The sequence below is a fragment of the Collinsella aerofaciens genome, from assembly GCF_964283865.1.
Taxonomy (GTDB): domain Bacteria; phylum Actinomycetota; class Coriobacteriia; order Coriobacteriales; family Coriobacteriaceae; genus Collinsella.
In genome coordinates this window covers 1-46,523 of the sequence record NZ_CAXYLS010000019.1, presented here as the reverse complement: position 1 = coordinate 46,523, position 46,523 = coordinate 1, and the positions used below count along the sequence as shown (strand labels likewise).

Below are 46,523 nucleotides of genomic sequence, written 5' to 3'. Positions count from 1 at the left end.
ATCGCGCCGAGAGTACTGCGGGGCCAGCCCGTGGGAGGCCAGGGCGCCGCTGACCGGTGGACGGCACCGAGCCGTCGCAAGACTTGAAGAAGGGGGAGGCCTCGCGGCCTCCCCCTTTTTTGCGTTTACGGGGTGTAAATGACTCAATTACACCAGACGATCTTGTTGTTTTCGGTATTGAGCTTTTATTTAAAGAAAATAAATCGTATAACAAGGGCAACTGCTATGGCCGCAATGATCATAAGCAGGATTGTCAGCTGATGCTGCTTGCGTCGTTTACTTGACGAAACGAAGATTGACTTTCCCTGTTTTGGCGTTTCGAGATAGCGAGCCGAATGCGTCAAGGTTTGCTTGGGTCGAGGCCCTCTTTGTTGATGAGCGGCGGATGCTTTCATCGGCTCATCACTAGCTGCGCTGTTTTTAGATAATGGTGCGTCTTTCAGATATACAGGGTCTCCCGAGGCGACGCCCATATGTTTGCGCCCCGTTTGCGCTTCTTCGAGTGTTTGATATCGGTTTCTTGTCACATATTTGGGCTCTGGGTCATTGATGGGCTCTTGCGAGATGTGGGGGCGATGGAATCGAATCGGTTGCGGGCTGGATGCTTCGTCCTGCTCCGGCATAAACGTGTTGTCCTGTTTTTGATCGTCCATGATGCCCTTAGTTCGTCATCAATATCGTGTATGCGCCCATTGTAAGCCAGCCGTCTAGTTTTGATGGGATTGCATACATTATTTAAGCCTTCGTTCAAATTCCGTTTATTAGACAAAACCTTAGTCAACCAGACTCAGATATGCTTATATCAATAGACTCAAAAAACTTTATAGTCGATGTATATATAAGAAGCGGTTGGGCATATATATGAGCGTCAAAAGAAGTCCCAACCACCTAGAAGATGGCTCGGCAGTCCTTACAAGGAGTGGTAAACATGGCAAGCATGGTTCCTTATCGTTCGGTTTTTGGTGTCCGTCCTTCTGCAAGCTCGCTGTTTGATCTGTTTGATGATATGACAGACCTGACGAATAACTCGATTGCTTCCAAGGCGTTCCCCGTTGACGTTGAGGACAAGGGCGATGGCTACGAGGTCAAGGCGTATCTGACCGGTGTCGCCAAGGATGACATCGACGTCGAGCTCAATGAGGGTCGCCTGTCGATCAGCGTGAACGTTGAGGAGAGCGCCGAAAACGAGGGTAAGAACTTCCTCCAGAAAGAGTTCGGCTCGTACAGCGCGACGCGCGGCGTGTATCTGAAGGACGCTTCGAGCGAGGGCCTTTCGGCTAAGTATGCTGACGGCATCCTGACTGTTACGGTTCCCAAGATTGTCGAGAAGAAGAACGTCACGAAGATCTCTATCGACTAACGATGGCTCTGCTTCAATCGAGAGTATGAGTTAAGGGGGCTGGGAAGTGATTCCCAGCCCCCTTTTGTTGTCTTGAGTGGGCTATTGAATAGTTGTCGGTTGATACTGACTTGCAGGGCGTATCGAGAGCTTCCGTGGCCCTTGAAGACAGGTGGCTGAGCTGCCGAGTTCATCATCGAGACTTGCATCAAGCGCGTTGGCATAGCTTTTGACGGTAAGGCTTGGGCGATTATTGTCCTGGCTGATATGCATGGCGATGAGCTGTTCGGTGCGATCGGTAACAAGTTCTCGCGCGGCTTCGGCGGCCTGGTTGTTGGAGAGGTGCCCCTTTGTGGACAGGATGCGCTCCTGAAGAAAGCGTGGGTACGGTCCTTCGCGCAACATAGTTACATCGTGGTTACTTTCGAGCGCGAGAACTCGACAGTCTTTGAGGATGCCTATGGCCTTGCTCGATAACTCTCCGGTGTCGGTGGCAAACCCAATGGAATCATCGAGAGCATTAAATCGATAGCCGACCGGATTGATGACATCGTGCGATGTTGAGTAGGTTTGCACGTGGATGCCGGCAATGGGGAGCGTGTCGCCGGGGTCAAATTCCTCTACGGGCAGGTGCGCGAGGTTTTCTTTGCATGAAAGGGTGTCCCTGCTGGCAAAGAGGGGACCATGCCAGTGCTTGCACCATACATCGAGCCCCTTGATATGGTCACCATGCTCATGGGTGATTACAAGAGCGGCGACGTCGTCTGCCGAGAGGCCAAGCTCCGCCATGCGTTTAAGTGTCTCGCGGCGGGACAGGCCGTTGTCGATCATGATGAGCCCCTGAGGTCCCTCGACGAGTGCGCAGTTGCCTTTTGAGCCGCTGCCGAGGATATGAAGGTGCAGGCGAGACATAAGATTCCAAAGGATACAATGAGTGCGGACGAATAGAGGAGGAAGCGAATGTCAACGGTATCTCAGCACTATGGACATCATGCCGCGCCGAGGACGGATAAGAGCGCCCTGGCAACGCGGCAGGCCGCTGCCCCCGTAGTGCTCATGGTATCAGGCGGTGCGGACTCGACGGCGCTGCTCCTTATGGCCTGCACATCAAAGCTGGATATCCAGGACGGGCGCGGCGTCGCTCCCATTGCGCGCGAGCGATTGCACGTGCTGCATGTAAACCATCATCTGCGCGGGGAGGCATCCGATGGCGACGAGGCCTTTGTACGTGACCTGTGCGCGCAATACGGCTTGCCGCTGTGTGTTGAGCATGCCTATTTTGATGACGAATCGGGCAATATCGAGGCTGCGGCTCGCGAGGTGCGCTATGCCGCGGCACGGAGATATGTTCGCGAACTTTGTGCCGAATCGGGCGCACCGCGGACGGCGGCTCGTATCTGTACCGCGCATACTTCGTCGGACCGCGCGGAAACATTTTTGATGAACGCCATTAAGGGGTCGGGCCCGGCTGGGCTTTCGAGCATTCCCCGTCGAAGGAATATCGTGGTGCGCCCCTTGCTTGACCTAACTCATGGCGAGCTCGTGGGCTATCTACAGGTACATGGTCAGCCGTGGCGTGAAGATGAGAGCAATGAGGATGTCTCGTATCTGCGAAACTACGTGCGCCATAGAGTGATGCCAGTGGTGGCGCAGCGCAATGCGAGCGTCTGCAAGACGATTGGCGCCGCCTGCGAGATCTTAGGCGATGAGGATGCCTTTCTTTCTCAGCTTTCGGCACAGGCGTTTCGAAGCTGCCTGCGCAAGGAAGCGGTGGGCGCACTGGTGCTCGATGCGCGCCGTCTTGCCGCCGCTGAGGTTGTGATTGCACGGCGTATCGTGCGGTTGGCGATTAAGCGCATCGATCCCGACGCGCGACCGGAGATGCGGCACGTGGAGCGCGTGCTCGCCTGCGTCGCTGCGGGCTCGGGCTCGGTTACGCTTCCTGCGGGAATTGATGCCCGTGTGGAGTTTGGCATGCTGGCGTTCAAGGCCCCGGCGGCGCGCGAGAGTTTAGTGGCCGATTGGATCTCCGTTCCCGGTTGTCTGCCGCTGGGGGCGGGGCATATGCTGACAGCGGAGCCGATGGCTGTGGAGCCGGGGTGCGATATCGTGCACCGTGCCCGCGAGCTTGCTGCTGCCGGAAAGGTTGCGGCCTTGGTGGATGCGGCGGCCCTGGGGTTTGCCGACTGCGATGGCGAGCGGATGTTAGCCGGCTCGCGCGGGGAGATTCCCACCGAGGCACGATCGGCACGCCTGTGGGTGGATAGCCCTGTGCCGGGAGACGTGATGTGCCCGTTGGGGATGAACGGCCGAAGCAAGAAAGTGTCAGACCTGTTGAACGAGGCGCGCATTCCTGTTTCAGACCGCTCTGGCGTACCCGTGGTAAGAACGGCTCCGGGGGGTGCCGTAGTATGGGTCGCGGGCGTTCGCGCGGACGAACGTTTTAAGTGCACGGCGGCGACGCGCGTGGCCTATCTGCTTCGCGTGGTTGACGCGGATTAGCTCCTCGCACCAGCTTTTCTGTGCGGCGTTGACGGTATTCCCGCGCTGATGGTGCGCGGGCTGGAAAATATACCCCGTGCGCTGCTAGAATGTGTAGTTCGCGTCCATACGGCGGTGTGTGGGCGATTAAGCACAAGAAAGGGTTGTCATGGCTTCTCAACATCCGGATATCGAGAAGATTCTGTTTACGCAGGAGGATATCGACGGTATCGTCTCTCGCCTAGGCGAGCAGATTACTCGCGACTACGCGGGTAAGGATCTGGTACTGATTGCGGTCCTGCGCGGCGCCGTGGTCTTTATGGGCGACCTGATGCGCAAGATCGAGCTGCCGACCAACATCGATTTCATGGCTGTTTCGAGCTATGGCGACGGTGTGAAGTCTTCGGGTATCGTGCGTATCATTAAGGACCTGGATATCGACATCCGTGGTCGCGACGTGCTGATCGTCGAGGACATTCTGGACTCGGGCCTGACCCTCAAGTACCTGATGAAGAACCTCGAGAGCCGCAAGCCCGCTTCTCTGGAGGTCGCCGCCTTCCTGTGGAAGGACGTTGAGGACCGTACCTCGGCCGTCACGCCCAAGTATGTTGGAACCCATTGCCCCGATGCCTTTGTGGTGGGCTACGGCCTCGACTATGCCGAGCGCTATCGTAACCTTCCGTATCTGGGCATTTTGAAACCGGAGGTTTATTCGTAAGATGCCCGACGACCGTAACGATAACAATTCCCAGACTCCCCGGGAGCCTAAGATCCCGGGGATGCCCGGAGGCAAGAAGCCCACGCGTACGGGCTGGCTGTATTTTATTTTGGCTTGCGCGCTTCTGGGCTACGCCTTCTTTAACATGGGCTCCGGCTTTGCCAATTCCAGCAATACCGTAAAGCTCGCGACGAGCGAGATGGTGAGCGCCATTAAGCAGGATCGCGTCGAAGATTTGACCTATACGGTTCAAGACGGAAGCGTGGCGGGTCATTACTGGAAGACGAAAAAGGACAAGGGCGATACGAGCGAGCTCAAGAGCTTTTCCTCGACCTATGTCGGCTCCGATTCGCTTGCCGAGCTTATGGCGGAGCACCCCGATACCAAGTACATCGTCAACACCAACGACCCCGATTTTTGGGGCGACTTGGCGATGAGTGTGCTGCCGACGATTGCCCTGATCGCCATCATGTTCTACTTTATGCGCCAGATGATGGGCGCCAATAATAGGAACATGCAGTTTGGCAAGACCAATGCCAAGACCAACGAGGCTACGCGTCCCAAGGTCAAGTTCGAGGACGTTGCCGGCGTGGACGAGGCAGTCGAGGAGCTCGAGGAGATCCGTGATTTTTTGAGCGATCCGGATCGCTATCGCAAGCTGGGCGCCAAGATCCCGCGTGGCGTGTTGCTGGTGGGCCCTCCGGGCACCGGTAAAACGTTGCTGGCCAAGGCCGTTGCCGGCGAGGCGGGCGTGCCGTTCTTTAGCATCTCGGGTTCCGACTTTGTCGAGATGTTCGTGGGTGTCGGCGCCAGCCGTGTGCGTGACCTCTTTAAGGAGGCCAAGTCTCAGGCTCCGTCAATCATCTTTATTGACGAGATCGATGCCGTGGGACGTCAGCGCGGAGCCGGTTTGGGCGGCGGCCACGACGAGCGCGAGCAGACGCTCAACCAGCTGCTGGTCGAGATGGACGGTTTTGAGGAAAGCGAGTCGGTCATCCTGATCGCCGCCACCAACCGCCCCGATATTCTGGACCCGGCATTGCTGCGCCCCGGCCGTTTTGATCGTCAAGTTACGGTCGACCGTCCGGATGTGAAGGGCCGCGAGCAGATCTTGCGCGTGCATGCTGAGAACAAGCCGATGGACGAGGACGTTAAGTTTGAGAAGCTCGCCCAGATGACCGTTGGCTTTACTGGTGCCGATCTGGCGAACCTGCTCAACGAGTCTGCGCTGCTGGCCGCTCGCCGTCATCGTTCTGTGATCTCGATGGACGAGGTCGAGGAGTCGATGGAGCGCGTGATTGCCGGACCGCAACGCAAGGGTCGCGTGATGACCGAAGCCGAGCGCACCACGATTGCCTACCACGAGAGCGGTCACGCTTTGGTGGGCCACATCTTGGAGCATTCCGATCCGGTTCATAAGATCTCGATCGTCAGCCGCGGTCAGGCCCTGGGCTACACACTGCAGCTTCCGCAGGAGGATCACTTCCTCAAGACCAAGAACGAGATGCTCGACGAGCTCGCCGTGTTCTTGGGCGGTCGCGTTGCCGAGGAGCTCATGTGCGACGACATCACGTCGGGCGCGAGCAACGATCTGGAGCGCGCGACCAAGATGGCGCGCGAGATGGTCACGCGCCTGGGCATGAGCGAGGAGCTGGGCACGCAGGTCTTTGGCGAGGCGCAGCATCAGGTGTTCCTTGGTCGCGATTACGCCGATCACCAGGATTACTCTGAGGAGACGGCGCGCCGCATCGATATCGAGGTTCAGCGCATCATGCGCGAAGCCCATCGCCGTGCGGTCGAGATCCTGGATGCCCGCCGCGATCAACTCGATCTGATGGCCAAGGTGCTGCTTGAGCGCGAGACCGTTGAAGGCGACGCTGTGAACGCCCTGCTCGACAACGAGTGGGACGCTTACCTTGAGCGCGAGGGCGATATCCTGGCGGCCAAGGAGGAGCGCAATGCCAAGGCGGCCGGCATGCCGACCAAGAAGCGTGCGCCTCGCATGAGCGAGGAGGAGCTGGCGGCTGATGCCGCGGCCTTTGCGCAGGCGGCCATGCAGGAGGATGCCGAAGCCGCATCCGATGATGCTGGCGATGGCAATGCTGTCAACGCTGACGGCAACACCGACGCCGACAAATAGTCTTTGTGGCGAAAGCCTCCGCGGGAAACCTGCGGAGGCTTTTTCTTTTGTCTGTTGATTGGGGACAGACTTAAATGAGCGTTTTCACGCATTTAAGTCTGTCCCCAATCAACATTGCTGCGGCACTTTGCTCAGCTAAAGCGTACAATAGCGCCTATGCGAAAGGGGAACAGATGATCAACGAAACTATGTATGCTCGCGGTGCGGAAAGCTCCATCATCCGTGAGATCTTTAGCTATGGCCTTGAGCGCAAGGCACAGATCGGCGCGGAGAACGTATTCGATTTTTCGCTAGGTAACCCGAGCGTTCCGGCACCTGCCGCCGTGGCTGAGTCCATTAAGAAGGCCTTGGAGCTGCCGAGCGACCAACTGCATGGATACACGCCTGCGCCGGGTCTGCCGCAATGTCGAGCAGCCGTCGCCGACTCGCTCAACCGTCGCTTTGGCACGAGCTATGAGGGCAAGGACGTCTTTATGACGGTGGGTGCCGCGGCTTCGCTTACCTGCACGCTCAACGCGATTACCAATCCGGGCGACGAGGTCATCGTTATCGCTCCGTACTTCCCGGAGTATCGCGTGTGGATCGAGAAAGCTGGTTGCACGTGCGTCGAGGCGCTCGCCGATGAAGATACGTTCCAGCTGAGCGTGGATAACGTGCTCAAGGCGATTACCGATAAGACCGCTGCCGTCATTATCGACTCACCCAACAACCCGACCGGTGCAGTGTATACGCGCGATACACTGACGCGACTGGCCAATGTTTTACGCGAGGTCAACGCCAAGCGCGATTCCGAGAACCCAATCACGCTCATCTCTGATGAGCCGTACCGCGAGATCGTGTACGGTGCCGGGGTGCCTTGGGTGCCCTCGATCTACGAGAACACCGTGGTGTGCTACTCGTATTCCAAGTCGCTTTCGCTGCCGGGCGAGCGCGTGGGCTGGATTTTGGTTCCCAATACCAATCCGCAGGCTGCTCGCCTGATGCCGGCCGTTGCCGGTGCCGCCCGCACGCTGGGCTTCGTGTGCGCACCGGCCCTCTTCCAGCGTGTAATCATCGACTGCATTGATGAACCGAGCGATGTCGAGGCCTATGCGCGCAACCGCACCGCGCTTACCGATGCACTAGCGGAGTACGGCTACACCTATGTTGAGCCGGATGGTGCATTCTACTTGTGGGTGAAGGCGCTAGAGCCCGATGCGAATGCGTTCTGCGAGCGCGCAAAGAAGTATGAGTTGCTTGCGGTTCCCTCGGACAGCTTTGGTATGCCGGGTTGGTTCCGCTTGGGCTACTGCGTGAGTTACGAGACGATTATCAATTCGCTACCCGCTTGGAAACAGTTGGCGGACGAGTATCGTTAAAAGTAAAGCGCTCTGCCTACAATGTTTTACGTGAAACGGGGTTTGGTGTTAAGCCGGACCCCGTTGTCATGGACGTTGTGTCTTTGGGATGGAGTGGTTTTACGACTATCGAAGGCTATGCGTACAATGAATATAAGCGACGGCCGTGCCAGATAAGGAGACCTGATGCCCTACCTGCTTTCTTGTGACATTCATACCCATACGATGTTCTCTGCGCATGCATATTCGACCATTGAGGAGAATGTGTACTGGGCGGCAGAGCGTGGCCTGCAGGTGCTCGGATCCGCCGACCATCTGAGCTCTATGGTTACGGCTTGCCCCAATGACCTGCGCAGTTACCAGTTCTTTATCAACCAGGATATCTGGCCGCGCATTTGGAGCGGCGTGCTAGTGCTGCGTGGTGCCGAGGCCGATATCGTTTCGCTGGACGGAAGCCTGTTTGGCGAGGACACTCCTGTCACGCTCGATATCGCCGGCGATTCGTATAGTCGTGAGCATTCGCTGTTCGATTTAGTTACGCGTAATTTGGATTATTTGGTTGCAAGCGTGCATAATCCGCAGATTGCTGAGGGCGCGACGCTGGCCCAAACGACCGAGATGTATATCAATGCCTTGGAACACCCCAAGGTGTTCATGCTGGGCCACGCGGGTCGCTCGGGCGTGCTGTTCGATATCGACGAGGTGCTGTTGGCGGCTAAGGCCAAGCACAAGATTATCGAGATCAACAACCATAGTCTTGAACACGGTGTCGACACTGAGCATTGGGCTGTATGCCGCAAGATCGCCGAGCGCTGCGCCGAGCTGGGCGTGGGTATTGGCGTGTCGACCGATGCCCACATTGGCATGGCCATTGGCAAGCTCGATCACGCGCGCAAGATGCTCGACGAGATTCATTTCCCGCTGGACCTGATCGTGACGCGCGACCGCGAGACGCTGCTGCGTGAGATGGCGGCAGCCGGCGTGTGCGACCTGCGCAAGGGGATGTAGCGAGGCTCAATCTGTAACGAGAAAAGGAGCGGTCCAGACGGACCGCTCCTTTTCTTATGTCAGTAGATTAACGGCGTTCGAGGACGGCGACGGTCTCGGTATGGTCGGTATGGGGAAACATATCAACCGGCGTAATGCTGAGCAGGCGATAGCCTCCGTCAAGGAGCTGGTGCAGGTCGCGCTCTTGAGTGACGGGGTTGCAGCTGATATAGGTGATGCGGCGCGGCTTGAGTGCGCAGGCGGCTTCGAGGAACTCGGGGGTGGAGCCGGCGCGCGGCGGGTCGATGGAAAGGACATCGATCCGCTCGTTGTTGTCGGCGGCGTCCAGGATGTAATCGGTGGCGTCGTCGGCCATAAACCAAGCGCTGCGGGTGAGGCCGTTGAGCTCGGCATTGCGACGTGCGTCGGCAATGCCCGCCGGGTTGCGCTCCACGCCGAGCAGCATAATGCCGATGCCCTTGTCCTGGGCATCCTTCGCGGCGCACAGGCCGATGGTTCCGCTGCCGCAGTAAGCGTCCATAAGAATATCACCCTGCTGCAGGTCCATGCCGTCAATGGCAAGTCGATAGAGCAGCTCGGTTTGCTGCGGATTGGTCTGATAGAACGCGGTGGGGGAGATATCGAACTCGCAGCCGAGCAGCTGGTCGCGCATGCATTCGGCGCCATAGACGATACGAGTCTCCTCACCCAAGATGGCATTGCCGGGGCGACCGTTGATGTTCTGAGCGACGGTGACGATATGCGGATCGAGTGCGGCGACAGCCTCAAAGAACTCCTGCGCATGCGGCAGGTCGCGCTGAGCGGTCACGAGGGTGACCATAATCTGGTCGGTGCGCCAGCCGCAGCGAACGACGGCATAGCGAAGCAGCCCCAGATGCTTGTCTTCGTTAAAGGCAGGAATATGCAGACGTTCGGCCTCGCGAGCGATGCCGTTGAGAATCTGACGAGTGCCCGGCGCCTCGACAGGGCATTCAGGAACAGCAACGATCCTGTGCGTCCCACGTTCAAAAAAGCCGCAGCGGACAGCGCCCTCTTTGCCGGGAGCAAACGGAGTGGCAGCCTTATGACGAAAACCACGCGGCGCAGGATACTTGCCCGGGTCGCCCAGGGTAACACCCATACCGCGAATGGGATCAACGGCAACACCCTCGCGCTCACAGAGCTCAGCAAACAGCTCCTCCATAGCAGCCTGCTTGGCCGCCAGCTGCTTCTTATAAGGACGATTGAGCGCCGTGCACCCACCGCAAGCTTTCATGATCGAACAGGGAGACTTGGGGTCCACAACCTTACGCGCAGGCTGAGCCGAATCCTTGCGCGAGCCTTTGGAGCGAACGTGAGGCGCCTTATCCCCGCCCTGACGAGAGCCAGAACGCTTGGTCTTAACCTTGCCCTTCGCCGACTTACCCTTCGCATCCTGAGACGACTTGGATTTCTTAGAAGATTTTTTCTCCTCCGACCCCTCAGCCGCCTCGATCAAAGCACGACGAGCCTTACGCTCCGCACGAGATTCTGCCATGAATTAACTCCACTATTAAAGAAAAAGAAAAGTCCGAAGCAATTGTACCGTGCCAAGCTAGTGGACGATATGCAAGCGGCCATTTCATGTCAGCGATAAGTCCAACGACGTTTGCCCGGCGCGGGCGGGGAGCGGCGCGGAATTAAGTTTCCTGCTCTACAGTCCTGCGCAAGACGGAAAGCACATTTAGTGCTTTCCTTTGCGTGCGGAACTCGCGATAAACTTAATTCCGCGCCGCTCCCCGCCCGCGCCGGGCAAGCCCTCCCTTGTACTCCATTTCACTAAAGTGTATGATTCTGAACGTTACATGACTCACTTTACCTAACTAAAGTGCTATCGAGGGGGAATACCATGAATACCGATATGTCTCGTCGTCAGTTTGTTGGTCTAGCCGGCTCGCTCGCCGCGGTGCTTGGCCTTGGTCTTGTCGGTTGCGGCGGTGGTGCTGGCAAGGGCTCCGCTGCTGGTTCTGCCGCGGCCAAGGATGTGAAGGGCGCCGCGGAGTCCAAGAAGCTCGTGGTGGGCTTTGACAAGTCCTACCCTCCGTACGGCTTTGTGGGCGATGACGGCGAGTACACGGGCTTTGACCTTGACCTTGCCAAGGCCGTTGCCGATAAGCAGGGCTGGGATGTCGATTACGAGGCCATCGATTGGGATGCCAAGGACACGCTGCTCAACTCCGGCGCCATCAACTGCATCTGGAACGGCTTTACCATGGAGGGCCGCGAGGACGACTACACGTTCTCCGAGCCGTATATGCTCAACGAGCAGGTGTTGGTGGTCAAGAAGGACGCGGGTATCAAGAGCTGGGACGATCTTGCCGGCAAGACCGTGATTACCCAGACTGATTCCGCTGCGCAGGATGTGCTCGAGGGCGACCAGAAGGATCTGGCCGCGACGTTTGCCACGCTCGATACCATCGGTGAGTACAACACGGCGTTTATGCAGCTCGAGAGTGGTGCGGTCGATGCCGTTGCCTGTGACCTCTCGATCGCTCAGTATCAGCTGGCCGCCAAGCCCGATGCCTATACGCAGCTTGATGAGCCGCTGTCCAGCGAACACTACGCCGTCGGCTTTAAGAAGGGCGACAGCAAGTCGGCCGACGCCGTGACCGAGTCGCTCAAGGCGCTCTATGAGGACGGTACGGTCAAGGACCTGTGCGATAAGTATTCAAGCTATGGTCTATCTTTCGATAATTGGGTGCTCAAGTAATGTCTATTCAGGTCATGATGCAGATGCTTGGCCAGGGATTCTTGGTCAGCTTGCAGCTGTTTGTGCTGACGTTGCTCGGGTCGATTCCGCTGGGAATTCCCGTGGCGTTTATGCGCATGAGCAAAATTGCGCCGCTTCGCTGGATCGCGCGCATCTATATTTCGGTCATGCGCGGCACGCCGCTCATGCTACAGATGTTTGCCATCTACTTCGCTCCGTACTACGTGTTCGGCATCTCGCTCACGCCCGATTCCAAGTGGACGGCGTGCGTTGTGGCGTTCATCATCAACTACGCCGGCTACTTTGCCGAGATCTATCGCTCGGGCCTGCAGTCGATTCCGCGCGGTCAATATGAGGCCGCCGAGGTGCTGGGCTACTCGCGTCTGCAGACGTTTCTGTATATCGTGATGCCGCAGGTCGCCAAGCGTATTCTGCCGGCGATGGGCAACGAGATCATCACACTGGTCAAGGACACGTCGCTGGCGTTTGCCATTGGCGTGGGTGAGATGTTCTCGACCGCCAAGGCGCTGGTCGCCTCGCAGGTGAGCATGGTGCCGTTTGCGATTGCGGCGTTGATCTACTGGGTCTTTAACTTTGTGGTCGAGATGCTGCTGGGCGCTGCCGAAAAGAAGCTGGACTATTATCATGACTAACTCAGTGATGAAAATCGAAAGCGCGCGTAAGGCGTTTGGCGGCAATGAGGTGCTCAAGGATATCTCACTCGAGGTAAAGCGTGGCGAGGTCGTGGCGATTATCGGACCTTCGGGCGGCGGTAAGTCTACGCTGCTGCGCTGTGCCACGCTGCTCGAGACACTCGACGGAGGCTCTCTCTCGTTTGGCGACCTTGCCGTTGCGACGGACGCGGGGCCGGGTGCGGTCTATGCGAAAGGCGACGTGCCCAAACAGGCGCGCTCGCGGTTTGGTCTGGTGTTCCAGAACTACAATCTGTTCCCGCACTATACGGTGATGAAAAACATCATCGACGCGCCGATCCGCGTGCTTAAGCGCCCGCGCGAGCAGGCGGAGGCGCGTGCGCGTGAGTTGATCGCGCAGATGGGGCTTACGGGCAACGAGAACAAGGTGCCGTGTGAGCTTTCGGGCGGTCAGCAGCAGCGCGTGAGTATTGCCCGCGCCCTGGCGCTCGATCCGGAAATCTTATTCTTTGACGAGCCGACCTCGGCACTCGATCCCGAGCTGACGGCCGAGGTGCTGCGTGTCATTAAGGACCTGGCGGCGCAGAATATGACGATGGTAATCGTGACCCACGCGATGCAATTTGCGCGCGATGTTGCCGACCACGTGGTCTTTATGGACGGCGGTCGCATTGTCGAGGAGGGATCTGCCGAACAGGTTATCGACCATCCGCGCGAGCAGCGCACGCGTGAGTTCTTGAGCCGTATCGAGGGATAGGCTCAGGTATTTACTCAACTATTAATTGAGGCGAAGCCGCCACAGGTCTTACGGTCTGTGGCGGCTTTTTGTTTACATCGACGGGGTTCAATAATTGCCCCACAAGCTTGTCTCTTCCTCTCGCCGCCTGTATTCATACGTGTGCCGAAAGGTATGCATGGACAGCCGTCCGTGAGGGTAGGGTGGTGGCATAGGACATTTGGAGGGTGAGTCGGCTCGGCTGCCGACCATGCTGCTCCCGGGACGGCACCGACCGCGAACTCTCCCCGTTGGCGTCGCGCATTGCGCGCGGCCCTGCAAGGAGGTCATCATGGGTGCTCCCAAGACCGGTAACGTAAGGAACGTGGTGCTCGTAGGCCAAGGCGGGGTGGGCAAGACTTCACTCGCCGAGGCCATGCTCCACCTTTCCGGCAAGACCGCCCGCCTGGGCGGCCACGACGGCACCAAGCCCACGCTCGACTATGACCCCGAAGAGGTCAAGCGTGCATTTTCCATCTCGACGACCATCGCGCCGATCGACTGGAAGGGCGCGCGCATCAATGTGCTCGATGCCCCGTGCTACCCCGATTTTATCGGCGACGCCTTTGCCGCGATGAGCGTCTGCGAGACGGCTCTGTTTGTGGTCGACGCCGAGGCCGGCCCGCAGCCTACGACGGTTAAGCTCTGGTATGCCGCCGAGGACCTACGCCTGGCACGCGCGGTGTTCGTAAACCGCCTGTCGCGCTCCGAGGCCAGCTTTGCGACCACGATGGACCTGCTGCAGGAGCGCTTTGGCACGCGCCTGGGCGCCGTGACCCTTCCCTGGGGCGAGGGCGGGGACTTTGACGGCATCATCGACCTGGTGCGCATGAAGGCGCGCCACTGCAACGGCGCCGAGGCCGTTGAGTCGGAGATTCCCGATGAGTATCGTGCCCAGGCCGAGGAGGCCCATGACCATCTGTGCGAGCTGGTGGCCGAGGCTGACGACGAGCTGATGATGAAATACCTGGAAGGCGAGGAGACGCTGACGCAGGAGGAGCTTGAAGGCCTGCTGTCTAAGGCGATCGCCGAGCGCATCTTTGTGCCGGTCTTTGCGGGCGATTGCATTAAGGAGCAGGGCGTCAACTCGCTGATGGACGACATCGCCACGTACTTCCCGGCGCCGACCGACTACGGCGAGATGCCGCTCATCGACGGTGATTCGCTTAAGATTTCGAGTGACGATGACCGTCCGGTGGCGTTTGTGTTTAAGACGCTGGCCGATCCGCAGCAGGGCCGCATCAGCTTTATCAAGGTGCTGACGGGCACGCTTGAGCCGGGTCTTGAGTTGGTCAACGCGCGTACCCGCAAGAGCGATCGTTTGGCTCACCTGTATGTGATGTGCGGCCGCGACATGACCGAGGTCGGTCACGCCTATGCCGGCGACATTATCGTGGCGCCAAAGTTGGCGGCAGAGACGGGTGACACGCTCTCCATTACCGGTAAGGTCGAGGCAGCGGCGTTTAAGTTCCCCAACTCGCAGTACCGCATTGCCATCGAGGCCGAGAACCGCGGCGACGAGGAGAAGCTCTACACGTTTATCGAGAAGGCGTGCAAGGCTGATCCGACCATGAGCATCGATCGTGACGAGGAGACGGGCCAGACTATCATCTCCGCCGTGGGTGAGGCGCAGGTTTCGGTGCTGCTCAACCGTTTGGAGGATCGCACCAAGGTCGCCGCCAAGAGCGTGCCGATCCGCATTCCGTATCGCGAGACCATCCGCCGCACGGCGAGCGCCCAGGGTCGCCACAAGAAGCAGACCGGCGGCGCCGGTCAGTACGGCGACTGCTGGCTGCGCGTGGAGCCGCTCATTGGGCCCGACGGCACGAGCGACGGCTATGAGTTCGTGGACGAGGTCGTGGGTGGCCGCATCCCGCGCTCGCTGATTCCCGCCGTGGACAAGGGCGTCCAGGAGACCATGAAGGACGGTATTATTGCCGGCTACCCGCTCACGGGCATTCGCGTGGCTGTGTACGATGGCTCGTATCACAGCGTCGACTCCAACGAGATGGCGTTCCGCGCGGCGGCCCGCATCGGCCTGCGCAAGGCGTGCGCCGATGCCGACCCGGTGGTGCTGGAGCCTATCGAGGAAATCACGGTGACGATCCCCGAGAGCTACGCTGGTGCCGTGATGGGCGACATCTCGGCCTCGCGCGGTCGCGTGACAGGTATGGAGACCGATGAGCGCGGCGATACCGTGGTCATTGCCCAGGCGCCGCTGGCCGAGCTGACGGATTATTCGACGCGCCTGCGCTCCATCACGCGCGGAACGGGCGACTTTACCATGAAGCCTGCGGGCTATGAGCAGGTGCCTTATGACGTTCAGGCCAAGCTGGTCGAGCGCTATGAGGAGGGCCGCGCCAAGTAGGGCGGGGCTTTGCCTGCGCCACGCATGTTGATGCAAGGGCCGCTCTGGGTAATCCGGAGCGGCCCTTTTTGATCCCTGGGGGATGCGAATCGGTTCTTGTCGTGGTTAGGGCTAGTCCCCCGAGGCCTGGTTGCGGCCGGTGGCGTAGTCGATTTGCACGTGCGGCTGCAGGTTGTAGCAGTACACGTGGAAGCAGAGGGTCTTGCCGTGGTCCTCGATCGATTGTGCTTCCAGACGAACGCCACGACAGACGAGTTCCTCTTCGTTGTACATGGGGGTGACGCGGTAGAGCACGTGGTTGCCCGTGTCGCGGATATAGCCGAGGATCTGCTCCTCAAACGGCAACATGCCCGTTTCGTTGAGATAGCGCGTGCCGGTGAGGAGATTCTTGCGATTGGCGTTCTCGCCGCAGAGCGACCAGGCGATGAGGTGGCAGCGGTTGTAGAGGCTCTGACCTGGAATAAAGTCGTAGCGCTGCTGGTGCCAACCGGCGGGGTGGATACGTGAGATATCGCCGCGCTTGCCCTGACCGAGCGATTCGGGCCCTATGCAGGCGAGCGCTTTGCGGGTACGGCCCAGGCTGTCGAGTTTAGAGAACTTCTTAAAGCAGCCCTCTTCGGTGGCCCGTTCGTATTCATCGAGCGTGAACGACGGCGTGCCGAGCGGATGCGTGCCGTCGGCGCGGAGGGCAACGTAGGGGTTGCCGGCGTAGTCGGGAACGCTGGTGAGGTATACACCGCGCGCGCGGTTGAGATCGGGATTTTCGACTTCGTCGATGGGGGTGGCAGTGCTATCTGCGGAAGTGCCGTCGCCGGTGCCGGTTGTGGTGGATTCGGAGCCATCGTCGGTGCTTTGGCCGCCTTCGGAATCCGTGGAGTTCGCTGTTCCCGATTCGAGCCGGGCAACCAGGTCTGCCTCGTCGTCAGTGCGGCTGGGGCTCTCGTCTTGCTTCTCGGCTAGAGCCGCCGCCTGCTCATCACTTTGCGGCGAGAGCAGTCTGGGCGCCCCGTCGAGCGACCCTGTGAACAGCGCAAACCCCAGCACCACGGCGGTGCCGATGGAAAGTACTTGCTTGTAGGCGGACTTGCGCGACATTGAGGCTCCTGGATGGACGGTTGGGAATCTACCAGTCTAGCAGGAGCCGGCAGGGGCCGTTCTGCCGAACAAATACTCAAGATTTGGGACAAACGCTACCGATTCATTTGCCTCACATTTGACGTATGGCTAGATCGAGGTGGAGTCGAGCTAGTTGAGCTTGCACTCCGTTTTGGTTGAGAGCGGCTGGCAGCCAAGGGCATCCGCATGGGTTGCGGTGCCTTTTTTAGCGGGTAAACGGTCGAAAAATTCAGGTGAACGGTCAATGCGGAGCATATCAAACGAAATATCATTCGGACAACCGAATATACGGACGTTTGTGATAATCGAATTGTCGATCAAGGACGGCGGCCGGCACCCCCTGTGCGGTCGCCGCTTGATACATCCAGTGGAGACAACAGGAGGCAAACACTATGTATGTAACCTTGCGCGAAGTCCTGGCAGAGGCCAACCAGCTCAACATGGCCGTTGGTGCTTTCAACACCCATAACCTCGAGATGTGCCCGTCGATTATCCGTGTCGCGGCTCGCCTGCACACCCCCGTGATCATCCAGACCTCCGAGGGCACCGCTAGCTACGTTGGTCATCGCAACCTGGTTGCTGTGTGCAAGTCCATGGCCGAGGAGTATGGCGTGAACGTCGTTCTTCACCTCGACCACGCCAAGAACTTCGACGAGATCCGCAAGGCTCTCGAGGCCGGCTATAGCTCGGTAATGTTTGACGGCTCTGCGCTTCCCTTCAAGGAGAACATCCTTGGTACTAAGCGCATCGTCGAGATGGCTCAGGCCCACGGCGCTTCTGTCGAGGCCGAGCTTGGCACCGTCGGCGGTACCGAGGATGGCGTCGCTGTTGCCGACGCCGATGTGCGCTACACCGATCCCGAGCAGGCCGTCGAGTTCATCGAGAAGACCGGCATCGACGCCCTTGCCGTCGCTATCGGTACCAACCATGGTCAGTACAAGTCCAAGACCAACATTTCCTTCGATCAGCTCGAGAAGATCCGCGATGCCGTGAACGGCTTCCCCTTGGTCATCCATGGCGGCACCGGTGTTAAGGATGAGGACGTCCGTCACGTCATCGACCTGGGTATCCGCAAGTTCAATGTTGGCACCGATCTGCTCGTCAACTGGAACAAGACCTCCAAGCAGTGCTATGACGAGCTCAAGGAGAACGCCTCCAACCGCAACATGGTTATGCCTGCTCAGAAGGCCGTCGAAGAGGTTGTCGAGCATCGCATCAGCCTGTTCAAGAATATCGTCGCTTAGGGACGAGGCGCACCGATGCAGATTACGGAGATGCTCAAGCGCGAAAACGTTCGCCTTGCCGATTCTGTCGATTCCTGGCAGGACGCGATCAAGCTTGCGATCGCCCCGCTCAGCGAGGGTGGTTACGTCGAGGATCGCTATGCGGATGAGATCATCCGCGCCACCAACGAGATGGGTCCCTACTACGTGCTCACCGAAGACGTTGCGCTGATTCACGGCCGCCCCGAAGACGGCTGCATTAAAGGTCAGCTTGCCGTGACGGTCCTGAAGAAGCCCGTTAAGTTTTCGGAAGACAGCTTTGATGTTCGTCTCTTGGTCGCACTTGCGGCCGAGGATTCTAATTCTCATATCGAGGCCATGCAGGTGCTTGCCGGCATCTTTATGGACGAAGATAAGATCGCGCAAATCGTCGCTTCGGATGACGCCGACGAGATTTATCAGGCATTTACGGGTGCGACGGCGTAAAACAACGCCGCTTGGTGCGGGCGAGTCCATGTATTCGTCCGCAATTAACCCGAGGTGGGGCGCGTGCCCCGAAAGGAAAGGAAATGAACATGGTCAAGATTTTGTGCTGCTGCGGCAATGGTCTTGGAAGCAGCTTTGCCTGCCAGATGGCTATTGAGCAGGTTATGAAGAAGCTCGGGGTCCAGTGCAAGATGGACCACGACAGTGTTTCCAGCGCCGCGGGTGCCTCCAAGGGCTTTGACATGATTGTCGCTGCCGAAAACTTCAAGACGCAGATCGAGAGCTACAACACCGGTCTTCCCTGCGTGTTCCTCAAGCGTCTTGTCGATAAGAAGGAAATCGAGGAGAAGCTGACCCCGGTGCTCAAGGAGATGGGCGTCCTGGAGTAAGGGTCTCTTCGCCTAGATTGATAGAAATGTACATGAGAAAAAGGGGTGTACAACATGGCTGTTCTTGAGTTTATTATCAATAACATCCTGACGCAGGCCGCCGTTGTTATCGGTCTCGTCGCCTGCCTGGGCCTTGTGCTTCAGAAGAAGCCGGCCAACGACGTGCTGCTCGGCACGTTTAAGACGATGCTCGGCTTCCTTGTTCTGGCTGCCGGCTCGAGCGTCATGCAGGGCTCTCTTGCCTACTTTGGCGATATGTTCAACTCCGCCTTCGGCTTCAACGGCATGACCGCCGTCGTCGCTTCCATCGAGGGCATTAACGGTCAGGCAATGACCGACCTCGGCCTTGGTTCCGAGATCGCCATCTGCCTCGCTGGCATCTTCGTGGTGAACATCATCCTCGCTCGTTTCACCAAGTTTAAGTATGTGTTCCTGACTGGCCAGGCCCTTCTGTGGGAGTCCACGCTCTGCGTCGTGTTCGCCTTCTTCTGCGGCCTGCGCGGTATCCCCCTGATCGTCGTCAGCTCCATCGTCGGTGGCGCCTTCGCTACCCTCATGCCTGCCTTCGCTCAGCCCGTTGTCCGCAAGATCACCGAGTCCGATGACATTGCCCTGGGTCACTTCTGCACCTTTGGCTATATGTTCACCGCTCTTGTCGCAAGCATCACCAAGAAACTCGCTGGCGGCAAGGAGTCCAAGTCCACCGAGGATCTTGAGATTCCGCAGTCCCTGTCCTTCCTCCAGGATACCTACGCTGCCGTCGGCCTGGTCATGATCGTTTTCTACCTGGTCGTCGCTGCTTTCGCTGGTCCCGCTGCTGCTGCTGACTACTGCGGCGCCACCAACTTCATGGTCTACGCTTTCCTCCAGGCCATGCAGTTCGTCGTTGGTCTGTACGTCCTGCTCGCCGGCGTCCGCCTGCTGCTCGCCGAGCTCGTCCCCGCCTTCCAGGGCATCTCGATGAAGCTCGTCCCCGATGCGCGCCCCGCTCTGGACTGCCCTGTCCTGTTCACCTATGCCCCCAACGCCGTTATCTTCGGCTTTGTGTTCACCACGCTTGGCTCGCTGATCGGCATGGCTATTACCGGCTTCATGGGCACCCTCGTCATCCCCGGCGTTATGTCCAACTTCTTCGCTGGCGGCACTGCTGGTATCTTCGGTAACGCCATCGACGGTCGTCGCGGCGCCATCATCGGCTGCATCTTCCACGGCATCTTCATCATGATCCTGCCTGCGCTCCTGTCCCCGATGCTCGCTCAGATTGGCTTCGTGAACATGACCTGCACCGACGTCGACACCGTCGTCACCGGCTTCTTCTTCATGGCCATCAAGTCCATCCTCAGCGTCTTTGGTATCGCATAAGGATTCTTGTAGCGCCTGACGAAGGTCCAAGTCTTTCTTCAAGGGGGTTGTTCCTGTGCCTGGTCCCCGGCAGGGGAACAACCCCTTTCGTTTATTACTGCTAGTGGAGGTTTCCAATGGGTTTGTTTGGATTTGGCAAGAAAAAGGAGAAGGTGGCCTCCGCTGCAGCCGAGACCGCACCCGTTCTCGATCGAGATGCCGTTCTCGACGCCGTTAAGGCAAAGCGTTCCGAGCTCGAGGGCAAGGAGGGCGTCGCTGCCGCAAACGTTCTAAACGAGATTGGCAAGCTTTATGCCGATGCCAACATGGTCGACGAGGCCGTTGAGGCATACGAGCAAAGCCTGGAAGTCAATCGCACGATGGGCAAGGCGTCTGCGGCACTGGTCAAGCTGTACAACAAGAAGCGTGCGGCTGCCGCCGAAGCGAAAGACGATGAAGCTATCAAGTATTACATGGACAAGGTTACTGAGATGCTTGCCATCTCCAAAGACCAGCTTCGTGGCAAATAATCGGGTAGTAAGAAGGGTTTCCTAGCATGGAAAAGACGCTGATTTTGCTTGCCGGGCCGCCGGCTACGGGCAAAACCGATTTGGCAGATCGCATCAAGGCTCGCCATACATCCGAGAGCTTTTTAAGCGTATCGCTTGATGACGTTAAGGAAGAGTATTGGGATACGTACGGCTTTAACAATGCCGAGGAAAAGGCACGGGTTGACGCGAACGCTCTTCAGGAGTGGTTCCGTCGCCTCGATGCCGCCATGGCGGATGGGCCGCAGATTATGTGCGATTATCCGTTCTCCGCCAAGCAGCACGACAGGCTCGCCGAGCTGGCGGACAAGCACGGCTACCGTGTGCTCACGATTCGTCTTGTCGCCGATCCCGTTATGATCAGCAAGCGCTACCGTGCTCGCGATCTTAAGCCGACGCGTCATCTTGCGCACATTGTGACGCATTATCACAAGGGCGATGTGCTCGAGGATCGTAGCAAGGGCGACGACCTGGTCGATCTGGATATCCTTGTCGACCGCATCAAAAACCGTGGCTATGATACGTTTGAGCTGGGTCACACCATTGAGCTTGACGTGACCAATGTCGATGCCGTTGATTATCCGGGCTTTTTGGCCAAGGTTGATGAGTATCTGGATGATCCCTCGTCGGTTGCCGCCATTGCCGCCAAGGCGGGGGCAGAGCTTACCGATGAGGACCTCTGCTCGCGCATCGACTATACATTGCTTAAGCCGACGGCGACCTGGGATCAGATTGATGCCATCTGCGCCGAGGCATTCGAGTACGGTTGTGCCAGCGCATGTATTCCGCCTTCGTATATCGCCCGTGCTCACAAGGCCTATCCCGACCTTGCGCTCACTACGGTCATCGCTTTCCCGCTTGGCTATATGACGAGCGCCGCGAAAGCCGCCGAAGCGGCCGATGCCTACGCCAACGGTGCCTCCGAAATCGACATGGTGATCGATCAGGGTATGGTTAAGGCCCGCGACTACCAGGCGATTGAGGACGATATTCGAGCCGTGCGCGAGGCTGTGCCCAATGCGACGCTCAAGGTCATTGTCGAAACGTGCTATCTGGCGCAGGAAACCAAAAAGCCGATCTGCCATGCGGTCGAGACTGCCGGTGCAGACTTTATTAAGACGTCTACGGGCTTTGGTACGGCTGGTGCCCAGGTTGAGGATGTCTATCTGTTTGCTCAAGAGTTGGGCGGCCGTGTAAAGGTCAAGGCATCGGGCGGCATTCGCACGAAAGAAGATCTTGCACTTATGTCGGGCGCCGGTGCCGATCGTATCGGCGCGAGTGCCAGCCCGCGCAAGCTTTTCGGCGCGCGCTAGAGGCAGTCTGGGGCATTCTTTGCATAGAGAATGCCCCAAGATGGTGGTGAGTCGGTGAAGTATGCTCGGCTGGAGTGGAATATACGCGGGCAGCGTTATCGATGTGTGTCTTTTGAGATTTTGCAGTTAACATTTGTTAAAAGACAGTACCTGAAATCAAGGATTTAGAGAATTAGTCCAGATAGGGGAGGGATGATGACCGATACGTCTGAGCTCGATTTTAGCGGCAAGGAACAGCTGTATTCTCAGTTGTACGATATCTTGTTCCAGGAAATTACGAGCGGTGCCTACAAGATTGGCGACTACATTCCCTCCGAAAGCGATCTTATGAAGCGCTATGACGTTTCGCGTGCAACGGCGCGCAAAGCGATGGAACTGCTTTCTAATAATGGCTTGATTGAGAAGAAGCGCGGCCGCGGATCCGAGGTTATTGCCAACGTGCCACTTAGCTCGCCTAAGCGTGTCTCGAGCTATATCAAGAAGAATGTGGACGAGTTTGCAGTGCCGCAAAAACGCTTGATTGAGTCTGGCGTTGTAACCATGCCTCAGCACGTTGCCCACGAGCTGGGCTTGGCTGAGGGCGCAAAGGCCTTCTGCCTTCGCCGTGTGCGCGTGTCGGGCGATCGTCCGTTCTATCTGGAGACGATTTATTACGAAGACGGCTATGTCCCGCATATTGCGGAGCGCGACTTTTCCAAGGAATCGCTTCGCGCTTATCTCAATAACTCGTGCGATATTCGCTGGAGCCGTGTGAGCCAAAAGATTGGAGCTTGCGTTGCTACCAACGAGCAGGCCGAGCTATTGGGCATCAGCGTTGGTGCTCCGCTGCTCAACATTACGAGGGTTTCTCATGACCAGCAGAATGTGCCCCGTGAGTATGTGGAGTCGTTCTACCGCGCCGACCTCTACCGCCTCGAGATCGAACTCGGTTAAGGGGCTCTCCGTTCCACTCTGATGCGGCGGCGCTTTTGACAAACAATTCAGTCCGTACATTTCTATATCATCATGTATGTAAGGAGTACATTATGGCAATCAAGGTATTTGCCGACGGTGCCAATCTCGAGGGCATGCTCGACATGGCCGAGAACGGTAACGTTCAGGGCTTTACGACTAACCCATCGCTTATGAAAGCGGGTGGCGTGACCGATTATCGCGAGTTCGCCAAGACCGTGCTCGAGCACATCACCGATGTCTCGGTTTCGTTTGAGGTCTTTGCGGACGATGAAGCGGGCATGGAGGCCGAGGCTCGCGAGATTGCGACTTGGGCTGACAATGTGTATGTCAAGATTCCGGCACTCAACACCAAGGGTGAGTCGACCGCGGCGCTCGTTAAGCGCCTTTCTGCCGACGGCATCAAGGTAAATGTTACGACGATTTTTACTCCCGAGCAGGTCGATGAGTTTGTGGACGCTGTCTCCGCTGAGACGCCGTCTATCATCTCTATCTTCGCCGGCCGTATTGCCGATACCGGCGTTGATCCGCTGCCGTTGATGGCTGAGTCTGTCAAAAAGGCCGCGGCAAAGCCGCAGTGTGAGGTACTCTGGGCGTCTACCCGTGAGCTGCTGAATATCTATCAGGCCGAGTCCGTGGGGTGCCAGATCATTACCGTTCCCAACGGCATTCTGGCCAAGCGCAAGAACGTCGGTAAGGACCTCATGGAGTACTCGCTCGACACCGTTAAGGGTTTCGCGCGTGATATCGAAACGCTTGGATTCCACATCCTGCCGTAACCGGACAAGTTGAGTCGTCCATATCGGTTGATGGCAGAAGGAGTAAGGGTCGCCGTTGCCTGTACGGCGGCGACTCGTAATGCCCCAAGTTGGCAAAGGCTCCTGGCTTTTGTTGACTTGGGGCTTTGTGTTTTAGGGTGAAATTACCGCCTGGCACGCCATCTTAAAAATGAAGAACGTAGGCGTTGCCGTCTGTACCTTGGGTATCGCCTACGCGTATATGGCCCAGAAGGCGATTCAAAATGAACGCGCCGCCTGTGGCATTGAGCACAAGGTTGAGACCAGGGTGGCCTGGGTATCGAGAAGGAGCTGACGCGGGAAGACGTTGGCTCCGCCGACATCGCGACCGTGCCTATGGCCGCGCTCAAGAAGTGGCTGCACCACCCGCTGACCGATCAAGGTCTCGCCTCCTTCGAGGATGGCTGGAAAAGGTCGTCGCGCGGGCTTAAACGAGTGAATTGCCCCGGCATCGCATTATCCAGTGCCGGGGTTGTTCTCAAGAGAGGAATTCGTATGACCAACCAGGAGCTGGCGAAGGTCGCCAATGAGGTCAGGAAGGGTGTCGTGACTGCGGTTCACGCCGCCAAATCGGGGCATCCGGGCGGATCGCTTGGCGCCGCCGACATTATGACCTACCTCTACTTTGAGGAAATGGATGTTGACCCGGCGAATCCGAGCCGCGCTGAGCGCGATCGCTTTGTGCTCTCCAAGGGACATTGCGCTCCGGCACTCTACGCCGTGCTCGCCGAACGCGGGTTCTTTCCTAAGGAGGAGCTCGAGACGCTCCGTCATATCGGCAGTCGCCTGCAGGGCCATCCCAATATGAATGACACGCCGGGCGTCGACATGTCTACCGGATCGCTCGGTCAGGGTATCTCCGCCGCGGTTGGAATGGCACTTGCCGCAAAGCACTGGGGTGACAATTACCGCGTCTACACGCTGTTGGGCGACGGCGAGTGCGAGGAAGGCCAGGTGTGGGAGGCGGCTATGTTCGCCGGCAACCACGACCTGGATAACCTCGTCGCTATCGTCGATCACAATGGCCTGCAAATTGACGGCAGTATCGACGAAGTTAACTCGGCTATGCCACTTGCCGACAAGTTCCGCGCCTTTAAGTGGCATGTGATCGAGCTCGCCGACGGTAACGACATGGCGCAGATTGCCGCCGCCTTTGCCGAGGCCCGCAAAGTGAGCGCCTCGCCTGTGGCCATTATCGCCGAGACGGTGAAAGGCAAGGGCGTTTCCTTTATGGAAAATCAGGTGGGCTGGCACGGCAAGGCACCCAACGATGAACAGTTTGAGCAGGCCATGGTCGAGCTCGCAGCAGCAGGGGAGGAGCTCTAATGGCAGACGTCAAGAAAGTCGCCACGCGCGTTAGCTATGGCGAGGCACTTGTCGAGCTGGGCAATGAGCGCGATGACTTTGTGGTTCTCGATGCCGACCTGGCCGCCGCCACGCAGACCGGTAAGTTTAAGGCTGCGCACCCTGAGCGCTTCTACGATGCCGGCATTGCCGAAAGCAACTTGATGGGACTTGCCGCCGGCATTGCGACCACGGGCCACGTTGCCTTTGCGAGCACCTTTGCCATGTTCGCCGCCGGTCGCGCGTACGAGCAAGTTCGTAATTCCATCGGCTATCCGCACCTCAACGTCAAAATCGGCGCTACGCATGCGGGCATCTCGGTCGGTGAAGACGGCGCTACGCATCAGTGCTGCGAGGACATCGCGCTCATGCGCACGATCCCGGGTATGACGGTGATCGTTCCCGCCGATGACATCGAGGCTCGTGCTTGCGTGCGCGCCGCCTATGAGTTTGAGGGTCCGGTCTACATGCGTTTCGGCCGCCTGGCAACACCGGTCATCAACGACCGCGAGGACTATGAGTTCAAGATTGGCCGCGGCGTGGTCGTGCGCGAGGGGTCCGATGTGACTATCGTCGCCTGCGGCCTCATGGTCGCCGAGGCGCTTGAGGCCGCCGAGGCCCTCGCTGCCGATGGTGTTGACGCCGAGGTCATCAACATGCACACGATTAAGCCTCTTGATGAGCGCCTGGTGGTTGCCAGCGCCAAGAAGACTGGTCGCGTGGTCACCGCCGAGGAGCATTCGATTATCGGTGGTCTTGGCGAGGCCGTGGCCTCGGTGCTCGCGGAGCAGCATCCGGTGCCGATGCGTCGCGTCGGCGTGCGCGATGTGTACGGCGAGTCCGGCCCTGCGGTCGATTTGCTGCACAAGTACGGTTTGGACGCCAACGGTATCGAGGCTGCGGTCAGGTCCGTGTTGTAAGGAAGGTTCCCACGGGGTTTGTATCTGCCAACCAAGTGACGATCGGGCATACCGCCGCCTCGCGCGAGGACGCCCTGCATTATTTGTCCGAGCAGGCCATCGAGCTCGGCTTTGCCGATGACGCATCTGCCGTAGAGGCTGCCTTCATTGCTCGCGAGAACGAGGCCGAGACTGGCCTTGTCGCCGGTTTTGCCGTTCCGCATGCCAAAAGCGACGCGATCCACACGCCGGGCGTTGCCGTGCTCAAACTGGCCGAGCCCGTTGAATGGCCGAGCTTTGATGGGGTGCCCGTCGATGTTGCGCTCGCGCTGTACGTGCCTGCCGGCGAGGCTGGAACCACGCACCTGCGTCTGCTCTCTAAGGCTGCCGTGATGCTGATGGACGCCGGCTTCCGTGACAAGGTGCGCGCGAGCACCGATCCCGTTGAGATTGCGGAGCTCATCAATAGCGGACTCGAAGACTAGAACGGTCATCCCGTTCAATCAATCGATCCTTCTCCAAGGAAAAGGGCCACGACGCCATAGAGGTGTCGCGGCCCTGTTTGCGTTTCCCCAGATAGAACCTGCCAAAACAAACCTGTCCCTTTTTGGCGGGTAAATCTGCGTAACCTAAAGATTCATGTTGCCGTGGATATAGGGGGTGACTTCGGGGGAGATGTGGTTGCAGCCCAGCTCGCGCAGCGCGGACTCGATGGCGGCGGGCAGCGGGGTCTTGCCCTCGGCGTCGACGGCGGTGCCGCTGAGGGCGGCAATCTTGGTGACATCTGCGGGGGCGGCCTCGATATGCATGCAGCCGTCGACCAAGCGCGCGCGAACCTGCGCCAGGTCAAGATCGTGCAGGTAGTCCTCGCAGGCACGGATTAAATCGACCTTCTCGCGCGTAAGCTCCTCGCCCGTGGGGACGCGCGTGGCAAGACAGGCTCCCGCCGGCAGGTTCCAAACGGGATAGCCCCATGCGCGCAGCAGTTCGCGCTCTTCGTCCTTGGTAAAGCCGACCTCCATGAGGGGGGAGCGTACCCCGAGCTCTTTTGCCGCGCGCATGCCAGGGCGGTAGTCACCACGATCGCTTGCATTGCTGCCGTCGATGACGGTGGGAAAGCCGAGCGACTTGGCGTGGTTGACGATGGCGGTAAAGCCGGCGCGCTTGCAGTGGTAGCAGCGGTCGGCGTCGTTGCAGGCTACCTGGGGGAGCTGCAGCTGATCGACCGAGAGGTTGAGCACGGGGAGCTTGAAATGCGGCCCCTCATCGGCCTGCCCGTCAACCGCCTGCTCAAACGAAGCCTGCTCGGGCGTGCCGATGAGCGGCGTGGTGAGGTGAACGAGAAGCGTGCTGGCGGGCATGATGCGGGCGCAGACCGCGGCCAGAAAGCTGCTGTCGACGCCGCCGGAAAAGCCGATGGCGACGCGTCCGTATGCCAAAAGCAGCTGCTCGAGCGCTGTGAGTTTGTCCTGAAGCCCCTCTGCAGGTGCGGTGGTGTCTGAAAGCATGAATCGATCCTTGCCGTTGAGTACTCGGTCGAAAACTATAATCCTACCGAGCCGCTTGTCATAAGACTTCTATCTATGTAACGAAAGTGCAATATGCTATATACGTTATATACAAGTTTGTAAAGTGCGATAGAGTGGCAGTAATGCAATCCGGTGAGGGGACCGATATGATCAAGGCTGTTATTTTTGACATGGACGGAACGCTGGTCGATACCGAGCGTTTGGGTATCAAGGCGTGGAAGGCGGGCGCGGCCGAGCTGGGATTCGCGATTGACGATGCGCTGATCCATCAGTTTATCGGTCGCACGCTGCCCGATGTCATGGACATCCTTGATGGGCATTACGGCGGCCGCGAAACCGCTGAGGCAATCTATCGTCGTCACAAGGAGATTCGCGACGAGATGGTCAAGACCGAACTGGAGCTTAAGGCCGGCGCCGCCGAGTGCATAGACGAGCTGCTGGCTGCGGGCTATCACGTGGGCCTGGCGACGTCGTCGCGCCTCGTTACGGCCGAGCGCAACCTTAAGATGGTCGGTCTTTTTGACAAGTTCGAAACGGTGACCTGCGGCGAGGACGTCGTGCACGGCAAGCCCGACCCCGAGATGTATCTGCTTGCCTGCGAGCGCGCGGGCTTTGCTCCCGAGGAGTGCGCCGTGGTCGAGGATTCTCGCAACGGCTGCGTCTCGGGCATTACGGCCGGCTGCCATGTCTTTGCCGTCCCCGATATCGTGCCGCTGCCGCAGGACGTGGTGGATGGCTGCGAGGCCGTGCTCGATACGTTGTTCGACCTGGCGGCGGCAGTCAAGGCCGTGCGCTAGCGTTTGCACGCGAGTCGCCATGTCCCGCGCCCGTTCTCGCAGGACGGTGGCGGCAACGGCGCCTGCGTGGAGGCGCTGACGCAGTCAGCCCCTCTTATCAAGCCAAGATTGCTGTTTTGGCCGATAAGAGGGGCATTGTGCTTTAAGCGACTGGGGCTGCGGCCTTGGTAAGGAGCTGGCGGAGGGTTATGACGTTACAAGTTACTCCAGGAGCCAGTCGATCACGTTGCGCTTGCGGACTCCTTCGTAGTTCGCGTCCGCAAACAGCGTGTCGAGCGTAAGAAGCGTCTTGGGGTAGTTGTCTCGGACTTTCTTAAAGGGGGCCAACTCTCGATTGAGGGTAGTTTCGTCGAGCGTTGTGGCTGAAACCTGAAAATAGGCTGTCTCGTCTGACTTTAGGGCAACAAAATCGATTTCCCCGCCGTCGATATCGCCCACGTAGACGTCGTATCCACGGCGTAGGAGCTCGAGATAAACAACATTTTCGAGGATATGACCGATATCGCTGCTTTGGGTTTTGACGAGAGCGCCTCTAAGTCCAAGGTCAACGGCGTAGTATTTGCCGTTTGTTGAAAGAAGCTGCCGACCGCGCACGTTATAGCGCGGAGCAAAGTACAGCACAAGGCTGTCTGTTAAGCCTTTGAGGTATTTGGCTACGGTTTTCTGGTCGGTTTTGTTGCCGTTGGACGAGAGCGTGTCGGAGATTTTTTTAATCGAGATCCGGTTTCCAATGCTATGGAGTAGGAACTTGGTGATATCGCGCAGGGTCGGGACGTCCGAGACCTTCAGGCGTTCGATAACGTCGCGTATGACGATGGTATCGTAGAGGCTCATAAGATAATCGCGCGCCTGGGGTCCCTGAATACCCGTCTCGGCGATAAAGGGAAAAGAGCCCCGGGTGATGTACTCGTCAAACAACTGCGCGGGAGCCTTTCCGTCATTGGTTTTTGCCGAGCAAAACTCTTTAAAGGATAGGGGCAGCATCTTGAGCTCTACGTAGCGGCCGGAGAGCAAAGTTGCCAGCTCGCTCGAGAGCAGATAAGCGTTGGAACCGGTTATGTAGAGGTCGACATTGTCCTTGATAAAAAGACTGTCGACGGCTTTTTCGAAATGCTCGACGTGCTGTATCTCGTCCAGAAAAACGTAGTTCATCTTATCGGGGACGAGTCTGGCGGAAATGTAGTCGTAGAGTGCTCTATATGACGTAAGCGACTCGAACTCCAGGTCTTCAAAGTTGAGGGATATAACCTGGTCGCCTGTGATTCCATGATCGCGCAGGTAGCTACGGTAGATTTCGAATAGCTTTGATTTGCCGGACCTTCGCACGCCCGAAACGACCTTGATGACGTGCGAGTCTTTCCACGAAATGAGCCAGTCGAGGTACTGTTTGCGATCAATCAGATTCATGAAACCCCTTTCTTGGCGAGAAAAAACTGGAGCAAAATCAATACTTATAGGAAATATCTAAAAATATGGAATTGAGTCTATTTTAACAAAAAAGTTAATGAAAAATGGATTACATTCCATGAATATCCGTAGCCGCAGGTCCGGCTAAACGGGGAGGGAACATGGGGCCAGCAAAAACGCCGCAGCGGGACTGTTTCCGTTGCGGCGTTTTTTTGTTACAGGTAGGCGCCCAGGTTGATGTCGGTTATTGGGGCCGCGGATGGGCCCGTCGGGCGCTGCTCGGCCTTTTGGGTGCTTACGCGTTCGAGCAAGAAGGGACGCACGAGCTCCTGACGGTTAATGTCCTCGGTGGCTGTGACCGTGGTGACGGTACGCGCGGCGGAGCCGATGCGGACTCGTTTGGTCTTGGCGGCGGGCTTGTCCCCGATCTGCTCCATGAGGAGCTGCACACCCTTGCGGCCAATTTCGTAGCCCGGCGGCGCCACAGTGGTAAGGGGAACCGACCCGCTCCATGCAAGGGGGTTGCCGTCGCAGCCGGCCACGCGGACCTGCTCGGGGACGGAGATGCCTTTGTCGGTCAGCGCCGAGATAGCGCCCGAGGCCAATACGTCGGTCAGACCGATGACAAAATCGGGACGCTCGTCAGCAGGGCGCTCGGCAATCTGGGCACCGATACTGTAGCCGTCGGCTGCGGTATTCCACTCTCCGGCGTCGATGACCTCAATTTTGATATCGGGATACAGGGCAAGGGCCTTGTGAATGCCAAGTACGCGCAGGGTGAGCTGCATGAATGCCGCTCTGCCCACAACGGTGATATGACGTGCGCCGCGGGCGATGGCGAGCTCGGCGATAATACGCCCCTGTGCCTCGTTGTCGGCGGCCACGTAGTAACCGGGCTCGGAGCAATGGATGTCCAGATGGACGATCGGCACGGGCATCTTGGTCATAGCGGGGTGCCAATCGGGAGATGCCATGGGCTGCACCATGACGCCGGACATCTGCGTGCCCATAAAATAGCGCAGGTAATGGTCCTCGAGAATGTTGTCGTTATCGGCGTTGGCGATGAGCAGGTCGTAACCGTGCTTGCGGGCCTCGTTATGGGCACCGCTGGCAATTTGGAGCGAGAAGCCGTGGTCAAGGCGGGGGAGGACCAAGCCAAAGGACTTGGTGGTGCCGCCTGCAAGCTGACGGGCGCTTTGATTGGGCAGGTAGCCAAGGCGATTGATGGTCTCGTTGATGAGCTTGAGGGTCTCGGGGCGCAGCTTGTCGGGGTGGTTGAGCGCGTTGGATACCGTGCCCAGCGAGACCCCCGCCTCGCGCGCGACGTCGCTGATTTTTACCTTTGCCATACCGGCCCCTTTGATGCGTTTCAAGTACAAGGCAGATTGTAGCATCCCAAACCTGCCAAAAAGGGACAGGTTTATTTTGGCAGGTTTTATCTGGGCAAACGCCGTTGCCGGCGCGACCACCGCGAAGGGGGCAGGCACCTTTGTGGTGGCTTGAGCTGCCCGGGCCTTCAATTGTCTCGATCTGTAACATCTGGACGGCAAAACCGGCTCTACCTGTTACAGATCGAGACATAGTGCGAGGGCCGAACCGTAATGTCTCGATCTGTAACACTAAGCCGGCTTATTGCGGCCCAGATGTTACAGATCGAGATCTTTCGCCGGGATAGGCCGCCGCCCCGGTCCAAACCACCACAAAGGTGCCTGTCCCCTTCGTGGTGGTTTGGACCGGCTGGGCATGTGTGCATCGGGTGGTATCTAAGTTAAGGTACCACTTCTGGTATATCAGCTTGCGCTTGCGTGAGTACAATACTCGAACGTTATACGTCTCAGCGCCCGTCGTGCGTGGGCGTTTTGCAGTCACGCGAACGAAGGGATTTATCCTATGTGCGGAATTGTCGGCTATACCGGCTCTGATATTGCAAAGAACATCCTGGTCACAGGCCTTAAGCGTATGGAGTATCGCGGCTATGACTCCTCGGGTGTCGCGCTCGAGGTGGGCGAGGGCGCCGCGGCGCACCTCGACGTTATCCGCCGCGTGGGTAAGGTTGCGGGCCTGGAGAGCGAGCTTTCCAATATCGATAGCGACGCAACCTGCGGTATCGGTCACACCCGCTGGGCCACCCACGGCAAGCCTTCTGTCGTTAACGCTCATCCCCACACCAGCTGCGACTGTCGTATCGCCATCGTCCACAACGGCATTATCGAGAACTTCGCCGAGCTGCGCGAGGAGCTGGAGGGCCGCGGCCATCACTTTAAGAGCGAGACCGATACGGAGGTCTTCGCGCATCTGATCGAAGAGGCCTATGCCGAGACGCACGACCTGATGGCCTCCGTGCGCGAGGCTTGCACCCACGTGGTAGGCGCCTATGGCTTGGCCGCCGTGTGCGCCGACGAGCCTGGCGTGATTGCCGTTGCCCGCAAGGACTCCCCGATCGTGGTCGGCGTGGGCGAGACCGGTTCCTACGTTGCCTCCGACGTCATCGCGCTCATCGACGCCACCCGCGATGTCGTGGTACTCGAGGACGGTCAGTTTGCCAAGCTTACGCCTGCGGGCGTTGAGTACACCGACGAGGCCGGCAATGTCAGCGAGCCCAAGGTCACCCATATCGACTGGGACTTGGACATGGCCGAAAAGGGCGGTTATCCCGACTTTATGCTCAAGGAGATCCACGAGCAGCCGCGCGTCGTGCGCGATACCCTGGTGGGCCGCATGACTCCTGCCGGTGAGCTCGATATCGACGAGCTGGGCCTTTCGCTCGAGGAGCTCAACGATATCGATCGCGTGTATGTGATTGCCTGCGGCACCAGCTACCATGCCGGACTCATCGCCAAGAACCTTATTGAGGGCTGGGCTCGCATCCCCACCGAGGTTGAGGCGGCCAGCGAGTTTCGCTACCGCAACCCCATCATCACGCCGACGACGCTTGTCGTGGCCGTGTCCCAGTCGGGTGAGACGGCCGACACCCTTGCCGCCATTCGCGATGCGCGCATCAAGGGCGCCAAGGTCTTTGGCATCACCAACGTGGTGGGCAGCCCGGTGGCGCGCGAGAGCGACGGCGTTATCTACACCAAGGCCAACAAGGAGATCGCAGTCGCCTCGACCAAGAGCTTCATCGGTCAGGTCGTGAGCCTCACGCTTTTGGCCCTGCTGCTGGCGCAGGTCAAATACCGCCTGACCACCAAACAGACGCGCTTGCTGTTCCGCGAGCTATCCGATACGGCCGAGCAGATCCAGTGGATTTTGGATACGCAGACTGAGGCCGTGCACGAGGCTGCGCTTGTCTGCAAGGACGCTCAGTCCGCACTGTTCGTGGGTCGCGGCATGGGCGCCGCCATTTCCTACGAGGGCGCGCTCAAGCTCAAGGAGGTCAGCTACCTGCACGCCGAGGCATATGCCGCCGGCGAGATGAAGCATGGTCCCATCGCGCTGATCGATCCGGGCTTCCCCGTCATCGCCGTGGCAACCAAGAGCGCCACCTACGACAAGACCGTGTCGAACCTCATGGAGTGCAAGGCACGCGGCGCCAAGGTCATCGTCGTTGCCACCGAGGGCGACGAGGAAATTAACAAGATCGCCGACTGCATCATTCGCGTGCCGGCCGTTCGCGACGTGTTCAGCCCCATCACGGCGAGCGTTCCGCTGCAGCTGCTCGCCCGCGAGGTGGCCATCCTGCGCGGCTGTGACGTTGACCAGCCTCGTAACCTGGCGAAAAGCGTGACCGTGGAGTAGTTGGTTCCGCCGTTCTAGCGACCAAGGCCCGGTTCCGTTGTGGCGGAGTCGGGCCTTTTGCGTTTGGCCAGATAAAACCTGCCAAAATAAACCTGTCCCTTTTTGGCAGGTTAGCGGAGCTTGCTGGTTTCGAAGTACTCGGGATACTGGTCCAGGATCTCGGTCTGGTTGCGGAACATCATGTGCAGGTGCTTGCTCACCAAAAAGCGTGCCTCGATGGGGTCGCGTCCGGCAATGGCGCGGCGGATCTGCTTGTGCTCGTTAACAATCTCCTGCTTGTCGAGCGTCTGCGTGGCGGCGCGCAGCCAGCGGAAGCGCTCCAGGTCGGCATTGGTCTCCTCGAGCCACGACCATACGGTGCTGCGGCATGCGATGCTAAAGATCAAGCGATGCATGAGGTTGTCGCTCAAAAAGAAGCCGATGCGATCCTCTTCGGCCATTGCCTTTTCCTGCAGCGCGATGGATCGGTCGAGCTGCTCGATGCCTGCCGAGGTGGCACGCGCGCAGCACTCTACGATCACCTGCTTTTCCAAGTGCTCGCGAATGTAGCAGGCACTCTCGGCAAGGGTAAGGTTGATGGGCGAGACATAGGTGCCGCTCTGGGGTACGGTGCGCACCAAGCCCTCTTGCGCCAGACGCACCAACGCTTCGCGCACAGGAGTGCGCCCCATATCCAGGTCGTCGCAAAGCTGTTTAACGCCCAGCTTTTCGCCCGGTTTGTAGTCCAGATAGACGATCTTGCGTCGAATGGTGTGGTAGGACTGGTCCTGTAGGCTCGTTTCTTGCTCGCCGATGTGCATCGATTCTTCCATAGCGCCTCGCAAACGTTCTTCCACACTCATATGTCAGTTGTTTATTATGCCGCGAATCAGTTCACTGCGGTGGAAATTCAATCGTCGTCCGATAACTTTTGCGATATCTTTGCCTGCGTTTGTACGGGATTGCGCCTAGCGTTGCCGTATCATAAGCGGTCGCAAACGTGAAAGAGAAAGAAGGAATCCCATATGCAACTGGCGAATATCGTACGCGAGCGCTGGAAGGGTGTCTTGTTCTGCCTGATCATCGCTATCCCCGCGACGTTGCTCGGCAAACAAATTGAGGTGGTCGGCGGGCCGGTATTTGCCATCCTCTTTGGCATGGTCCTGGCGCTCGTCTTTCCCAAGAATCGCCGCGAACAGCTCGCCGCCGGTGTCACCTATACGTCTAAAAAAGTCTTGCAGTACGCGGTTATCCTGCTTGGCTTTGGCATGAACCTGTCCCAGATCCTGTCCAAGGGCGCCTAGTCGCTGCCGATTATCGTGGCGACGATCTCGACCTCGCTTGTCATCGCCTTCGTGCTCTGCCGCGTTATGAACGTGCCGAGCAAGATCGCGACGCTTGTGGGCGTGGGCTCGTCGATTTGCGGCGGTTCTGCCATCGCTGCGACCGCGCCCGTCATCGATGCCGACGATCGCGAGATTGCCCAGGCTATTTCGGTCATCTTCCTGTTTAACGTTATCGCGGCGCTCGTGTTTCCAACGCTCGGCGGTATGCTCGGGCTGACCAACGAGGGCTTTGGCCTGTTTGCCGGCACCGCCATCAACGACACCTCGTCCGTAACGGCTGCGGCGAGCGCTTGGGACAGCATGCATCCCGGCGCCAATGTGCTCGAGAGCGCCACGGTGGTCAAGCTCACCAGGACGCTGGCCATTATTCCCATCACGTTGGTTCTCGCATGCTGGCAGATGCATCTGGCGCGCAAGGCCGGCGGCGACGCCAAAAGCACGTTCTCGCTTAAACGCGCGTTTCCCATGTTCGTGCTGTTCTTTGTGCTGGCGAGCGTAATCACCACGGTGCTTCAGCTTCCCGCGTCCATTACGACGCCCATCAAGGAGCTTTCGAAGTTCTTTATCGTGATGGCCATGGCGGCTATTGGCTTTAATACCGATATCGTTGAGCTGGTCAAAAAGGGCGGCAAGCCCATCGCGCTGGGCTTTTGCTGTTGGATTGGCATTGCGTGCATGAGCTTGGGAATGCAGCACGTGCTGGGAATCTGGTAGAGAAGTAGCCAGTTTGCGTGTTGGCTGCTGGTGAGCGCATTCTCACGGTGGAGCGATAGGAGCTCTTGCGGGTATGGCTTGTCCGCAGGTTTATAAGTCCCGAAGAGCTCTTATCGCCCCGCCAGGATGGCGATGCGGGGCAACACCTATACTCGCAGGACGGCGCTTTCTGCCCTATAGTGTTTGGTGAGCAATATCGTTCAATTCTGAAACACTCGGTCGTGCGACCGTCGGCGGTTGCATGTCGCCGCGGACAGGGGCAAATCATGGATAGCGATGCCAAGCTGAACATCTTGACCGAGGCCCTGGCTGCTGCTGGGGCCTCGGCATTGGCAATCGATGCGCGTGGGGACGTCGCGATCTCGACCATGAATGACGCGGCGCTTGAGCGGGGTGTGGCGACTTTTGTCGCTGAGCGCCTCGACCGTTTAGGAGACGGCGCGCGTCTGGTTATGGGGCATGCGGGTACGCGCCTGAGCCTGACCGTTCGCCCCACCGACAAAGAGGGCGGGGGCCTTTGGGTCGTCGTGGTCCGCGAGGTGCGCGGCGCCGCGGCGCATGCGGGCATCGAGTGGCTCAACGCCGACGAAGTTGAGGCCCGCTACGAATCGAGCGCGTACGGCATCGTTGAAGGCGCCGCTGCGGTAGCCGCACCGGTTGCCGAGAGCTATGCGCGCGGGGTGCCCCTTATGCTCGAGGGCGAGTTGGGCGCGGGTCAGGTCGAGATTGCCATGCGCCTCTATCTGGATGGCCCTTTTGCCGATCAACCCTTTGTTTCCGTCGCGCTCGATGAGCTCACCGAGCGCGGTTGGCGCCACGTGCTCAAAAGCGCCGAATCGCCGTTGTTCCAAACGGGGCTGACCCTTTGCATTGAGGGCTGGAACGCGGTTGGCCCCCAGCGCCTCCGCGAGCTCGTTTCCACGATGACCGACACCGCGTTGGCGACGCGCTGCCATGTGGTGCTGACGGCGAATGACATGCCGGGCGGCGGCGAAAGTGATCAAGCCGCCTTTGTGACCGAGCGTTTCGCCTGTGCGGTGAGCGTGGCGCCGGCAATCGCCGAGCAGGGAGCCGCGTCGACGAAGGTTGCGCGCTATTTGGAATATCTCGCCGATGCATTTGGGACGGCAGCGCCCACGCTGTCTGCCGCGGCGACGAAGACGCTCGATGCTTACCGCTGGCCGCGCAATTATCTGCAGCTCCGCGAGGTCTCGGAACGACTGTATATATTGGTGGGGGCGGGCACGGTGGACCGCGCTGTGGTGGAGGAAGTGCTCGCCCAAGAGGACGTGATTAAGACCGCAACCTTTGGCGCCCCGACACTCGAAAGTGACCTGTATATCCTGCGACCGCTGGCCGATACCGAGCGAGATATCGCGCATCTGGTTGTAGATCATCTACACGGCAACCGAACCCGTGCGGCGGAGGTGCTGGGCATAAGCCGTACAACGCTGTGGCGCTTGCTGAAGGACGATGACCGTTGAGCGAGGCGCCCGTGACCGCGCGCGACGCGTGTGCTACAGTCCAAAGCGTTATTGTTTCGATTTGGTTACGGCGTGCGAGGGCATATGGCTGAGACTTCAAAACCGAGCCGCAGAAGACGGAGCGCCGCGCCGGTTAACCGACGCACGACATCGGTGACATGGGGCAAACACGCCTCGGGGTTTGATGGCTCGTTCAAGCGCACTAAATATGGCTATCCTTCGGCAAGCGCTCGCTTGGCCATGCAGGCCGAGTCGTCGCTGTGGGGCCGCAAGCGCGTGGTGGGCTCAAAGCTCAAGCACGACGGAACGCTCGGCTACATCAGCCGCGGGGCGGCTCGCCGCAGCGGGCTCAATCCCGCCGGCTGGCATCGCTACGTTCCGATCGCGGTCGTCGTTGCAGTGATCGTCATCGCGCTCGCGGCGCTCGGATATGCCGGCGGTGGCGCAAACTTGGACGCAGTGTTTAAATCGCCCGAGCTCGCGCATGCAGGCACAGAAGTTGTCGAGGGCGCTCAGGTCCAAACGGGCGTCGTGCCCCAGCGCGGTATCGTCGCGGCGGCCTCCACCATCGCCGATGCGCAAAAGGACGAGGACGAACAAAGCAGCGAAGCCGAAACGACTCACACGAACGAAACGACGACAACGGCGACGTCAATATAAGTTGCGAGTGGGGTAGCTAAAATAGCCCCGTCCAAAATTAGCTACCCCCGCTGACGCTCCTGGGTTACCTTACGTAGACCACGTTGTCGCGGCGCGGCTTTGCCTCGGGTAGCGTATCCTCGGCATAGCCCAGAATGCAGTGACCGACGCCGCGTAGGCTACCGTCGGCGGGCAGACCCCAGCTTGCCAGCAGTTCCAAGCCCTCGGGCAAATCGAAAACCTCGTGGGCGCGATGAATCCAGCACGAATCAACGCCCAGTGCATAGGCGGCGTTGAGCAAGTTGCCCATGGCAAGCGAGCCGTCTTCCAGATGTGTGGGCACGCTGCGGTCGACCAGTACCACCACAACGGTCTTGGCGCCATAGAAGGGGTCGCCGTTGCTGCCCATGACCTGGGCGTTGAGCTGTGAGAGGCGCTCGACGGTCGCGGGGTCGGTGACGGCGACAAATGTCACCGGCTGGCGGCCCATGCCGCTCGGTGCATATTGGCCGGCTTCGATAATACGTGCAAGCTTTTCGGCCTCGACGGGACGATCGCTGTATTTGCGGCAGCTGCGGCGGTGAATGAGCGCTTCGATAGTCTCCATGGTGTCTCCTTGTGGTGGCGTTGCAGATGCCACGTTCATACCCGTCGGGCTCAAACGATAGACGGTCAATTGCCCGGCCAAAAGGATAGATTCCAATTGGGAAAGTAGGTTTGCATAAAAGTACCTTCAGAATGTGACAAACCAATGGGTTGGTTAAACGTTTTATCCCGTCTACCCTGCGGTTTTTTACCACTTGCCTAAATGACGAACGCATAACCTCTGATAAAGGTTTTACTAAAGGAGTACCAACGTTTATCAACGCGCCGTGGTGGCGCCGGGCCAGGAGGTAACTATCATGTTCCAGGCTGGAGATGTCATCGAGACCGATTTCGAAGGATTTCTGAAGCTGCTGCGTTCCAAGACGCGCGCTTTCGTGTCGATCAACGATCACGAGTACTACATCACGCACACCGATGGCTATTGGCGTGTTCAGGATTGCGAGGCCCTCAACGACAAGGGCCACTTTACTGACTGCTCCGAGCTGGTCAACACGGTCTGCGAGGTCGTCGAGCTGCCGTGGATTGCCGGCAAGAGCCTGCATGATAGCTTCTCGGGCGCTACGGTCTATGAGGCCGTCGCCGCTTAACAGGCAATAAAACCCGATTTTCACGTGACCGCCGGCGCTGCCCCCGCGCCGGCGGTCTTTTTCTGCCGATAGGCCATAAAAGTGCAAACATTTGCGGAGCGCCTGTTGACGATAGTCAAAACTCGGACTAATCTAGAGATACAAAATTGGTCAAAAATCGGACAATCGAATGGTGGGATAGATGAATAGTGCGGTTACGCTGGTCGACTTCGACCGGTTGCTCAATGGACTCGACCATATCTATTCGGAGTTCTCGCGCGCCTGCGGTCTTTCGGATTGTGCTTACTGGATGCTCGTCGATACCAGCACGGCGGGCGGCAGCGTCGCCGTGAGCCGTCTGACAAGCGAATGGTTCTACAGCAAACAGACCATCAACTCGGCAATTAAAACCTTGAAGGCGCGGGGTTTCGCCACGCTGGAGTTTGCCGAAGGCAGTCGCAAGAACAAGGTTGTGTGCCTGACCAAAGAGGGTAGGCAATTTGCTGAGCGCTATGCGTTGCCGGCACTTAAGGCCGAACAGCGAGCATTTTGCGCGCTTGAGCCGTGTGAGCAACGCGAGATTATGCGCTTGATCGGCAAATTCTCCCAGGTGCTCGATGAGGAGTGCGAGACATTTAAGCAGCAGGTGGCAGCTGCAAGCCAGACGCAGGATCAATGTGAGGGGGAGTCGTGCGACTGTTAATGAGGTTTCTGAAGCCCTATCGAGGGCTTGTCGCAGTGACGCTGCTGGTGCTGCTGGTTGATAACGTCGGCACGCTGTTGGTTCCCACGATGCTGGCGAACATGGTCAACACCGGTATCACCACGGGTGATGTCGACTACATTTTGCGCAATGGCCTCTACATGCTTATCGCGACCGGCATGGCCAGCGGCGGCGCGGTGCTGGGCTGCTATCTTTCGGCGCGCTTGGCCGCCAACGTGGCCTGCGATATCCGCAATGCCGTGTACGACAAGTCGCTCGAGCTCGCGGCCAGCGACTTTGAGCGCTTTGGCACCGGATCGATGATCACGCGCTCGCTCAACGACATCAACGTGATTCAGCAGGCGATTCTGCAGACCATTCAGCTGGTGCTGCCCGTGCCGTTTTTGGCCGTGGCGGGCATCATCTTCGCCTGGTTTATCGATCCTGCCATGGGCACGCTTCTGGGCGTCGTGGTTGCGATTGTGCTGGTGGCGGCGGTCTTTACGGTTGCCAACGCGGCTCCGATCTTTATGCGCTTGCAGAGCTTTATCGACCGCATGAACGTGGTGCTGCGCGAAAACATCGTGGGCGTGCGCGTCATCCGTGCGTTTAACAAGGAGCGTCACGAGGAGCGGCGCCTGGACGAGGTGTTCAGCGACTACGCCGCCAACGCCATCAAAGTCAACCACCTGTTTGTGGGCCTCGACAGCTCAAGCTTCTTTTTGATGAACATCGCCGAGGTAGCGGTGCTGTGGGTTGGCGGCAACCGCGTGGGCGCCCACGCCATGCAGATCGCGAGCATCTCGGCGGTGCTGGAATATGCGCTCCTGATCCTGTTCTTTGTGATGATGGCGCAGATGGTGGTGCTGACACTCCCGCGCGCCGCCGCATGTCTGAACCGCGCGCAGCAGGTGTTGGAGATTGAGCCGAGTATCGTGGATGGCGAACGCACGCTCGACGCGAGCACGTCCGACTCAAAGGACGAATCGGATGCGGTCGCCGTGTTCGATCACATGTCGTTTCGTTTTGACGATGCCGACGAGGACACGCTGTGCGATCTGAACTTTACCTGTCGCCGCGGCCAGACGACCGCGATCGTGGGCTCGACGGGATCGGGCAAGTCGACGGTGGCAAAGCTTCTGCTGCGCTTCCACGATGCCACCAAGGGCGCCATTCGCCTGGGCGGCGTCGATCTGCGCGAGCTTTCGCAAGACGAGATTCGCGGGCGCATCGCCTATGTGCCGCAGAAGGCATGGCTGTTCTCGGGCACGGTGGCAAGTAATCTGCGCTTTGGCAACGAAGACGCGACCGAGGCCGACATGCTTCATGCGCTTGAGGTTGCCCAGAGCACCTTTGTGCTCGATCAGCCGCAGGGACTCGATACCCCGGTGGCCCAGGGCGGTACGAACTTCTCGGGTGGTCAGCGCCAGCGCCTGGCCATTGCTCGCGCGCTCATGAAGCGCGCCGACCTGTATATCTTCGACGACAGTTTTTCGGCCCTGGACTTTAAGACCGATGCGGCCCTGCGCCATGCGCTGCAGGACGAGACGCGCGACGCCGCGGTGCTTATCATCGCGCAGCGCATCTCGACGATTCTGCACGCCGACCAGATTGTCGTGCTCAAGGATGGCGAGGTCGTGGGCTTGGGCACGCATGGCGAGCTTATGGAAACCTGTGAGGTATACCGCGCCATCGCGGAGTCGCAGATGAAGGGAGGTGAGTAGCATGACCGAGGAGCTCAAGAAGTGCAGCGATGCTATCGATTCGAACGATTCGGACGCCGCTGAGAAAACGGTCGACCAGGCTGCCGCGGTGCTCGAGCTGGATGACGCCATCAAGGCGGCCGAGCGCGAGGCCCGCCGCCAGGCGCTCTACGAGGAAAACGAGCGCGCCGAGGACGAGCGCGCCCGCGCCGAGGCAGAACGCATGCGCGACGTAGACGACGAAGACGAGGACGAGACGCCCCGGGATACCTGGGCGACGGTGCGCCGCTTGTGGAGCGAGGCCGCCGGCGACCATTGGCGCTTCTATATTGTGTTCGCGAGCATCGTGTTCTACGCCATCTTCAACACCGCCGCGCCAGCGTACAGCGCTCGCGTGATCGATGAGCTGTGGGGTCACATGCAGGTGGCGTTTGCCAACGACACCACTTTCAGCATTACCTGGGAACATTGCGGCAAGACCATTTTCGTCTACTTTATGATCTGGACGGCAGCCGCCTCCTTCTATGCGCTGCAGAGCTTTTTGATGTCGAGTGTGGCCGAGCGACTCAACCTGCGTCTGCGCAACCGCATCGCGCAAAAGCTCAGCCGTCTGCCGCTCGCCTACTTTGACGCGCATCGTCCCGGTGAGGTGGTCAGCCGCGCGACCAACGACCTGGACAAGATGTCCGAAAGCATGCAGCGCGGCTTGTTGCAGTTGCTGGTGTCGATCGGTACCGTGGTGGGCGCTGTGAGCATGATGTTTGTGTTCAGCGTCGAGCTCACGCTCGTCTTTTTGGGCTTTACGGCGGTGTCGCTGCTGGTGACCAAGGTAGTTTCGCGCCGCACGCATGACGTGACGGGCGAGCGCCAGGAGTGGGTGTCCAAGATTACGAGTGCGGTCGAGGAGGGCTATTCGGGCCGCCTGGTGATTCGCGCGTTCAACCGCGAGCGCCAGAGCTCTGCCGAGGTGCATGAGGCTTCGAACGAGTTGGCGCGCGTGAGCGCCAAGGCCGACTTTATGATTAACGCCGTCGGTCCCGCGGTTCGCTTTATCGGCCGTTTGGCGCAGATCGTGATCGCGCTCGTGGGTTGCAGCATGCTGGTTGCCGGTCATATGACTGTCGGCGTGTTCCAGGCGTTCTTCCAGTTTATCTACGAGGCGTCCGAGCCCATGACGCAACTCTCGTTTACCTTCAACTCGCTGCAGAGCGCGCTGGCGAGCGCGGAGCGCGTGTTCGACCTGCTCGATGAGCCCGAGATGGAGGCCGATCCGCTGCCGGACGAGGCCGCCAAGCTGCCGGGTCGCGTTGAAGGCCGCGTCGCTTTTGAGCATGTGCGCTTTGGCTATTCGCCCGACAAGCCGCTTATGCGCGACGTGTCGTTTACCGCCGAGCCGGGCCAGAAGATCGCCGTGGTGGGAACCACGGGCGCGGGTAAGACCACGCTCATCAACCTGCTCATGCGCTTCTATGAGATTGACGGCGGGCGCATTACGCTCGATGGCGTGGATACGAGTCGTATGGATCGTGGCGAGCTGCGGCGGCAGTTTGGCATGGTGTTGCAGGACGCCTGGCTGTTCGACGGAACGATTGCCGAGAATATTGCCTATGGCTACCCCGAAGCGACGCACGATGAGATCGTGGCGGCCGCACGCGCCGCGCAGGTCGACTTCTTTGTGCGCACCATGCCGCAGGGCTACGACACGCGGGTGGCCAACGATGCCGAAAGCATCAGCCAGGGCCAGCGTCAGCTGCTGACCATCGCGCGCGTGCTGCTCAACAACCCGGCGATTCTCATTCTGGACGAGGCGACGTCGAGCGTGGACACGCGCACCGAGCTCGCCATCGGCCGTGCCATGGATGCGCTCATGCGCGGGCGCACGAGCTTTGTGATCGCGCATCGTCTGTCGACGATCGTCGATGCCGACCTCATCCTGGTCATGGATCACGGCAATATCATCGAGCAGGGCACGCATAAGGAGCTGCTGGCTGCCGAGGGCGCTTATGCCGACCTCTATCTGAGCCAGTTTGCTTAATGTGGCAAAGGGACAGTCCCGCATGTCACATTGGAAACAAGGCGCGCCGGGGATGAATTCCCTGGCGCGCCTTCTTGCGTTGATGCGGGTCTGTACCGTTCGCAGCCCTAGTGCTCGTCCACGAGCTTGGCGACGAGGGCCTTGAGCTCGGCCACCTCTCGCTCGAGTTCCTTGACGCGGCGGGCATTCTCGGTGATGCCCTGGCGGTTGAGGGCGCTCTGCTCGGCGGCGTCATCGGGCATGTACTCGCGATGCTGCTTGGCATCGAAGCTTTCTTCGAACACGCGGCAGCCGTTGCGCTTGATGATGCGGCCTGGCACGCCCACGACGGTGCAGTTATCGGGCACGTCTTTGACGACGACCGAGTTGCCGCCGATCTTGACGTTGTTGCCGATGCGAATGTTGCCGAGCACCTTGGCGCCTGTGCCCACAGTGACGTTATTGCCGAGCGTTGGGTGGCGCTTACCGGTCTCGTTGCCGGTACCGCCGAGCGTGACGCCCTGGTAGAGCACGCAGTTGTCGCCCACAATGGTGGTCTCGCCGATGACGACGCCCATGGCATGGTCGATAAAGAAGTGCTTGCCGATCTGCGCGGCGGGATGAATCTCGACGCCGGTGATATGACGGGTGAGCTGCGAGAGCACGCGGGCGAGCGAGCGATGGCCGTGCTCCCAGAGCCAGTGCTCGGGCACGTGGTTCCACTTGGCATGCAGACCGGGGTACGAAAGGAAAATGACCAGGCCGTTTTGCGCAGCGGGGTCCTGCGCCTGGACGGTCTTGATGTCCTCGCGAATGGTACTGATAAAGCTCACCGGCCGCCCTCCCTTAGCGCCGCGACAATGCAATTCAATAAAGTATAGCGATTCGCTAGGGATTAGGAAGAGCAATCTTGCTCGGCTTTGCGCGACAGGTGTCAATTATGCAAACTTGCTGGTAATGAAGTCACGCTTTTGTAAGGTCGTGTGCGTTGCCGCGTCACAACCGTATACTGGTCAACTTGGACGTGTCCGCGCCCACAACTGAGAGGTTTTACTTCATGGGTTTCATCAATTTTATCGCCGAGCTGCTTAAGGATCCGCGCACTGCGATCGCCAGCTGGATCGCCGCCGGCCCGCTTATGGCCTACGGCTGCGTGTTCCTGATCATCTTTATCGAGACGGGCGTGGTGTTCTTCCCGTTCCTTCCCGGCGACTCGCTGCTGTTTGCCTCGGGTTTCTTTGCCCACAACGGCGGCTTTAACATCGTGGCTCTGCTGGCCGTCGCATGGACGGCTGCCATCTTGGGCGATCAGTGCAACTTTATGATCGGTCATTTCTTTGGCCAAAAGATCATCGCCTCGGGCAAGGTGAAGGCCATGACGCCCGAGCGAATCAAAAAGTCCGAGGACTTCCTGGACAAGTGGGGCCACCTGGCCATCTTCCTGGGTCGCTTCTTCCCGTTTATCCGCACCTTTGTGCCTTTCATCGCCGGCATGGGCGGCATGCACTGGCGCAACTTTGTCATCTTTAACGTGCTGGGCGGCATTACCTGGTCGACGGTCTTTACGCTGTTGGGCTACTTCTTTGGCGGCATCCCCTTTGTGCAGGAGCACTTTGAGCTGCTGATTATCGGCATCGTCGCCGTGTCGATCATCCCGACCGTGGTCGGTCTGGTTAAGGCTAAGCTGGGCAAAAAGAACGCGTAGCTCGAGCCAGCGCGCAAACCGTGCCGTTGAGGCCCGTCACCCTTTACGGTGGCGGGCCTTTCTGCTTCGGTCAAATGAAAATACTTTACTTAGTTAAAGAAAAGCGTTTTATCAGACGCGTACGGGGAGTACAATCTCGTGCATGCGAATCGACGTGCCATCGGCTTTGATGCCGTTCGCGTGTCCCGTCCGGCTCTACGCTCCGGGCGTGCGACGTTGCGACGCGGTCGGCTTCGGTCTTTGCGTGCGGGTTCGCGAGTATGCAACTGTGTATGTAAGGAGCGACATATGACTGTCGAGAAGAAGGATATCGATTGGGGTAGCCTCGGCTTTGGCTACATGAAAACCGATTACAGCTACGAGGCTCATTGGAAGGATGGCAAGTGGGACGAGGGCGGCCTGACCACCGACCACACCCTGCATGTTTCCGAGTGCGGCGGCATCTTCCATTACTGCCAGGAGGTCTTTGAGGGCCTGAAGGCCTACACCGCCGAGGACGGCAGCATCGTCTGCTTCCGTCCCGACATGAACGCTGAGCGTATGTATAACTCTGCCCAGCGCCTCGAGATGCCCCCGTTCCCCAAGGACAAGTTTGTCGAGGCCGTCAAGCAGGTCGTTTCTGCCAACGCCGCCTGGGTTCCGCCCTTCGGCTCCGGTGCAACCCTGTACGTGCGTCCGTTTATGATCGGCTCTGGTGACGTGATCGGCGTGGCTCCCGCTCCTGAGTACACGTTCCGCATTCTCGTGACCCCGGTCGGTCCGTACTTTAAGGGTGGCCTCAAGCCCGTCAAGCTGCGCGTTTCCGAGTACGACCGCGCCGCACCGCACGGCACCGGCAACATCAAGGCTGGCCTGAACTACGCCATGTCCCTCAAGCCCACGATGGAGGCCCATCGCGAGGGCTATGCCGAGAACCTGTATCTCGACTCTGAGTCCCGCACCTATGTCGAGGAGACCGGCGGCGCGAACGTTCTGTTCGTGAAGGAGGACGGCACGCTCGTCGTTCCGCAGTCGCACACCGACTCCATCTTGCCCTCCATCACCCGTCGTTCGCTTGTTCAGGTTGCCGAGGACCTGGGCATGACCGTTGACCAGCGTCCCGTCGAGTGGGCTGAGGTCAAGTCCGGCACCTTTGTTGAGTGCGGCCTGTGCGGCACCGCTGCCGTCATTTCCCCGGTGGGCGAGATCGACAACAAGGTCTATGGTGCCGATGAGACCGTGACCTTCCCGGCTGGCTACACCGAGATTGGCCCCGTGATGAAGAAGCTCCGCGAGACCCTGACCGGCATCCAATCTGGTGCTGTCGAGGATAAGCACGACTGGGTTTACACCGTCGCGTAAGCTGCCATAGCTGTTCGGCCCGAGGGCAACCTTCCTTTCCGGCGCGTCCTCGGACATGCAAGAACCTCCGCAGCGCACTTCGTGCGGCGGAGGTTCTTTCGTCCTGCGGAGTGCGCCGGAAAGGAAGGTTGCCCTCGGGCCTGCGTTACCTCGGCGCTGCCGTTACGAGCAATATAGATCTGAATGAAAGATGGCGCGCGGCCTTTTAGGCCGCGCTTTTGTTTAAAGGCTTTAGCCTGTGCGGGGCGCGCAGCGCGCCGCATCAGAAACCACCCGCTATGCGGGTGGGGACAACCGG

The 46,523-nt window shown here is 58.9% G+C and carries 40 protein-coding genes and 2 pseudogenes; 32 read left to right on the top strand and 10 right to left on the bottom strand.

The features are described 5' to 3' along the window. Positions 1-185: 185 nt before the first annotated feature. Positions 186-653 carry a hypothetical protein gene (locus ACRX4W_RS08785; RefSeq protein WP_117582923.1) on the bottom strand — a complete coding sequence of 156 codons (468 nt, stop codon included), beginning with the start codon at positions 651-653 and terminating at the stop codon, positions 186-188. 275 nt (positions 654-928) lie between these two features. On the opposite strand from ACRX4W_RS08785, the gene ACRX4W_RS08780 reads away from it, so the two are divergent. Then, entirely contained in the window at positions 929-1,360 is a 432-nt protein-coding gene (locus ACRX4W_RS08780; RefSeq protein ID WP_432300110.1) for an Hsp20/alpha crystallin family protein, read from the top strand. A gap of 81 nt (positions 1,361-1,441) precedes the next feature. On the opposite strand, the gene ACRX4W_RS08775 is transcribed toward ACRX4W_RS08780, so the two are convergent. Further along, complete coding sequence (locus tag ACRX4W_RS08775) at positions 1,442-2,251, bottom strand: MBL fold metallo-hydrolase (RefSeq protein ID WP_432300108.1); 810 nt, start codon at positions 2,249-2,251, stop codon at positions 1,442-1,444. 48 nt (positions 2,252-2,299) lie between these two features. On the opposite strand from ACRX4W_RS08775, the gene tilS reads away from it, so the two are divergent. From tilS to ACRX4W_RS08750, 5 genes are all read left to right on the top strand, one after another. Further along, positions 2,300-3,841: a tRNA lysidine(34) synthetase TilS gene (gene tilS, locus ACRX4W_RS08770; protein ID WP_432300106.1), complete on the top strand. Its 1,542-nt coding sequence runs from the start codon at positions 2,300-2,302 to the stop codon at positions 3,839-3,841. A gap of 148 nt (positions 3,842-3,989) precedes the next feature. Beyond that, positions 3,990-4,538, top strand: coding sequence for a hypoxanthine phosphoribosyltransferase (gene hpt, locus ACRX4W_RS08765; RefSeq protein ID WP_432300104.1), 549 nt, complete (start codon positions 3,990-3,992; stop codon positions 4,536-4,538). A 61-nt stretch (positions 4,539-4,599) separates the two neighbouring features. Beyond that, entirely contained in the window at positions 4,600-6,678 is a 2,079-nt protein-coding gene (gene ftsH / locus ACRX4W_RS08760) for an ATP-dependent zinc metalloprotease FtsH (RefSeq protein WP_271744720.1), read from the top strand. Between the two features lie 173 nt (positions 6,679-6,851). Beyond that, the gene (locus ACRX4W_RS08755; RefSeq protein ID WP_432300101.1) at positions 6,852-8,036 is read left to right on the top strand and encodes a pyridoxal phosphate-dependent aminotransferase; all 1,185 of its coding nucleotides are present in this window, start codon (positions 6,852-6,854) and stop codon (positions 8,034-8,036) included. 165 nt (positions 8,037-8,201) lie between these two features. Beyond that, complete coding sequence (locus ACRX4W_RS08750) at positions 8,202-9,023, top strand: phosphatase (RefSeq protein ID WP_349103199.1); 822 nt, start codon at positions 8,202-8,204, stop codon at positions 9,021-9,023. 67 nt (positions 9,024-9,090) lie between these two features. On the opposite strand, the gene rlmD is transcribed toward ACRX4W_RS08750, so the two are convergent. Next, positions 9,091-10,539, bottom strand: coding sequence for a 23S rRNA (uracil(1939)-C(5))-methyltransferase RlmD (gene rlmD / locus ACRX4W_RS08745; protein ID WP_432300099.1), 1,449 nt, complete (start codon positions 10,537-10,539; stop codon positions 9,091-9,093). A 351-nt stretch (positions 10,540-10,890) separates the two neighbouring features. Here rlmD and ACRX4W_RS08740 point away from each other — a divergent pair, with 351 nt between their 5' ends. From ACRX4W_RS08740 to ACRX4W_RS08725, 4 genes are all read left to right on the top strand, one after another. Then, on the top strand, positions 10,891-11,751 hold the full coding sequence (locus tag ACRX4W_RS08740; protein WP_432300097.1) for a transporter substrate-binding domain-containing protein: 861 nt from the start codon (positions 10,891-10,893) through the stop codon (positions 11,749-11,751). Then, entirely contained in the window at positions 11,751-12,404 is a 654-nt protein-coding gene (locus ACRX4W_RS08735; RefSeq protein WP_099432382.1) for an amino acid ABC transporter permease, read from the top strand. Before ACRX4W_RS08740 ends, ACRX4W_RS08735 begins: the two co-directional genes overlap by 1 nt. Further along, positions 12,397-13,161, top strand: coding sequence for an amino acid ABC transporter ATP-binding protein (locus ACRX4W_RS08730; RefSeq protein ID WP_271807125.1), 765 nt, complete (start codon positions 12,397-12,399; stop codon positions 13,159-13,161). Before ACRX4W_RS08735 ends, ACRX4W_RS08730 begins: the two co-directional genes overlap by 8 nt. Before the next feature lie 310 nt (positions 13,162-13,471). After that, positions 13,472-15,547 (top strand): elongation factor G, encoded by a 2,076-nt coding sequence (locus ACRX4W_RS08725; protein WP_432300095.1) that lies wholly within the window; start codon positions 13,472-13,474, stop codon positions 15,545-15,547. Between the two features lie 111 nt (positions 15,548-15,658). Here the strand turns inward: ACRX4W_RS08725 and ACRX4W_RS08720 are convergent, their stop codons facing one another. Then, on the bottom strand, positions 15,659-16,642 hold the full coding sequence (locus ACRX4W_RS08720) for a DNA/RNA non-specific endonuclease (protein WP_432300093.1): 984 nt from the start codon (positions 16,640-16,642) through the stop codon (positions 15,659-15,661). A 413-nt stretch (positions 16,643-17,055) separates the two neighbouring features. Here ACRX4W_RS08720 and ACRX4W_RS08715 point away from each other — a divergent pair, with 413 nt between their 5' ends. The 11 genes and pseudogenes from ACRX4W_RS08715 to ACRX4W_RS08665 form a co-directional block, all read left to right on the top strand. Then, positions 17,056-17,907: a class II fructose-bisphosphate aldolase gene (locus ACRX4W_RS08715; protein WP_118094350.1), complete on the top strand. Its 852-nt coding sequence runs from the start codon at positions 17,056-17,058 to the stop codon at positions 17,905-17,907. Between the two features lie 15 nt (positions 17,908-17,922). Further along, positions 17,923-18,372 (top strand): PTS sugar transporter subunit IIA, encoded by a 450-nt coding sequence (locus tag ACRX4W_RS08710; protein ID WP_117734848.1) that lies wholly within the window; start codon positions 17,923-17,925, stop codon positions 18,370-18,372. A gap of 89 nt (positions 18,373-18,461) precedes the next feature. Next, positions 18,462-18,761 carry a PTS sugar transporter subunit IIB gene (locus ACRX4W_RS08705; protein ID WP_117734930.1) on the top strand — a complete coding sequence of 100 codons (300 nt, stop codon included), beginning with the start codon at positions 18,462-18,464 and terminating at the stop codon, positions 18,759-18,761. 54 nt (positions 18,762-18,815) lie between these two features. Further along, positions 18,816-20,123 carry a PTS ascorbate transporter subunit IIC gene (gene ulaA, locus ACRX4W_RS08700; protein ID WP_117734849.1) on the top strand — a complete coding sequence of 436 codons (1,308 nt, stop codon included), beginning with the start codon at positions 18,816-18,818 and terminating at the stop codon, positions 20,121-20,123. A gap of 116 nt (positions 20,124-20,239) precedes the next feature. Beyond that, positions 20,240-20,632 carry a hypothetical protein gene (locus ACRX4W_RS08695; RefSeq protein ID WP_329739112.1) on the top strand — a complete coding sequence of 131 codons (393 nt, stop codon included), beginning with the start codon at positions 20,240-20,242 and terminating at the stop codon, positions 20,630-20,632. Between the two features lie 26 nt (positions 20,633-20,658). After that, a complete protein-coding gene (gene deoC, locus ACRX4W_RS08690; RefSeq protein ID WP_432300089.1) occupies positions 20,659-21,963 on the top strand; it encodes a deoxyribose-phosphate aldolase in 1,305 nt (434 codons plus the stop codon). A gap of 195 nt (positions 21,964-22,158) precedes the next feature. After that, positions 22,159-22,896 (top strand): GntR family transcriptional regulator, encoded by a 738-nt coding sequence (locus ACRX4W_RS08685; protein ID WP_432300087.1) that lies wholly within the window; start codon positions 22,159-22,161, stop codon positions 22,894-22,896. A gap of 92 nt (positions 22,897-22,988) precedes the next feature. Beyond that, a complete protein-coding gene (locus ACRX4W_RS08680; protein ID WP_117734851.1) occupies positions 22,989-23,693 on the top strand; it encodes a transaldolase in 705 nt (234 codons plus the stop codon). A gap of 513 nt (positions 23,694-24,206) precedes the next feature. Further along, positions 24,207-25,037: a transketolase gene (locus ACRX4W_RS08675; RefSeq protein ID WP_432300085.1), complete on the top strand. Its 831-nt coding sequence runs from the start codon at positions 24,207-24,209 to the stop codon at positions 25,035-25,037. After that, complete coding sequence (locus tag ACRX4W_RS08670) at positions 25,037-25,975, top strand: transketolase family protein (RefSeq protein WP_432300083.1); 939 nt, start codon at positions 25,037-25,039, stop codon at positions 25,973-25,975. The genes ACRX4W_RS08675 and ACRX4W_RS08670 overlap by 1 nt, the downstream gene beginning before the upstream one ends. A gap of 29 nt (positions 25,976-26,004) precedes the next feature. After that, positions 26,005-26,439: pseudogene (locus ACRX4W_RS08665) on the top strand (PTS sugar transporter subunit IIA); the annotation flags it as partial. Positions 26,440-26,583: 144 nt separating this feature from the next. On the opposite strand, the gene larE reads toward ACRX4W_RS08665, so the two are convergent. Further along, positions 26,584-27,462, bottom strand: a complete 879-nt coding sequence (gene larE, locus ACRX4W_RS08660; RefSeq protein WP_432300081.1) for an ATP-dependent sacrificial sulfur transferase LarE — start codon at positions 27,460-27,462, stop codon at positions 26,584-26,586. A gap of 167 nt (positions 27,463-27,629) precedes the next feature. On the opposite strand from larE, the gene ACRX4W_RS08655 reads away from it, so the two are divergent. Beyond that, positions 27,630-28,280 (top strand): HAD family hydrolase, encoded by a 651-nt coding sequence (locus ACRX4W_RS08655; protein WP_432300079.1) that lies wholly within the window; start codon positions 27,630-27,632, stop codon positions 28,278-28,280. A gap of 201 nt (positions 28,281-28,481) precedes the next feature. Here the strand turns inward: ACRX4W_RS08655 and ACRX4W_RS08650 are convergent, their stop codons facing one another. Together ACRX4W_RS08650 and ACRX4W_RS08645 are read right to left on the bottom strand one after the other, a co-directional pair. After that, the gene (locus ACRX4W_RS08650) at positions 28,482-29,687 is read right to left on the bottom strand and encodes an ATP-binding protein (protein WP_117759248.1); all 1,206 of its coding nucleotides are present in this window, start codon (positions 29,685-29,687) and stop codon (positions 28,482-28,484) included. 215 nt (positions 29,688-29,902) lie between these two features. Beyond that, positions 29,903-31,036, bottom strand: a complete 1,134-nt coding sequence (locus ACRX4W_RS08645) for a LacI family DNA-binding transcriptional regulator (RefSeq protein WP_432300077.1) — start codon at positions 31,034-31,036, stop codon at positions 29,903-29,905. Between the two features lie 541 nt (positions 31,037-31,577). On the opposite strand from ACRX4W_RS08645, the gene glmS reads away from it, so the two are divergent. Beyond that, positions 31,578-33,425, top strand: coding sequence for a glutamine--fructose-6-phosphate transaminase (isomerizing) (gene glmS / locus ACRX4W_RS08640; protein ID WP_432300076.1), 1,848 nt, complete (start codon positions 31,578-31,580; stop codon positions 33,423-33,425). A gap of 110 nt (positions 33,426-33,535) precedes the next feature. Here the strand turns inward: glmS and ACRX4W_RS08635 are convergent, their stop codons facing one another. Beyond that, positions 33,536-34,237 carry a GntR family transcriptional regulator gene (locus ACRX4W_RS08635; RefSeq protein WP_432300075.1) on the bottom strand — a complete coding sequence of 234 codons (702 nt, stop codon included), beginning with the start codon at positions 34,235-34,237 and terminating at the stop codon, positions 33,536-33,538. A gap of 192 nt (positions 34,238-34,429) precedes the next feature. Here ACRX4W_RS08635 and ACRX4W_RS08630 point away from each other — a divergent pair. The 3 genes and pseudogenes from ACRX4W_RS08630 to ACRX4W_RS08620 all read left to right on the top strand — a co-directional run bounded on the left by ACRX4W_RS08630 (position 34,430) and on the right by ACRX4W_RS08620 (position 37,608). After that, positions 34,430-35,464: pseudogene (locus ACRX4W_RS08630) on the top strand (YeiH family protein). Between the two features lie 266 nt (positions 35,465-35,730). Beyond that, a complete protein-coding gene (locus tag ACRX4W_RS08625; RefSeq protein WP_432300073.1) occupies positions 35,731-36,948 on the top strand; it encodes a helix-turn-helix domain-containing protein in 1,218 nt (405 codons plus the stop codon). 84 nt (positions 36,949-37,032) lie between these two features. Next, positions 37,033-37,608 (top strand): hypothetical protein, encoded by a 576-nt coding sequence (locus ACRX4W_RS08620; RefSeq protein WP_432300071.1) that lies wholly within the window; start codon positions 37,033-37,035, stop codon positions 37,606-37,608. Between the two features lie 64 nt (positions 37,609-37,672). Here the strand turns inward: ACRX4W_RS08620 and ACRX4W_RS08615 are convergent, their stop codons facing one another. After that, positions 37,673-38,194 (bottom strand): nitroreductase family protein, encoded by a 522-nt coding sequence (locus tag ACRX4W_RS08615; RefSeq protein ID WP_432300070.1) that lies wholly within the window; start codon positions 38,192-38,194, stop codon positions 37,673-37,675. 295 nt (positions 38,195-38,489) lie between these two features. Here ACRX4W_RS08615 and ACRX4W_RS08610 point away from each other — a divergent pair, with 295 nt between their 5' ends. The 4 genes from ACRX4W_RS08610 (at position 38,490) to ACRX4W_RS08595 (ending at position 43,200) form a co-directional block, all read left to right on the top strand. Then, positions 38,490-38,780, top strand: a complete 291-nt coding sequence (locus tag ACRX4W_RS08610) for a CDP-alcohol phosphatidyltransferase (RefSeq protein WP_199409023.1) — start codon at positions 38,490-38,492, stop codon at positions 38,778-38,780. Between the two features lie 181 nt (positions 38,781-38,961). Continuing rightward, positions 38,962-39,462 carry a MarR family winged helix-turn-helix transcriptional regulator gene (locus tag ACRX4W_RS08605; protein WP_117582944.1) on the top strand — a complete coding sequence of 167 codons (501 nt, stop codon included), beginning with the start codon at positions 38,962-38,964 and terminating at the stop codon, positions 39,460-39,462. Further along, entirely contained in the window at positions 39,462-41,186 is a 1,725-nt protein-coding gene (locus ACRX4W_RS08600) for an ABC transporter ATP-binding protein (protein WP_432300068.1), read from the top strand. The genes ACRX4W_RS08605 and ACRX4W_RS08600 overlap by 1 nt, the downstream gene beginning before the upstream one ends. A 1-nt stretch (position 41,187) precedes the next feature. Further along, positions 41,188-43,200, top strand: coding sequence for an ABC transporter ATP-binding protein (locus ACRX4W_RS08595; protein WP_432300066.1), 2,013 nt, complete (start codon positions 41,188-41,190; stop codon positions 43,198-43,200). 107 nt (positions 43,201-43,307) lie between these two features. Here ACRX4W_RS08595 and cysE read toward each other — a convergent pair whose 3' ends face one another. After that, positions 43,308-44,012 carry a serine O-acetyltransferase gene (gene cysE, locus ACRX4W_RS08590; protein WP_432300064.1) on the bottom strand — a complete coding sequence of 235 codons (705 nt, stop codon included), beginning with the start codon at positions 44,010-44,012 and terminating at the stop codon, positions 43,308-43,310. 224 nt (positions 44,013-44,236) lie between these two features. Here cysE and ACRX4W_RS08585 point away from each other — a divergent pair, with 224 nt between their 5' ends. Next, positions 44,237-44,884, top strand: a complete 648-nt coding sequence (locus ACRX4W_RS08585; protein ID WP_117582947.1) for a DedA family protein — start codon at positions 44,237-44,239, stop codon at positions 44,882-44,884. 288 nt (positions 44,885-45,172) lie between these two features. After that, a complete protein-coding gene (locus ACRX4W_RS08580; protein ID WP_432300063.1) occupies positions 45,173-46,225 on the top strand; it encodes a branched-chain amino acid aminotransferase in 1,053 nt (350 codons plus the stop codon). The last annotated feature ends 298 nt before the right edge of the window (positions 46,226-46,523 follow it).

Excerpts from the sequence above, each read along its gene's own strand:
- ACRX4W_RS08785 (WP_117582923.1), bottom strand. The coding sequence starts at position 653 with ATGGACGATCAAAAACAGGACAACACGTTTATGCCGGAGCAGGACGAA.
- ACRX4W_RS08780 (WP_432300110.1), top strand. The coding sequence starts at position 929 with ATGGCAAGCATGGTTCCTTATCGTTCGGTTTTTGGTGTCCGTCCTTCT.
- ACRX4W_RS08775 (WP_432300108.1), bottom strand. The coding sequence starts at position 2,251 with ATGTCTCGCCTGCACCTTCATATCCTCGGCAGCGGCTCAAAAGGCAAC.
- tilS (WP_432300106.1), top strand. The coding sequence starts at position 2,300 with ATGTCAACGGTATCTCAGCACTATGGACATCATGCCGCGCCGAGGACG.
- hpt (WP_432300104.1), top strand. The coding sequence starts at position 3,990 with ATGGCTTCTCAACATCCGGATATCGAGAAGATTCTGTTTACGCAGGAG.
- ftsH (WP_271744720.1), top strand. The coding sequence starts at position 4,600 with ATGCCCGGAGGCAAGAAGCCCACGCGTACGGGCTGGCTGTATTTTATT.
- ACRX4W_RS08755 (WP_432300101.1), top strand. The coding sequence starts at position 6,852 with ATGATCAACGAAACTATGTATGCTCGCGGTGCGGAAAGCTCCATCATC.
- ACRX4W_RS08750 (WP_349103199.1), top strand. The coding sequence starts at position 8,202 with ATGCCCTACCTGCTTTCTTGTGACATTCATACCCATACGATGTTCTCT.
- rlmD (WP_432300099.1), bottom strand. The coding sequence starts at position 10,539 with ATGGCAGAATCTCGTGCGGAGCGTAAGGCTCGTCGTGCTTTGATCGAG.
- ACRX4W_RS08740 (WP_432300097.1), top strand. The coding sequence starts at position 10,891 with ATGAATACCGATATGTCTCGTCGTCAGTTTGTTGGTCTAGCCGGCTCG.
- ACRX4W_RS08735 (WP_099432382.1), top strand. The coding sequence starts at position 11,751 with ATGTCTATTCAGGTCATGATGCAGATGCTTGGCCAGGGATTCTTGGTC.
- ACRX4W_RS08730 (WP_271807125.1), top strand. The coding sequence starts at position 12,397 with ATGACTAACTCAGTGATGAAAATCGAAAGCGCGCGTAAGGCGTTTGGC.
- ACRX4W_RS08725 (WP_432300095.1), top strand. The coding sequence starts at position 13,472 with ATGGGTGCTCCCAAGACCGGTAACGTAAGGAACGTGGTGCTCGTAGGC.
- ACRX4W_RS08720 (WP_432300093.1), bottom strand. The coding sequence starts at position 16,642 with ATGTCGCGCAAGTCCGCCTACAAGCAAGTACTTTCCATCGGCACCGCC.
- ACRX4W_RS08715 (WP_118094350.1), top strand. The coding sequence starts at position 17,056 with ATGTATGTAACCTTGCGCGAAGTCCTGGCAGAGGCCAACCAGCTCAAC.
- ACRX4W_RS08710 (WP_117734848.1), top strand. The coding sequence starts at position 17,923 with ATGCAGATTACGGAGATGCTCAAGCGCGAAAACGTTCGCCTTGCCGAT.
- ACRX4W_RS08705 (WP_117734930.1), top strand. The coding sequence starts at position 18,462 with ATGGTCAAGATTTTGTGCTGCTGCGGCAATGGTCTTGGAAGCAGCTTT.
- ulaA (WP_117734849.1), top strand. The coding sequence starts at position 18,816 with ATGGCTGTTCTTGAGTTTATTATCAATAACATCCTGACGCAGGCCGCC.
- ACRX4W_RS08695 (WP_329739112.1), top strand. The coding sequence starts at position 20,240 with ATGGGTTTGTTTGGATTTGGCAAGAAAAAGGAGAAGGTGGCCTCCGCT.
- deoC (WP_432300089.1), top strand. The coding sequence starts at position 20,659 with ATGGAAAAGACGCTGATTTTGCTTGCCGGGCCGCCGGCTACGGGCAAA.
- ACRX4W_RS08685 (WP_432300087.1), top strand. The coding sequence starts at position 22,159 with ATGACCGATACGTCTGAGCTCGATTTTAGCGGCAAGGAACAGCTGTAT.
- ACRX4W_RS08680 (WP_117734851.1), top strand. The coding sequence starts at position 22,989 with ATGGCAATCAAGGTATTTGCCGACGGTGCCAATCTCGAGGGCATGCTC.
- ACRX4W_RS08675 (WP_432300085.1), top strand. The coding sequence starts at position 24,207 with ATGACCAACCAGGAGCTGGCGAAGGTCGCCAATGAGGTCAGGAAGGGT.
- ACRX4W_RS08670 (WP_432300083.1), top strand. The coding sequence starts at position 25,037 with ATGGCAGACGTCAAGAAAGTCGCCACGCGCGTTAGCTATGGCGAGGCA.
- larE (WP_432300081.1), bottom strand. The coding sequence starts at position 27,462 with ATGCTTTCAGACACCACCGCACCTGCAGAGGGGCTTCAGGACAAACTC.
- ACRX4W_RS08655 (WP_432300079.1), top strand. The coding sequence starts at position 27,630 with ATGATCAAGGCTGTTATTTTTGACATGGACGGAACGCTGGTCGATACC.
- ACRX4W_RS08650 (WP_117759248.1), bottom strand. The coding sequence starts at position 29,687 with ATGAATCTGATTGATCGCAAACAGTACCTCGACTGGCTCATTTCGTGG.
- ACRX4W_RS08645 (WP_432300077.1), bottom strand. The coding sequence starts at position 31,036 with ATGGCAAAGGTAAAAATCAGCGACGTCGCGCGCGAGGCGGGGGTCTCG.
- glmS (WP_432300076.1), top strand. The coding sequence starts at position 31,578 with ATGTGCGGAATTGTCGGCTATACCGGCTCTGATATTGCAAAGAACATC.
- ACRX4W_RS08635 (WP_432300075.1), bottom strand. The coding sequence starts at position 34,237 with ATGGAAGAATCGATGCACATCGGCGAGCAAGAAACGAGCCTACAGGAC.
- ACRX4W_RS08625 (WP_432300073.1), top strand. The coding sequence starts at position 35,731 with ATGGATAGCGATGCCAAGCTGAACATCTTGACCGAGGCCCTGGCTGCT.
- ACRX4W_RS08620 (WP_432300071.1), top strand. The coding sequence starts at position 37,033 with ATGGCTGAGACTTCAAAACCGAGCCGCAGAAGACGGAGCGCCGCGCCG.
- ACRX4W_RS08615 (WP_432300070.1), bottom strand. The coding sequence starts at position 38,194 with ATGGAGACTATCGAAGCGCTCATTCACCGCCGCAGCTGCCGCAAATAC.
- ACRX4W_RS08610 (WP_199409023.1), top strand. The coding sequence starts at position 38,490 with ATGTTCCAGGCTGGAGATGTCATCGAGACCGATTTCGAAGGATTTCTG.
- ACRX4W_RS08605 (WP_117582944.1), top strand. The coding sequence starts at position 38,962 with ATGAATAGTGCGGTTACGCTGGTCGACTTCGACCGGTTGCTCAATGGA.
- ACRX4W_RS08600 (WP_432300068.1), top strand. The coding sequence starts at position 39,462 with ATGAGGTTTCTGAAGCCCTATCGAGGGCTTGTCGCAGTGACGCTGCTG.
- ACRX4W_RS08595 (WP_432300066.1), top strand. The coding sequence starts at position 41,188 with ATGACCGAGGAGCTCAAGAAGTGCAGCGATGCTATCGATTCGAACGAT.
- ACRX4W_RS08585 (WP_117582947.1), top strand. The coding sequence starts at position 44,237 with ATGGGTTTCATCAATTTTATCGCCGAGCTGCTTAAGGATCCGCGCACT.
- ACRX4W_RS08580 (WP_432300063.1), top strand. The coding sequence starts at position 45,173 with ATGACTGTCGAGAAGAAGGATATCGATTGGGGTAGCCTCGGCTTTGGC.